26 protein-coding genes and 1 pseudogene are annotated in these 48,966 nt (G+C 58.2%); 15 read left to right on the top strand and 12 right to left on the bottom strand.

Annotated elements, in window-relative coordinates; all coding sequences use genetic code 11:
- Together HDE80_RS20085 and HDE80_RS20080 are read right to left on the bottom strand one after the other, a co-directional pair.
- Positions 1 to 720, bottom strand: a 720-nt coding sequence (locus tag HDE80_RS20085) for a DUF6531 domain-containing protein (RefSeq protein ID WP_221437739.1), incomplete at its 3' end; no start/stop codon positions are given.
- Positions 721 to 837: 117 nt separating this feature from the next.
- Positions 838 to 2,598 (bottom strand): tetratricopeptide repeat protein, encoded by a 1,761-nt coding sequence (locus tag HDE80_RS20080; protein ID WP_184673810.1) that lies wholly within the window; start codon positions 2,596 to 2,598, stop codon positions 838 to 840.
- A 348-nt stretch (positions 2,599 to 2,946) separates the two neighbouring features.
- On the opposite strand from HDE80_RS20080, the gene HDE80_RS20075 reads away from it, so the two are divergent.
- Positions 2,947 to 3,807, top strand: a complete 861-nt coding sequence (locus HDE80_RS20075; protein ID WP_184673808.1) for a hypothetical protein — start codon at positions 2,947 to 2,949, stop codon at positions 3,805 to 3,807.
- Here HDE80_RS20075 and HDE80_RS20070 read toward each other — a convergent pair.
- Positions 3,804 to 5,768: a UDP-N-acetylglucosamine-peptide N-acetylglucosaminyltransferase gene (locus HDE80_RS20070; RefSeq protein WP_184673806.1), complete on the bottom strand. Its 1,965-nt coding sequence runs from the start codon at positions 5,766 to 5,768 to the stop codon at positions 3,804 to 3,806. The genes HDE80_RS20075 and HDE80_RS20070 overlap by 4 nt on opposite strands.
- An 80-nt stretch (positions 5,769 to 5,848) precedes the next feature.
- On the opposite strand from HDE80_RS20070, the gene HDE80_RS20065 reads away from it, so the two are divergent.
- Entirely contained in the window at positions 5,849 to 6,643 is a 795-nt protein-coding gene (locus tag HDE80_RS20065) for a hypothetical protein (protein ID WP_221437738.1), read from the top strand.
- A gap of 280 nt (positions 6,644 to 6,923) precedes the next feature.
- Here HDE80_RS20065 and HDE80_RS20060 read toward each other — a convergent pair whose 3' ends face one another.
- From HDE80_RS20060 to HDE80_RS20040, 5 genes are all read right to left on the bottom strand, one after another.
- Entirely contained in the window at positions 6,924 to 7,178 is a 255-nt protein-coding gene (locus HDE80_RS20060) for a helix-turn-helix transcriptional regulator (protein WP_184673802.1), read from the bottom strand.
- 182 nt (positions 7,179 to 7,360) lie between these two features.
- A complete protein-coding gene (locus HDE80_RS20055) occupies positions 7,361 to 7,870 on the bottom strand; it encodes a hypothetical protein (RefSeq protein ID WP_184673800.1) in 510 nt (169 codons plus the stop codon).
- Positions 7,871 to 7,905: 35 nt separating this feature from the next.
- The gene (locus tag HDE80_RS20050) at positions 7,906 to 8,208 is read right to left on the bottom strand and encodes an immunity protein Tsi6 family protein (RefSeq protein ID WP_184673798.1); all 303 of its coding nucleotides are present in this window, start codon (positions 8,206 to 8,208) and stop codon (positions 7,906 to 7,908) included.
- A 273-nt stretch (positions 8,209 to 8,481) separates the two neighbouring features.
- Entirely contained in the window at positions 8,482 to 8,778 is a 297-nt protein-coding gene (locus HDE80_RS20045; RefSeq protein ID WP_184673797.1) for a hypothetical protein, read from the bottom strand.
- Between the two features lies 1 nt (position 8,779).
- Entirely contained in the window at positions 8,780 to 31,747 is a 22,968-nt protein-coding gene (locus HDE80_RS20040; RefSeq protein ID WP_184673795.1) for a polymorphic toxin type 46 domain-containing protein, read from the bottom strand.
- A gap of 491 nt (positions 31,748 to 32,238) precedes the next feature.
- Here HDE80_RS20040 and HDE80_RS20035 point away from each other — a divergent pair, with 491 nt between their 5' ends.
- The 4 genes and pseudogenes from HDE80_RS20035 to HDE80_RS20020 all read left to right on the top strand — a co-directional run bounded on the left by HDE80_RS20035 (position 32,239) and on the right by HDE80_RS20020 (position 36,915).
- Complete coding sequence (locus HDE80_RS20035; protein ID WP_184673793.1) at positions 32,239 to 33,447, top strand: site-specific integrase; 1,209 nt, start codon at positions 32,239 to 32,241, stop codon at positions 33,445 to 33,447.
- Between the two features lie 42 nt (positions 33,448 to 33,489).
- Positions 33,490 to 34,160 (top strand): annotated as a pseudogene (locus HDE80_RS20030) (zinc-binding dehydrogenase); the annotation flags it as partial.
- Between the two features lie 122 nt (positions 34,161 to 34,282).
- On the top strand, positions 34,283 to 35,563 hold the full coding sequence (locus tag HDE80_RS20025) for a divalent metal cation transporter (protein WP_184673791.1): 1,281 nt from the start codon (positions 34,283 to 34,285) through the stop codon (positions 35,561 to 35,563).
- A gap of 83 nt (positions 35,564 to 35,646) precedes the next feature.
- Positions 35,647 to 36,915 carry a carbohydrate porin gene (locus tag HDE80_RS20020; protein WP_184673789.1) on the top strand — a complete coding sequence of 423 codons (1,269 nt, stop codon included), beginning with the start codon at positions 35,647 to 35,649 and terminating at the stop codon, positions 36,913 to 36,915.
- 121 nt (positions 36,916 to 37,036) lie between these two features.
- Here HDE80_RS20020 and HDE80_RS20015 read toward each other — a convergent pair whose 3' ends face one another.
- Complete coding sequence (locus HDE80_RS20015; protein WP_184673787.1) at positions 37,037 to 37,405, bottom strand: hypothetical protein; 369 nt, start codon at positions 37,403 to 37,405, stop codon at positions 37,037 to 37,039.
- Positions 37,406 to 37,505: 100 nt separating this feature from the next.
- Complete coding sequence (locus HDE80_RS20010; protein WP_184673785.1) at positions 37,506 to 37,733, bottom strand: hypothetical protein; 228 nt, start codon at positions 37,731 to 37,733, stop codon at positions 37,506 to 37,508.
- Between the two features lie 346 nt (positions 37,734 to 38,079).
- On the opposite strand from HDE80_RS20010, the gene HDE80_RS20005 reads away from it, so the two are divergent.
- From HDE80_RS20005 to pdeM, 5 genes are all read left to right on the top strand, one after another.
- Positions 38,080 to 39,282, top strand: a complete 1,203-nt coding sequence (locus HDE80_RS20005; RefSeq protein WP_221437737.1) for an AI-2E family transporter — start codon at positions 38,080 to 38,082, stop codon at positions 39,280 to 39,282.
- A gap of 61 nt (positions 39,283 to 39,343) precedes the next feature.
- Entirely contained in the window at positions 39,344 to 40,351 is a 1,008-nt protein-coding gene (locus HDE80_RS20000; protein ID WP_184673783.1) for a ligase-associated DNA damage response exonuclease, read from the top strand.
- Positions 40,351 to 41,946 (top strand): ATP-dependent DNA ligase, encoded by a 1,596-nt coding sequence (locus HDE80_RS19995; RefSeq protein WP_184673782.1) that lies wholly within the window; start codon positions 40,351 to 40,353, stop codon positions 41,944 to 41,946. Before HDE80_RS20000 ends, HDE80_RS19995 begins: the two co-directional genes overlap by 1 nt.
- The gene (locus HDE80_RS19990; protein ID WP_184673781.1) at positions 41,903 to 44,347 is read left to right on the top strand and encodes a ligase-associated DNA damage response DEXH box helicase; all 2,445 of its coding nucleotides are present in this window, start codon (positions 41,903 to 41,905) and stop codon (positions 44,345 to 44,347) included. The genes HDE80_RS19995 and HDE80_RS19990 overlap by 44 nt, the downstream gene beginning before the upstream one ends.
- Positions 44,344 to 45,000 carry a ligase-associated DNA damage response endonuclease PdeM gene (gene pdeM, locus HDE80_RS19985; protein WP_255484000.1) on the top strand — a complete coding sequence of 219 codons (657 nt, stop codon included), beginning with the start codon at positions 44,344 to 44,346 and terminating at the stop codon, positions 44,998 to 45,000. The genes HDE80_RS19990 and pdeM overlap by 4 nt, the downstream gene beginning before the upstream one ends.
- 11 nt (positions 45,001 to 45,011) lie before the next feature.
- Here the strand turns inward: pdeM and HDE80_RS19980 are convergent, their stop codons facing one another.
- Positions 45,012 to 45,224: a hypothetical protein gene (locus HDE80_RS19980; protein WP_184673779.1), complete on the bottom strand. Its 213-nt coding sequence runs from the start codon at positions 45,222 to 45,224 to the stop codon at positions 45,012 to 45,014.
- Positions 45,225 to 45,510: 286 nt separating this feature from the next.
- On the opposite strand from HDE80_RS19980, the gene HDE80_RS19975 reads away from it, so the two are divergent.
- Entirely contained in the window at positions 45,511 to 45,858 is a 348-nt protein-coding gene (locus HDE80_RS19975) for a hypothetical protein (protein ID WP_184673778.1), read from the top strand.
- Positions 45,859 to 45,970: 112 nt separating this feature from the next.
- On the top strand, positions 45,971 to 46,441 hold the full coding sequence (locus HDE80_RS19970; RefSeq protein ID WP_184673777.1) for a hypothetical protein: 471 nt from the start codon (positions 45,971 to 45,973) through the stop codon (positions 46,439 to 46,441).
- 559 nt (positions 46,442 to 47,000) lie between these two features.
- Here HDE80_RS19970 and HDE80_RS19960 read toward each other — a convergent pair.
- A complete protein-coding gene (locus HDE80_RS19960; protein ID WP_184673776.1) occupies positions 47,001 to 47,618 on the bottom strand; it encodes a type 1 glutamine amidotransferase domain-containing protein in 618 nt (205 codons plus the stop codon).
- A gap of 295 nt (positions 47,619 to 47,913) precedes the next feature.
- Here HDE80_RS19960 and HDE80_RS22290 point away from each other — a divergent pair, with 295 nt between their 5' ends.
- Both HDE80_RS22290 and HDE80_RS19955 read left to right on the top strand, forming a co-directional pair.
- Entirely contained in the window at positions 47,914 to 48,045 is a 132-nt protein-coding gene (locus HDE80_RS22290) for a hypothetical protein (protein ID WP_255483997.1), read from the top strand.
- Between the two features lie 165 nt (positions 48,046 to 48,210).
- On the top strand, positions 48,211 to 48,915 hold the full coding sequence (locus tag HDE80_RS19955) for a hypothetical protein (protein WP_255483996.1): 705 nt from the start codon (positions 48,211 to 48,213) through the stop codon (positions 48,913 to 48,915).
- The last annotated feature ends 51 nt before the right edge of the window (positions 48,916 to 48,966 follow it).

The following is a 48,966-nucleotide window of genomic DNA, read 5'->3' as shown; positions in this document are numbered from 1 at the left end:
CACCTGCTGACGGGTCACCGCGGTGCTCTGGCCCGGCGGGATGGCCTGGATCGACAGGCCGGTCAGCTGGCCGCTGGTGTTATAGGTGAAGGTCAGCGCATCGCCATCGCCGGCCGTGATCTGGCTGAGCTGGCTACCGTTGTAGCTGAAGCGGTAGCTGGCCCCCGTCTGCGCATCGCTCAGTACGGTCAACTGGCCGCTGGCGTTATACGTCTCCTGCTGGCGGTTGGCACTGTCGGTCCAGGTCCAGGTGGAAGCCGCCGTACTCCAGCTCAGGGTGTCCTGGGCACCGCTCTGGCCGGTGCTGACGTACTGACCCGAGGTCGCGTTATAGCTGTAGGTAACCGCCGAGCCGTCATCGTCGGTGCGCGTGACCGTGCTGCCGGCGGTGTCCAGTGTTCCGGTCAGGCCACCGATCGATCGGCTGAAGCCGAACTGCCAGCCCGCACTCCCGCTCAACTGGCCCTGGCTGTTATAGGTGCGCAGGACATCCAGTGACAGGCCGTCGAAGATCAGACCTTCGTCCTGGCTCTCCAGCACCAGGTTGCCGGTGGCGGTATTGACGACCGGGGCCACATTGCCCTGGCCGATCGCTGCCTGCCCTCCCAACCCCTGGCCCAACTGACGCAGTGAACTGTTGTCCAGACCCAGACCATTACCCGATACGACAGCGACCATCGACTTACCCTTGCTTGCACATTGGCGGTGGCCGGTCGTCATGACAGGCCTCATCTAAGTCTTATCTGGTCTGGCGCGGAAAAGTTTAGGGGGGGGGCGAACTGGAGAGACTGGTTTTACAATGCCACGCCATCCACCACACAGGGCAGAGTGAAGATTTTAGGGACCTGAGGGGGAACCCTCACCTTCACTTGGAAAGTCAGCTGGCACGCCCCCCGCCCGATGGTGGACGGACACCCGCATCAACAACGCAACAAAGTCTCTTGCATAGCCTGCGACGTCGAAAAGCCCCGACCGTTGCTTCTGGCGAATCAACTTTTCGCGCACAGCCGTCCGATACGCTGCATCACGCCCATGCCTGATCGCTTGAACCACGAAATCGTCATCTGTACGCACGTTCATTTCGTCCATGCCCAAATGATGGTTCAGGCTGCCAGCCACACGCGTCGCAAATGTTTCGCCGGGTCGCGTAAGCACGGGGCAGTCAGCCCACAACGCATCCGAGGCCGTGGTGTGTGCGTTGTAGTGCTCGGTATCAAGGAACAGATCGGCATGACGGTAGCGCGACAAATAACTCGCGTGCGGCAGTTTTGCCATAAAGATCAATCGGGATGGATCAACCCCCATCCTCCTCGCTGCGATTCGCAAGCGTTCATCCGCCTGCCCCGGTCCCTTCAAAAGCCAAAGCACACTACGCGGTACCTCGCGCAACACGCACATCATCCTCAAGAAGCTGCGCGGATTGATTTTGTAACTCGCGTTGAAGCATACGTACACCGCATCCCCTTCGGGTGGTAGACCACATGCTTCGCGTGAAGGCGGCTCGACGACGGCCCGCGTGCTATCGCTGCACTGATAGCACCGCGGCAGATAAGCCACGGTCTCCGAGAAATACGGCTGCAAACTCTCGGGCAACACGAAGCGGTCAGCGATGATGTAGTCGAAGAAAGAAGCGCCCGTCGTGCCCGGGTATCCCAACCAGTTCACCTGAATCGGCGCGGGTCGATGTGCAAGGATTTCTGGTTGGCGCGCACGACTGTAGCCATCCAAGTCGATGAGAATCTCGATGCCTTCGGCATGTATCAGGCTCGCGGCATCTGCCGCTGAAACGCCTGAAATATCGTGGAATTGATGTGCCGCGGCGGCGAATCGTCGCTTTTCCACGCTGACCGGCTCATTGCTGGTGGAGAACAGATGTGCCTCGACAGCGGACGAACGCAAACGCTCAAATAACGCGGAGGTAAGTACCGCCGTGGGATGCGGACCGAAACCGTGCGATACAAAGCCGACGCGCAATCGCTCCGTGCGAACAGGACCCGGCGACAAATCGAAGCGCCGCGCTCCGACGGCTGCAAGCTTTGATACCCTGGTCTTCGCACAGGCAAGCTCCAGAGCCGCGGTAGCGCCCTCGGATAGAAAGTCGATGGGAGACATGCTTACACGTGAGGCCGCGACCTGCGCCTTCAATTGCTCGCTTAGTACACCCAGGCCATCCCAGTCACATAGCCGTCGCTTCAACGACACCAGTGCCACGAGCAAGCTCATATCACTTGGCATGCTCTGAAATGCGCGCTCGCAGGCATCACGCGCCGCTTCATACGCATTCGTGCTTTCATACAAATGTGCAAGTTGTAGCTGCAATGAGCCATCTCTTGGCGCTATGCGGGACGCTTGTACAAATGCGTCGATCGCCTCGCCATGTTTTCCCTGATGTCGCAGCGCCTCGCCCAGCAATCGCCAACCTGGCAGGGTCTGGGGCGCAGTAACAATGAGCGATCTGGCTCGCCGTTCGGCTTCCTCAAAGCGACCGAGCCGAACTTCACAACGCCCCGCTTCGGCATCAGCACCGATTGCCAGGGGATTTCTGGCTGCCAGCTGGAAGCAGCGAAAGGCCTGTTCATAACGCGCCGCCAGAAACAAGTGACGACCGAGATCGAATAGCGCATCCGTATCGGCAGATACAGAGGACATGGCAACGCCGAGGCGCTCGTCAAACAACGCCGGAAGCATCTGCTCGACCGAGATACCGGCCTGACCCACGACGGCGTCGCGTAGCGCACGAAAGCCTTCAGCCGTCATAGTCCCCGTGATCCCTGTTCGTCCAAGATCGCTTGCGCGCGACCATCGGCAGCTCGCCAAACGTCGTTATAGTGTGCGGTAAAGTGAATCGTTGCTACACCTTTGCTGTAATCGATCCTTGTTGCAATCGATGCGAACGATGGTCAGCGACGTCGCTCAAGGAAACCGTTTGAATATGCACGATCACTCATGCGCACGCTTTTAGTCACCACGGCCAACGAGGCATATGTCCCTTTGCTGAGGGGGCTTGTCGGGTCATTGCAGCAGTTGAACCCGCTCCCATACACCGCACTGGCCTGCTTTGACCTCGGACTCAGCGCAAGCAGTCGTGCATGGATTGAACACTACGCGGCACACGTTGTGACTCCCGACTGGGATCTGCCGGTTGCCGCACAACTTCGAGAAAAACAGCCCGAGCTGCGAGCGCTGACCGTACGCCCCTTTCTTCCCCGGTATTTCCCCGGCTACGACGTGTACCTGTGGATCGATACCGACACCTGGGTACAGGAGCGCTTTGCACTGGAGTGGTACATCGAAGGCGCCTCGCGGGGTGCGTTGGCAGCGACACCACAAGTGCACCACGCCTATCGCCAGACGGTAACAGGCCTTAACTGGCGGATGCAGCGCATGCACACCTATTTCGGCAAGGAAGCGGCGCAGCGATTGATGTGGGAGACCTATGTCAACGCCGGCGTCTTCGCGCTGCCCGCCGGAGCTCCGCATTGGACGATATGGGCCAAGCACTTCAACGCGGGACTGAAGGCAAGCAACGGCATGCTGTGCTGTGATCAGACTGCGCTCAACTACGCAATGTGGACACATCAGCTGCCCTTCCAGCCATTGACTGCACTGTGCAACTGGCTCTGTCATCTGGCCTTGCCTCGCTTCGACGCAAGCACGCAGCGCTTGTGCGAGCCGGCTATACCAGGCCAACCGATCGGTATCGTGCATCTCTCGGCAGATACCAAAGACGTTACGATCGAGGTCGGCACAGAGGGAGGCAGCAGGAAGATGAGTCTTCGCTTTCCCGGCGGAAAACCTACTGTCTAACCAACCGCGTCGTTCGGGAATGTCCCCGGCGTTCCACCGTTGCGTCGATGCGCAGCCATGCGTGTAAGCAAGGAGGCAAAGTCCCGTGCATAAGCTGCCGTGTCGAAATGACCGGACTCCTTGATCTGTCGCGCGAGCCGTTGGCGCATGTTTGCGCGATAAGACGTGTCGAGTCCGTAACGAACTCCCAGCGCAACGAAGGCCTCGTCGTTATCGACATTCAACTCATCCATCCCCGAGTGGTGATTAAGGCTGCCCGCCACCCGCGACGCAAACGTCTCCCCCGGCCGCGTCAATAGCGGGCAGCCTGCCCATAACGCATCGCTCGCCACGGTGTGCGCGTTGTAATACTCGGTATCCAGGAAGAGATCGGCATGCCGATAGCGCGACAGATAGGCGAGATGCGAGAGCCTGTCCATGAATACCAGACGCGATCGATCGATATCCCTGCTTGCCGCTGCTTGTATCAGTCGTTCATCCGCATGCCCTGGCCCTTTCAACAACCACAACACGCCACCTGGCACCTGGGCAAGTACACGCATCATGCGGTCGAAACTGCGATGGTTGATCTTGAAGCTCGCGTTGAAGCAAACGTAAACGATGCCCTCTGGCGGCAGCCCACACGCCTCTCGCGACGGCGGCTCCGGCAGAACCCGCGATGTATCGCTGCATTGATAGCAACGCGGCAAATAAGCAGCCTTTTCGCTGAAAAACGGCTGTAGCGACTCCGGTAATACGAACCGATCCGCAATGACATAATCCATATAGTCAGCACCCGTAGTCCCCGGATAAGCCAGCCAACTGACTTGAATAGGCGCGGATCGATGGGCAAAGACACCTGGCGAACGCGAACGTGAATAGCCGTCCAAATCCACCAGAATGTCGATACCCATCTCACGCACTTGGGTAGCGATGGCTTGCGTGGACATCGTCGAAACATCGTGAAATATATGAGCGGCGGCAGCGATGCGGCGACGTTGCGGGCTATCAGCCGGCGACCGGGTAGAAAATAGGTGTATCTCCAGCGCAGACGACCTCAATTGTTCAAACAAGGATGTCGTCAGCAATGTGGTGGGATGTGCGCCAAAACCGTATGACACGAAACCGACCCTCAGGCGGCCGCTGTCGACTACCGTCCGGGGATTGGCACTCACCACAGCAGACGGCGTCGCGGCAGAGATAGCGCGCGCGCGCGAACGCGCTACCAGCAACTGCTGTTCAGCCGAGGCATCTTCGGCAAGAAACTCGAATGGCGAGATATCCGTAGAACCGCTTGTGACACTGTCGGCCATTTCGCGGGAAAGCGCATCAAGCTCTTGCCAATCGCAAACACTGCGCTTCGAAAAAATCAGCAAATACAGACTGCGCATATCATTCGGATTCAGCAGATGCGCTTGCGCATACTCAATGGCCGCCAATTCAATGTCCTTACTCCTCTCATACATCTCACCCAACTGAAGATGCAGGGAAAATTGCGACGGACTGTGCAGGATCGCTCTGCGCATCGCGTCAATCGCTTCGTCGAGTCGAGTCTGAGCAGCAAGCACATCGCTGAGCAACAGTAGTGCGGGACCAAAGTCCGCACGTCCGAGAAGCACATCTCGAGCAAGCCCCTCCGCAATATCTGGCCGCCCCAGACGCAACTCACATCGACCAAGGTTCACCTTCGCCCCAAGCGCGCGCGAATCCTCCGACGCAAGTGCATAACACGCGCGAGCATGCTCAGTAGCTCCCATCAGGAATAGCTTCCGCCCCAATTCGTTCAACGCGAAAACGTCGATAGCCTCGCCTGACAATGATGTCTGCAAGCTCCGCGCAAAGACTTCCGCAGACATGCCAGTCGGCGACACAGGACTTATACCCGCGATCTGTCCGTAGCAAATTTCAATATCGCTCAGCAAAATTGTCCCCGAACGAACAGCCACACCCAACTGCCCCTTCGGTACACGGAAGCGCAGCACCACGTATCCTTGGAGTCATCAGGTAGGTAGCCCGATACCTCGATAGGCCTACCCAAATAATCTATCCCAGATGGCATGCCATGAGCACGGTCGTACTACAGTCCTATCGCACTACCAACGTTGCACCCTGGATGACGTGCTGTATGCAAACCGTCCGGGAATGGGCTGCGCTTCGTGGCTTCACTTACGAATTCGTTGACGATGCGCTGTTCGACTATGCGTCGCCCCAGCTGCGCGCACTACCTCGCAATTCCATATTACCGCTTACAGATGTCGCGCGACTCGGGTTACTTCGTGCGCGCCTCGCGTCCGATTACGAACGTGCCCTATGGATAGACGCGGACGTCGTGATCTTCCGGCCCGAGCAGTTGCTCGTTGCCGACGATGGCGGTGCAATGCTGTGCCATCAGATCTGGTCTTCACAAGACGCACAGCAGCGACTAGTTCATCGTAAAGGCATCAATAATGCTTTCATGATGTTCAGGCGCGGCCACCCATTACTCGCGTTCTTGCACTACTCAGCCGTCCAATTGTACGGTCACTATGATTCGGCAACCATGCCTCCGACGGCGATCGGCACAACCTTTCTAACAAAGCTCGGCACGCTATTGCCAATCCGGCTTATGCCGAATGTCGCGTGCCTTAGCCCCATGCTCGTTTCGGCACTGGTTCATGGCACTAACACTGAGTGGTTGACCGAACACGCGACCCAATTTGGGCAACCGTTCTACGCCGCGAACCTCTGCCACTCGATGCTGAGCGAAGGGGAAGAGATTGCGCCCCATCGCGAGAAGTTCAGCGACGCTCAGCTAACGACGATGGTTGAAACTCTGATGCATACGCGCGGGCGACAACTGCTCTCCCGTGATGCGTGATCGACATCTACTATATCCGATGACCCTAAACTCCCCGTTCTCTTTGAAACAATGATTAAAAGGGCATTGGCTACATGTACGTGTGTCGGGTCTCGATGTAGCAATCTGTGGTAGTCCACTCCGTCCCCTTTAGCCGTGATTTAACTACCTCCGCCCCCTTTAATTTCCTAATTTCCGGGACAATTTCCAGGCGCTTACTGGTTTGTGCAATTCAGCGATTCGTCGGAAAGTGAGTCAGATCCCGAGATCTTTTTACGCTTTCGCCCCGTGTTGCAAGGCTCTAGCTCGTCGCAAGGCGCTTTAGCATGTCGGTATCCAGCAGGTCACCCAAGGCGATTCCGAGAGCGTCGGCGAGCAGCCCCATGTTGTCGATGGAAACGTTCCGCATTCCACGTTCGACTTCGGAAACATAGGTGCGACTCAGGCCCGCCTGCAGCGCAAGCGCTTCCTGCGATAAATCTTTAAGACGTCTGGCCTGACGAAGGTTGCGCGCGAATACGAGGCGCGGCGTGGCATGGACGGATGCTTTGCTCATGGCGCAAGCATCCATGTAGAAGGAGTTGACGGCTACAAATTATATGGGTATAAATAACAACTATAAGAGACATTTTTATAATAATACAGAACTTCTTGATCTGTATAAGGGTCAGATCATTCACAGGGAGGACCGGCTGTTTCCTTGATGCTGCCGGAGAGATGTGATGAGGGATGCGCGATCTACTGTGTCAATTGCTTGCGAAACGTTGCTGGATAGGTGAGCGGGAGAAAGGAGGGATGGGGGATTACCACATCGGTGCCGGTGCTGCCGCCTTCCTCGCCACTGTCCGGATCATCCGGATCGACATCATGCGCCGGCAGTGCGCCGAGCATCGTGCCCAGGGCGTAATACGTATCGGTAATCAGGGCATGGCCATCGGCGTCGTAGCTGATCGTTTCTTCCACGCCCTTTGAGGCGCCGCCGGTGGTGAGATCCACCGCGTAGTCGGCGCGGATCAGCTCGTCGCGCCCGTCGTAGTAGCTGCGCTGTACCAGTGTGTCACCGGCCGTGCTCACCGTCAGCTGGCTGGTCACGTTGCCGTCGACATCGTAGGTCTGCGCGTACGAATCGGCGGTGTCGGTCACCACGATCTGACCGTTGACCAGCGACCCGGCCGACACCGCTACGCGATTGGCGCCATCGTAGGTGTACCACGCATTCACCGTCGTACCACCCGAGGTGGCGCTCACTTCGCGGCGGTTGCCGGCAGCGTAGGTGTCGGTGATTACTCGCCCTGCATCAACCGCGCTTCTGCCGCTACTTTATAAAACACCCCGGCAGCCTCCGGACTCAAGGGCTCGACTTCGCGTGCAGTCAAAGCACCGATGACAATTTCACCGAGCCGCGAACTATCCTGCTCACCTCGTGTGACGGCAAGCAAATAGTCAAGTTGGTGCTGGATGGAAAGGATCGGCTGACGATCCGGAAAACGTATTAGCAAGCTATCGCATTGCTTCACAGCCATCTCAAACAACTGAATTCTGGATGACATATTTTTACCTTCGCCCGAATTGCGTAGATCGTTCATAAGACGCCAACTATCCTCTGCGTTTCAAATTATAGAGATGCTACTGCGGCAATCTAACCATAAGTTTAGGGCAAAAACTCGCAAAGGCGGATGTTTTTCATTTAAACGATTTTCTCGTTATCAACGAGAAACTATTGCTATGAGTACGTCCAATTTATTTTCGATTCGATCCTTCTGCGCTAACCGAACCAGCGGTCTCTGTCCCAGATAAGCCTGTATTGTCTGGAACATAAAAAGAAGCCGCCTTTCGGCGGCATCTTTCTAGTGAGGGATCTACTTGACGGTCAATCCTCCTTCGAGTTTCGGTGGAACTAGCATCTGAACTTCGAGTGGTCCCTCCTCAGCATCAAGGATGTAGACGCTCTCACCTTCTCCGAGGTTTCCAATTGACTCTTTGATTTTTTCTTGGGCGGTCTTCTCTTTGCGTAGCGCGAACATCTGGGGACCAACAACTTTGGCCCCAAGATCGCGCAAAACGCTTTCCAGAGCACTTAGTCGTTCCGTGCTTTTTGCAACGACAAAGACAAAGACTTGTCCGCGCATTGTTAGATTGAAGTTCTCGATTGCCATATTACCAATCACCTATAGCCTGAATGTTCCCGTCCCCAGTATTCAAGGGTCTAAACCGGATAGCAAACGTCCCCTCACTGTTCACGATTACTGATGACCGTTGGTTTAGCAAAGTGAGTGCGGCTCGGTCTGCGGAGCTGGGTTGAACCGCCAAGAAGCCTTCGCCAGGTTGCGTATGCAGGATTAGTCGGGAATTCGTAGGGATTTCACCCATCTGAGGACCCAGCTCGCGTACATATAGCTGACCTGTTGCGCGATCTCTGAAGTAAGCAACTTCATTTCCACCGGCTTTCGATGCTGCAGCAATGTCCTGAACTGTGACCTGTCCTCTTACGACTGGCAACGTACCACCGGCTTCACGAATATTATTAAGAAGATCGCTAGCTCCTTGGCCTGCCACTGCGGGTTGCTCAGTGGCAATCCTAACTCCGCTGCTGACTGCTGGATTTGAAACCTCAATCATCAACTGCTTGTTGGGAACAAACAGTTGCTTTCCACCACCTATCGCTTCGAAAGACTCTCCCGGTACCGTCCAAGTATCGATAATTTTAGCAGCAGTGCTTTGCAGAGCCGCCACACTTTCCGAAGGTGTGTATAAAGTCGGCACACGCCCTTCAAGGTTGATACCTAACGTATCAGCAGGCGTATCCAAGTCCGCGAAGTAGTTCCCCTTGGTGTCGTTGAGAACTTGTTGAACGTAGTTAACCCCAGGCTCCAACTGCGTCAAGCCCACCGGCTGACTGTAATCGATGCCTTGTAGATGACCAACTAGCCTCTCGCCTTCGTAACCTGCATCCGAATAGAAGTCATAAGCAGTATTGAACTGGTCCAGCGTTGAGCTATCAGCTACGTCACCAAGCACTGCCTGCTGTACAACATCGCGTGCCGTTGAGCCAACGGTGCTCGCATCGCTACCCTCTGCTGTTGCAATGTCAGCGGTGGTACCAATATCACTGCTAATCACGGATGGTCGGAAGCCTGAGAGATCATCTCCGACGGCACCCAACTGGCTCTCTGATGCGAGTGCGGCATAGCCATCACTCGATCCCACAAACCGCACATCGCTGAGTGCGCCGGCTAGATTGGCTACCCCATCACTGAGCGCACCGACGCTTGCCACGCCAAGGCGACCCAGGCCTACCGCCCCATCCACTGCCAAACCAACATTGGTAGTGATCTCACCAATTTCAGCACCGGATTCGAAATTGCCGGCAATGGTGCCATCACCACTAAGCGCAGCCGCATGGTTGATCGTCGACTGGATAGAATTGATTGCATTGTCGATAGGATGATTCTCTAGTGCATTCACTCCTCTCGCGACAGTTTCACCCAACATGTCACCATCGGCTTCAAAATAATCTGTAACGCCAAGCCCCCCTTGTCCCAAAACATCATTGAATGCTGAACCCGTAAATTCTCCGGCTAACAACACACCTCCTCCTATAGCTTTTACGCTAGCACGCCCTATCCCGTAGACCGAACCCAATATTCTCGCCGCCGCCAGTGTTCCATCATCGATAGGAGGTGCAATACCGATAGGCTGGACGGGGTCCGGGGTGATGGGTTGAGATGCATATGCTGTTTCGTCCGTTGCCTGGAAGGTCTGCACGGTATTGGACCAGTCGGCTTGACCGTCATTCCGCGCAATCAGATATGGATCGACATAGGTTCCGCTGTAATTGGTCGTACTCGCCAATCTACCAGCGGTTCCGTCGCTTAATTCCGTCGTTCCTAACGTCACCTGCGATTTTGTCGCGTCGAAAACGTTGCCTTCACTCGTTGTCTGGGTACCTATGCCAGCCATGTCCTCCGCGGCTAATTCTTCTTGCAATTCCAGCGCCGCCTGTGGGTCAACATGACTCAAGTCAATCGGTTGATCCTCTTCAGGACCCGTAGTCGATCCGACAATACCTGCACCCGTAGTCTGCATTTGTTGCCAAGCCATACCCAACATCGACTGGCCATCATTCGATGAGCTCGCTCCATACAACCCTGCCCCCATCAGGCTGCCCGCACCCGCCTCGTTGTACTTTGCGAGCAAGTTGTTCGGATCGTAGGTGTTGCTAAGTGATTCCGTTTGTTGGTTCTGCTGACTCGTCTGGTTATTTGATTGCTGCTGATACGACCGGATACCAGCGATAGCGGTCGTGCCCAGCACATTGCCAGCGACGCTCTCACCCAGCTGTGCCCAGCTCAACACATGGTTGTCGCCCAGCGCCACATTGACCTCGCGGTTGACCGTGCCGGAAAGGACTGCACCAGCCAAATCAGCGGCCACGCTACCGGTGGTGATGCCCTTGGATTCGTCGGCTTCACTGGGCAACCCGGTTTGTGCCGTGATGCCTTGAGCCAACGCGGAAGCAACCAATCCGTCCCAGCTGAAATGCTCGGGCTGTTGCGTCACTTCCGCGCTCGTCACGCCCGCCGCGTAGGAGCCCGCGCCCATCACGTATTGGCCTAAGGCATTCAAGCCGCGCCCTGTGCTGGCTGCGTCACCAGGGATATTCCCCACAGCATCGCCGAAGGTATTGGTTTCCGACAGACCGTAACCGATGCCGGCTGTGAGTCCAGCCGTCAACCCACCCTCGAGTGCCCCCTCCAACGAGAAACCCTGCTGGATGCCCTCGGCCTCGCCAGTCAGCTGGCCCAAGGCATTTCCCACGAAACCGCCAATCGCCGCCGCGCCCACACCCACAGCACCCAAACTACCGCTGAGTGCCGCCGTGCCCGCCGCAAAGAGGGAGCCCGATGCGGCGCCGAAGGCTTCAGCTGCGACGCCTGCAGTGAAGACGCTAGCAACGATGACCACGGCAAGCACCACGATGTCCGCCAACGCATTGCAATGCGAACTCGGCGGCGGTGGCGGTGGTGCAATCGTCGGCAGACTGGGCGTGGTGCTACCCACGACGCTGCTGGGGTCGTACGGCTTGTAGGTCGTGGCGGTATTGCTGTTGGTGGTGACCTGCGGGATGGTCAGCCGCTGACCGATCGACAGATCGCTGTCGCTGCTCAGCGCGTTGGCCTGCGCCACCACGTACCACAGGCTCGCGTCGCCGTACTCCGCTTGCGCGATGCTCTGCAGCGTGTCGCCGGCCTGCACCACGTAACCGTTCGGTCCGTTGGTGCTGCTGCTGAAGGCGGTGACCTCGGACAGCACGTCGACCGTGCCGGCATCGTCGTAGTGCGCCACCTGCTGGCCGTTGACGTAGACGTAGTGCTGGTTCTCCAGTGCCGGGTTGGTGCCCTGGTCCAGCGTCGCGCCATCCGCGGTGCCGTCCTGCCGTTCGATGATCTCGCCGTTGCCGTCGTAGGCAAACACCCGCACGGTGTCGGCCACCGTGCCGCCGGCGTATTGCGTGTGCTGGGTCAGCGCGACCAGGTTGCCACGGTCGTCATACACGCTCTCGTCGGTGGACGGACGCACGTTCGGCGTGTCCGATACGTTCTCGCCGCTGGTGGTGGATTGCAGGTAACCGTCCTTGCGCAGGTAGGTCACCGCGTACTGATCCACCTCGCCGGTGACCGCGTTGCGGTACTGGTACGCCAACACGTCGCCATCAGCGTCGTAGCCGGCGCTGCCGTCGGCCCCCTGGTAGACCACCGAGGTCTGCAGGGCCAGCGAGCCGAAGGTGGTCGCGTCCTCACCCGGTGCCGTGGTCGGTGCCGCGCCGCCATCGGTGCCGTCCCAGCTGGTGGCGTTACCGAAGTCCTGCTCGTCGGCCAGCCGGCCGACGACGTCGTAGTAGTCGATCGTCGCCGTGTCCAGCTCGCCGCCCACATCGGTGCCGGTGCTGCCGCCCTCCTCGCCACTGTCCGGATCATCCGGATCGACATCATGCGCCGGCAGTGCGCCGAGCATGGTGCCCAGGGCGTAATACGTATCGGTGATCAGGGCGTGGCCATCGGCGTCGTAGCTGATCGTTTCTTCCACGCCCTTTGAGGCGCCACCGGTGGTGAGATCCACCGCGTAGTCCGCGCGAACCAGCTCGTCGCGCTCGTCGTAATAGCTGCGTTGCACGAGTGTGTCACCGGCGGTGTTCACCGTCAGCTGGCTGGTCACGTTGCCGTCGGCATCGTAGGTCTGCGCGTACGAATCGGCGGTGTCGGTCACCACGATCTGGCCGTTCACCAACGACCCGGCCGACACCGCTACGCGGTTGGCGCCATCGTAGGTGTACCACGCATTCACTGCGGTACCGCCCGAGGTGGCGCTCACCTCGCGACGGTTGCCGGCGGCGTCGTAGCTGGTGGTTTCGTTCAGCGTGACGGCACCGGTCAGTTCGTTGGTTTCCACCACGTTGCTGATGCGGTTATGGCTGTCGTAGGTGGTTGTGGTGACGGTGTGTACCGCCTGGTCGTTGCCATCGACCGTGGTTGACTCCTGCCGGATCTGGTTGCCGTTCGCATCGTAGCTGTAGCTGTAGCTCGATCCGTCCGAGTAGGTCTGCGTGGCCAGCTGGCAGTCAGCGTAGTAGGTGTCGGTGGAGCTGTTGGGCGTGGTGATCGGCGCGGTGACGTACGCCGGTGTGGTTTGTCCCTGTGCCGTCGGTGACCAGTTGTCGCTCTCACCGGTCAGCAGGCCCGTGTTGGCGTCATAGGTGTAACTGTAATTGGCGCCGCTCAGATCGATGTGGTTGGTTACCTGCCCGTAGGCGTTGTACTGCCAGGTTTCCGAATCGCGATCGGCGGTGGTCTGGCCGACCAGGTTGCCATCCCTATCGTAGACGTAGGTGTCCTGCACCACGCCGGTGGGCGTGGTGGGAATGTACTGGTAGTTCCATACCGCCGCATCGACGGCGACGCCGCCGATACCGTTGGCGCTGCCGTAGGCCGCCAGCGCGGCGTAAGCCGCCCCCGGTGGGGCGTTTGCCGTGATGCTGGACGTGTGGTATTGGCCCTCATGATCCGAATCGATGACGTTGCCTACACTGGTACCGATGAGGTTGCCGGAGGCGTCGAACCACTGGATGGCCACCGCACCGGCCGCCTCGGCCCCATCGGGCGCCAGATACAGCGACACCTGGATCGATGCGCTGATGGTCTGGCCTGGCGTCACCGGCACCTGGTCCTGGTTGACGATGTAACCCGACGCATCGCCGTTGAAACCGGCGACCCACGAACCGTTGGACGTATTCGTGCCCTGCACGATCGACCAGCCCGCGCCCTTGTCCCAACCCGTGTCGCCGTCCTCGAAATCCGGATTGGCCGGCTGCTGGGTATAGCTGCCGTTGGGTAGCCATACGATGAGGGAACCGTTCGCACCGGTACTGGTGGCGCCGGCGGGTGGCACGTAATCCCACGTCACCGTGCCCGCGAACGCAATGGTGGATTCGCCGTAGTTGGTGGCGTTCAAGCCTACTGATGCAAACGCCGCACCGGCCGGTGCAGTGCCGGTGACATAGGACTGATCGCCGGAATCGTCCTTGGCGACGATATTGCCTGAGCTGGTGCTCAGGAAATTGCCGTTGGCGTCGTACCAGTTGATCAAAATGACGCCGCCACCGTGCGGCCCCTCAATCAGGATGGGTGGCGATGTCGCGGAAATGATCTGGCCCGGCACCACCGGTACGCGATCCTGGTTGATCGTGTTGCCACCGTAGCTACCTTCGTAGGCGGCCTGCCCGTTACCGATGACCCAACCCGGATCCGAGTCCCAGCCGACATTGACTTGCGAGAAGTCGGCATTCGTCGGTGCCTGTGTCCAGCTGCCTGCCTGCGCGGTGTGCTGAGAGGACACGCTGGCCGCGCGCTGCGCCGCATCCTGGCTCCAGATAACGCGACCCTGGCTGTCATAGCCATCGTAGTTGGCGTGCAGTGCCGCATCCGTGGTGTCGCCGCTTTGCAGATAGGCGCTGCCGATACCGTCATAACTGATGACGCGGTCGCCGTTCTGGTCAAGCACATAGGCCTGCTGCCAGACCGCCTGACGCGAGCTGTCGTCGGCGGAAAGCACGAAGTCACCCGACTGCACCGTGCGACCGAGGGCATCGACATTGGTAAAGGAGATATTGCCGTTACCGTCCTGGCTGGCGACCTTGTTGCCCAGCGCGTCATAGCCCGTAAGTGTTACCGCGCCGGTGCCGTCGATGGTTTCGGTCACCTGGCCTAACGCGTTGTAGACGTTCTGCGTGACGTTGCCATCTTCGTCGGTACTGGAGACGACGCTGCCCTGATCATCGTACGACGTTGTCTTGACCGGCGTCGTGGTGGTCGCGACGCCGCTGGCGCTGACAACGGTTACCGCCGCCTCGGTCGTGGTAACGACATCATTGCGCTCGTTGTAGGCATACGTGATCGTGTTGCCGAGCGCGTCGGTGGAGCTGAGCACGTTACCCCAGGCGTCGTACGTTGCCTGCAGAATGCCAGCGCTCTCACCCGATGCCGCGGTACTGCTCGGTGCCTGCTCGGCGATATCCCTGCCGTCGAGGTCGACGGTGTAGATGGTTTGCGCCGTGCCGCTCGAACCGGTCAGCGGCACGGTATCGGTAATCAACTGGCCCGCGAGGTTGTAGCCATACGTGTGCAACTCGCCCGTCTTGGGATCGATCGCCGTACTGCGGTTGCCTGCGTTGTCATACGTCGTTGCCGAATTGACGACGATACCGTCACCGCTGGCGACTACCTCGCCAAACGCATCGTATTGCGTCACGACACTCTTATCGGGAACAAAAACGCCCGTACGCATGGTGACGCTGGCGATCTGTTGATTGTCCGCATCGTAGGTATTGCTGGTCGTGACCACGACGGTCGAGGCATCGTCACCGGTGAGCGTGGAGACCGTCGTGAGCAGGTTGCCGTTGCCGTCGTAGGTCATGTAGCTGACTTGATCGGACGTCCAGTTCGGCGCGCCACCATCCAGTGGTGTGACGCTGGCGACCACCTGGCCCGCATTATCGTACTGATAATACGAGGTGACCGACTGGCTCGACGCGGTCGAGCTCTGCGACTGCGTGAGCTTGTTGCCGAGGGCGTCATAGGTATAACTGACCACCTGCGAGCCCGTCGTATACAACGAGGCGCTGGTCAGATCGAGTGACGGATCGGCTTGCAGCAGCGCCTGCCAGTTGCTCACCAGCACTTGCTGCTGCGGTCCCGTGATACTGGTGACCTGACCAAGCGCGTCGTATTGGGTGGTGACGGTCTCGCCGTCTTCGGTGACGCTGGTGGCGCGATTTTCGCCATCGTAGCCAAAGGTGGTGGTGACATAGCCCTCGACGGTGGCACCACTGGCATCGACGTAGGTACGCAGGACCGACTCGCTGGTCTTGTTGCCGTCGTTGTCGTAGGTGTAGTTGGTGACGCGATCCAGGCCCGTGGTCGCCGCATTGCCCGACGGCGGATCGGCCGGCGGCGGACCACCGGCGGTGAGTCCCTGCGTGGAGATGGCGGTTGCCCACTGGGTTGTGCTGAGCACATCACCGAAGGCGTCGTACGTGTTGGTTGTCACGTAGCCCATCGGGTCGACCGTCATGGTCTTGTTGCCGAGGGCATCGTAGTAACTGTAAGTGGTCGCCCAGACCGCATTGGACTGACCTGGGTCGCCTTGCACCAGCACCGCTTCGCTGGTCATGTTGCCGAACGCGTCATAGGTGTATTGCGTAACCGGAGAGCCCACAGACGCGGTGCCATCGGCGTTGGTGTAGGTCACCGGCGGCTCGGTCACGGACAACTTGTTGCCCTGGCTATCGTACGTCGTGGTGATCATGCGATCCGATGCCGATGTCACCAGCACCGATGACATCTGCGCCATGCTGAGCGGCTGACCGGCAGCCCAGGTACCGTTGGCGACGAGACTCGATGTATCGATGGCATCGGCGTAGCGCGTAACGGCCGTCTGCTGACCGTAGGCGTTGTATTGGTAGCCGGTGACGTAACCATCGCCATCGACGGCATACGCAAGGCGGCCGTCCTGATCGTAGACGTTGTACGCGTAGTTGCCGTTCTGATCCTGACTGACGACGGCATCGCCAAAGGCGTCGTAGCTGATCGTTATGGTCGGTGTGGTTCCGGTCGGTACCAGCAGACCGGTCTGCGGATCGATGGCGCCGGGATCTGGCTTGATGGTCTGAATGAGGTTACCCGCAGCGTCATAGACGTACTGCGTAGTGCTCGCTTGCGCCGTATTGCTGGCGTCTGTCTTGGAAGTCCGCTGTCCTTCGGTGTTGTACTGGTACGACGTGACAATGCTTTCCTCGACCGTTCCCAGGTAGTTGCCATTGCTGTCATAGGAGGCAACGGCGACCGGCGGGCTGGTCTCTTCGACGAGATTGCCGTAGCTGTCGTAGCTATATGTCGTGGTGTTGCCGTCACGATCGGTGGAACTGACTTTCAGGCCACGATCATCGTAGATATAAGTCGCCGTCGGCGTTGAACTCAATGTATCAAGCGTCTCGGCCACGTTGCCGACGCTGTCATAGACATTGCCGGTGCCGCGCACCGACGAGCTGTCGGGATTGGCTGCCTGCACCGCCGCTGCCACGTCCGCCTCTGTCCAACTGTAAGGCGCACTGATGGGGTTCGCGTATTGCAAGGTCCATGTCACACGACCGTCGCCGTCGTATTCCGTCTGAGTGACATTGCCGAGTGCGTCGATGGTGTAGACAAGTCGACCGTCGGCATCGTAAATGTCGTGACTGACTTGCGTATCGGCAGCGCCGACCAGGTAGCTGTTGAGCGACGCGGTTGTGGCATTTCCAGTGAACTGTGCGGTTGGCACCAGCGAACCATACCGCGTGGTCGATTCAAGGTTGCCGTTTGGATCGTACTCGTAACTGGTCACGATGCCGCCGCTGACGTTACCGATTGTTGTCGGTGAGACGGTCAGACGAACACGACCGCGGTCATCGTAGAAGTTGAAGGTGACGCGCGCGTTCGCGTCATTGTCTCCTGCCGCCGACAGGGCCGTCTGCATATCGCTGGTCGAGGCCGTGCCGGCGAGGATCGCGACGCTCAAGTCCGAACTCACCGAAACCGGTGTTGCATACGCCAGCGTTTCCGATACCTGACCCAGCGCGTTGTAACGCGTCTCGGTTACCGCACCGGTAGGGTCGATGCTGTATTCCAGCTGGCCATCGGCGTTGTAAATTTGGTAGGTCGTACGGTCGTCCGCCGATGGCGTGATGAAATTGCTTACGGTGCTGGTCTGCAAGTCACCGTCAGCGGCGAACCCCATGACGAATTGCCGCAACGCATTGGCGTATTGCGTGGTCGCGACCACTTGGCCGTCGGCGTTATACGAGGTCTGCGTGATGGTGCCGGTAGGTTCTGGCAATCCGGTTCCATAGGCAAAAACACCAGCGTCGCCGCCCGATGGGGTGATGGCGTACACCTGCTGGTCGGCTTCGTTATAGAAATAGTAGGCCGTGCTATTGGCGATGGTTTGGGATTGAATATTTCCGTAAATGTCGTAGGTATATTCACCCACGGTCTTGGACGTAATGTTGCCATCCGCATCGTAGGTATAGCTGGTGGAAGATACCGAACTGTTGTCCAGGCTTTCGCTGGTCAGTCGACCTAGCGCGTCATATTGGTAAATATCGCTGTGCGCATAGTCACCATCGGCTCCGGAGCTGTAGGTTCGCTTTGCAGTAACCTCATTGAGGTCGTTATAGGCGTAGTCGGTCTCGATGCCTATGTCATTGAGCCCGCTACCGCTTCCCTGTTCCATTTCGATAACGTTGCCGTTGCCGTCATACACATAGGTGGTAACCGCACCCGTTGGATCGGTGACGGCAACCTGCAGACCGCGGCCATCGTAGGCATACGTGGTAACGAGGTCCAGTCCGGCTGGGTCAATAGTCTGGGTCAGCAAACGGCCGGCTGCATCATACGTATAGGCAGTGACGTTACCATCGGCATCCTCGCTCTGAATCAGGTCACCTACGGCATCATATTGATCGGTGACGGTGCTGCCGTCGGGATTGGTGGTCTGTATCAAACGACCATCGGCGTCATATTGGTAGCTGGTGGTATCGCCAGCGGCATCCGTAACGGCGACCGTTTGACCCTCGGCATTGTAGGACGTTGTAGTCACCACACCGCCTGGTGTTGTAATCACCATGCTGTGGCTCGCATCGTTATACGCGTATGTCGTCGTCAGACCCATCGCGTCCGTCGTCGTGAGAACGCGACCGTAAGCGTCATAACTGCTCGACGTTTCACGCAGCGCACCAGATACCATCAGACCTTGCGTGGTCTGCTGATCGAGATCGTCGTAGCTATAGCTAGTGGTGTTGCCGTTGCCGTCGGTATACGTCGCTACATTGCCGAAGGCATCGTAGGTCCATTGCAACTCACGCAGGACCTGGTAGCCGCCGCTATAGCCACCGCTCCCGCCGCTCCCAACGGCGATTTCGCTTACGGCGAATTCGCTGCTGCCGCCACTACCGCCGTACTCGGAAGACGAGACATATATTTCGTCGACCTCGCTGGTCATTTGACCCATCGCGTCGTAGGTGTAGAGGCTGGTCAATCCGTTGGTATCCGGATCGACCTTGGAGGTCAGTTCGTCGAAGCCATCGTATGTGTAATTCGTCTGATTACCGTTTCCGTCATTTTTCCCTACGACATTGCCTTCCAGGTCATAGGTATAGTCAACGTAGCTGTCCCAGTCGACACCATTATTGGCTATAGCGTTCACAGCGTTACCCACACTGGACAACGTTGGTGAGAAATCAGCTCCCAACGTGATGCGATCTGAATAGACGACGGTTTGAACGACGTCGCCCAACGCGTCGTAGTCCGTTTCGGATACCTCGCCCAACGCATTTTGTGCGCCGGTGTCGTCCGCAAGGCCGCGAATGGTGAAAACCAACTGGTTGTTGGCATCGTAGACGTACCACGTAGTGTTACCTAGCGCATTGGTGGTGGACGTTTTGTTGTTGTCGAGGTCGTAGGTATAGGTGGTGATATCACCGGTACCGTCTGTCGTGCTGATGACATTGCCGAACGCATCGTAAGTACTAGTGGTGGTACGTGCCTCACTCGTTCCAGCGTCCTCGGTCGTCTGGATAACATTGCCCAAATCATCGTAGACGTACTGGGTGGTGGCGCCCTCGTAGTTACGCGAGGTCAGCAGATCACCGTAAGCGTCGTACGTGTTCACGGTTTGATGCGAGGAGGAACCTGCCAGGAATGCCTCGATGGAATCCAGACTGCCTAATTCGTTCGAAGGCACGGCCGTCGCGTAGCGTGTCGTGCTTAGCTGGTTGCCATCGAGGTCATAGGTGTACTGCGTAAAATAGCCGTCGGCATCGACGCTACCGACGAGATTGCCCTGGACATCGAAGAAGTTTGTGGTCGTCTGATCTTGCGCACTTGGCAAGGGAATCAGACTCGACAACGGACTGTCGCCCTCCAGGTTGGTACCTACGAACGTTGCATAGGCCGTGGTCTGGACAAGCTGACCGGCTGCATCGTAGCTATTGGTGGTCAGGTAGCCGTCAGCATTGAGTATGCCGGTGGTATTTCCGTCAGCATCGTAGAAGTAGTAATTATTGCGTGTCTGGGAAGCGCCACTCAGATCGACATTAGCGGTCTGAATAACCCGAGAGTCATTATCATAGGTGTAGGTGAGTTTGTCGCCATCCGTGTACGTCGGCCCATACGTCCACTCATCTGTTGAAGAGTTATAGGTGTATTCGTATCCCACTTCAGAATACTTCGAGACGCTGGATACCCGACCAACCGAGTCGTAGGTGGTCTGTGTGACTCGATCACCATATGGATAGGCCGTAGGCAGTGCCTGACTTTCATTGACCTGGACAACGCCATCAACCAGCCACCCATACGTACTGATGGTGTTTGCGAACGACGTTTGCTGAATGACTCGTCCGAGTGCGTCGCGTGTGTACTGGGTCGCATCGCCCATCGCATCGACGGTCAGGATCACCCGCCCATCGGCATCGTAGAACGTATAGCTGACGTTGCCATTGGGGTCGATCTGCGCGACTTGCTCACCGGCGGAGTTGTAGATGTATTGCGTGATACTCGTTGTGGCAGACGTATTCGTGCTCGCAATGGCCGCGGCGATCGACGCGGTCGTCGCAGTATCACCTACGTCAGACATTGAAAGCGGCACGCCATAGACGATGTTGGCGATGACGCGCCCCGCAGCGTCGTATTGAACTGCACTAACCACAGCACCGAGCACGCCGTCCACGAGGTTAGGCGTAACGGTATATGCGATGCGGCCATCAGCGTCGTAGTACGCGAAGCTTACACGCGCGGTACTGTCATCATCCCCCACGGTAGCCAGCGCGCCCTGGATCGCCGACGGCTGCACCGTGCCGGCCTGCAGTTCCGCCGCCAGCGCCGTACCAACCAACACGGGTTCAGCGTACGCAAGTGTTTCCGACACCTGACCCAAGGCGTTGTAACGCGTCTCGGTGACGTTACCCATGGGGTCAATCTGAAAGATCAACTGACCATCGTTGTTGTATACGTTGTAGCTCACCACGTCATGGGTTGTGGCAGCACTCGTTGCCAACGACTGTCCGATGGCAAGATCGGCCTCGACGTTACCGCTGCTCGACGCCAACCCGCTTGCGTTGATTAGCGTCGAATAAGTCCGCGTGGACACGACCTGCCCATTGGCGTTGTACCAGTTCTGCGTGATGATGCCCTGCCCTGCCCCCGGTGTACCGGCAGGTGTTACGGTGTAGACGGCCTCGTTTGCCTGGTTGTAGAGGGTATACGTTGTGTTGCCATCCGGATCTGTCGTCGAAAGAACATTGTTGTTCGCGTCGTACGTATAGCTTGTTGTGAGGTCGAGTCCGGTCGGATCGACAATGACCTCGATCACGCGCTCAAGGCTGTCGTAGACATACTGTGTCGTCGTTGCCACGGATGAACCGGCACCCCGGGTTACGGTGAGTACGTTACCGTTACCGTCATAGGTATACGTCGTATCCTCGACGATCTGGCCATTGCTGCCCGCAACCTGGGTCTCCAACGTGTTGCCGTCAGCATCATAGGAAGAGGTTGTAATGGTCCCGACAGGATCGGTTGTCTGGATCAACCGGCCTTGTCCGTCGTAGACATAGGACGTCACTTCGTCGAGCCCATTGGGATCGACCGTCTTGGTCAATACGCTGCCGTTGGCATCGTACGTGTACGCAACAACATCGCCGGTCGCGTCGGTAGTCTGGATGACGTTGCCGTCGGCGTCGTAACTATTGGTACTGGTGTTGCCGAGCCCATCCGTTGTAGTCAGCAGATTGCCGTCAGCGTCATACGTATACGTTTTGCCATTACCTGCGCCATCCGTCACGCGCAACACATCGCCAAAGGCATCCGCCACCGTTACGGTGGTGACGCCATCCGGAGATGTCACCGTGGTCGTATGAGTCGCCAGATCATAGGCATACTGAGTGGTGTCACCGAGCGCATCTGTTCGCGTAAGAACGTTGCCGAACGCGTCGTAAGTCGCCTGGGTTGTGCGTGTAACGCCCTGCACGACTTCGCTGCTGCCAAACTGATTGCCGAGATTGTCGTACGCATAATGGGTCGTATTGCCGTTGCCGTCGGTATCGCTGGTAACACGCCCAAAGGCGTCATACGTCTTGGACGATGTACTCGCGACGGCAGTGCCCGCGGCATCCGTTTCTGAGGTGAGCTCGCCACGGCTATCGTAGGTGTAGTCCGTGGTCGTGCTATTGGCGGCGGTTAGTGGCTCACCCGGATCACCAACCTGCTGTACGACCTGGGCACGATCACCAAAGGCGTCGTAGGTGTAGATCGTTTCATACCCATCACCGTCGGTAACGCTCGCTACCTGACCGTTGGCCGTATAGGTGGTTGAAAGCGTGTTATTGACGTCTTCCGGAAGCGTCGGCAAAGCCGCCAAGGCAGCGGTTACACCCGCCAGTGTTGAAATATCGGCAACACTGCCCGCCACGGCTTTAAGTGCCAGTGGATCTGCGTAAGACGTTGATCTGGTGACACCGCCGAACGCGTCGTAGGCATAGACCGTCACATCGCCAAGTGCGTTTGCTATCCCCGCGTCCGGTTGCCCTTGCACAGAGCAAACCATGTTGCCCGCGAGATCGTAGTAGTACCAAGTCGTGTTTCCGGCGGCATCCGTCTGCTCGGTCTTCTCGCCAATGGCGTTATAGACATAGGTCGTGACGTTCCCATCGGCATCCGTGCTCGTGGCAGGATTACCGTAAACGTCGTACGTCTCGCTGGTTGTCCGCGCCCCGCCCTGTCCGGCCGCCGGCGTGACGGTCGTGCTCAGCAGCTGGCCCGCCGTGTTGTAGCTGTAGTTCGTCACCGTACCGTCAGTGGCGAGGCTGCCGGCGGCGAGGCTGCTGACAACCTGGCCGTCAAGGCCATAGTGGACTTGGGTCTGTTCAAAGTTGGAGTCGCCGCCGTGCAGTATCAACAGGCTATGCGCGTTCTCGTCGCTGGTCAGCGAGTTGATCTGAGCGGTGGTCAATGCTGTTGTATAGCGCCTCGTCACCGTCTCGGACTGAAGATAAGCGAAGATGGTCAAATAGCCATCCGCATCGACCTGACCCACCAAGTCACCGAGTGCGTCGTAATAGCTTCGTGTGGTCTGATCCTGAGTGCTCGTCACTAGATCGGATCGCAGCGCCGAAAGCGTGGGTTCGTTACCAAGAGCCGCCAACTGGCCAGACGATAACGCCGTGGCATACGAGGTCTGTTGGAGCACATCGCCGTCGGCATCGTAAATTTTGGTGGTCACGTACCCTGCAGGATCGATGCTGGCGACAGCGCGACCGTCCGCATCGTAGATCGTCGTGGTCGTTCTATCGTTTGGCGAGACAACCAGATCAGCCTGCAACATGGCCAGCGACGATGTGCTGCCCAGCGCCGCAATCTGTGCTTGCGTAAGAGAAGTGGCGTACTGCGTCGTCGAGACCGCATGACCCAGACCATCGAACGTCGCCGTGGTGACGTTGCCTGCCGGATCAATGGAAGCAACGGCCTCACCCATGGCGTTATAGATTGTGGTGGTGGTGCGGTCAGCAGCGCTTGCTGCTGGCACCGACAGCGACCCCGGATAACTCGCAGTAACCCCTCCGCTGCTGCTGAGCCAGCTGGACGTATCGATCAACGTCGCATATTGCGTCGCCTGGATGATGTGCCCATCGGCATCGTAGGCATATGTGGTGACAGCGCCATCCGGATCGACCACGCCGGAAAGCTCTCCTGCACTGTTGTAGAAGTTATATGTTGCATTGCCCTGCGCATCGATAGCGACAATGGCCTCGTTCGCCGAGTTGTAAATGGTCCGCGCGGTTGGTGCTATCAGCGCCTGCAGTGAGGCCATCGTGGGCACAGTGCCCAGGCTTGCAAGTTGAGCGATGGTAAGCGGTGTCGCGTAATGTACCAGGGACACGGCATCACCGGCTGCGTTATAGCCGGTTACCGTGACGTAGCCTGACGAATCGATGGTCACGATGGGACGGTTGTTCGAATCGTAAATGGTGCGTGTCGTTGTGTCGGATGCGCTGGGCGTCACGAGCGTCATGAGCTGTGCATAACTGGCGATGTAACCGACCGTGGAACTCAGCGGTGTCGCATAGTTTGTAACGTCGGTAATATTTCCGTTCGCGTCATAGGTGGTGGTGGTGACATCGCCTGTACTGCTAACGGACGCGATCACGCGGCCTGAAGCGTTATAAAACGTTTGCGCGAGCGTAGCGCCCTCATTAATGTCGATAAATGTCTGCAGCATGGCGAGAGACGGCGCCGCCGCGAGTGCCGCAAGCTGGGATGTGGTCAACGTCGTTGGATATTCTTGCGTGGTGACGAGATCGCCATTCCCGTTGTACGTCATCATGGTGACGTCGTCGTAGGAACGGACTTCAGCGATCAGATTCTCGTTCGCGTCATAGATGTTGACGCTTATGCTGTCGTTACTGCTCGGAACCACCAACGACAGGAGCATGGACATCGTCGGATCGCTGACGACCTCTTCGGCCTGCGCCAGGGTAAGCGTATTGTCGTACTCGATTGTCGTCGTCGGTTTTCCGGCTGCATCGTAGGCCGTGGTAAACACGGTGCCGTTGCCGTTGTCATAGGCAATTACTCGATTGTCGCTGTCGTACAGCGAAAAGCCGAGGCTGTCGTTCGCCGACGCGGTGACCACCGCCTCCAGCTGTGCCAAGGTCGGTGTGGCGCCAAGTGTCAATAATTGACTTTCTGTAAGCGGCGTTTGATACAACCGGGTCGATGCGACGTTGCCGGCGGCATCGTAGGTCGTGGTAGTGACGTATTCACCATATTCAAAAGTGGAATAGTCGTATTCGTACGCCACCTCAGCGATGGGCTGCTCGCTGGAATTGTAAATAGTGAGCGACGTCGTATCGTTCGCGCTGGGCGTAACCAAGGCTTGGATATCAGCCAGCGTCGGCGAGCTACCGAGGCTGGCGACCTGCGCCGCCGTCAAATACGTTGCATATCCTGTTTGCGCAATAACGTTGCCGGACTCATTGTACGTCGTGAGCGTTACGGAGCCGCCTGTTGCTTCGTCGCCGGTCGTGGGATCGGTGTAGTTCTCTGCCTCAATCGTCGCGACGGGTTGCTCGTTGGCGTTGTAGACCGTGAGATCCGTCCTGTCGTCATCGCTCGGCGTCAGCAGCGATTGAAGCGTCGCAAGCGTCGGATTCTGGGCTAGCGCCTCACACTGCGTATACGTAAGGGTGTTGCTGTAAAACGTACTTTGTATGACATTTCCGGCCGCATCGTAGGTAGACGTATTAACGACACCCACGTATCCAGCGAATGACCCATTTATATAGTCCTCGCCAAGGCCAAGGCTCGCAATAACATTGTTGTTGGCGTCGTAGATGTCAACAGTGGTGATATCACCACTGCTGGGGGTCAAGACCGATTGCAACGTGGCTAGCGTCGGGTCACTGGAGACCATATCAGCTTGCGCTGCTGTTAACGGCAGCCCATAGTTTGTCGTAGCAACAAGCCTTCCTTCGGCATCGTATGAATGTGTTGTAGCGTATCTAACGTATCCGTATTCGCCGGTGGAATAGTTGTACTGGTATTGATCGCTGATATATCCGACAACCTGACCGTTAGCGTTGTAGATGCTGACAGTCGTATAGTCGGTTGAGCTGGGCGTTACGGTAGCGAGTAACGTGTCCATGGTCGGATTTGCCGCGACCGCTTCTGCTTGCGCCACGGTAAGTGGCGTAACGTAGCTAGTCCTTCCTTCCACTGTGCCCGCGGCGCTGTACGACGTCGTGTTCACGTAAAAGACATAAACGTCCGTGCCTGTGGAAGGATCGTATGTGTAACCTAGGTTGGTCGATGCAACGACATGATTTTGTGCGTCATAGAGGGTGATATTGACAACGTCGCTAGCGCTCGGCGTAATCAGCGCTTGAAGCGCATCGACCGTCGGACTCGAGCCCAGACTCTGCACCTGCGCCATAGTGAGCGGATTGGCGTATTGGACTGTCGCCACCAGATTTCCATAGGAGTCGTACGCATCAGTTTGTACCTGCTCCTGATATCCATAGCCCCCCGTATTCGAGTTATAGCTGTAAACCGGAGTGACCGTCCCGACCACATGATTTTTGGCGTCGTATATCTTTACCGACACCAGATCGCTGGCACTTGGCGTTGTCTGCGCTTGAAGCGCCGACAGGCTCGGGTTAGCACCTAATGCGTTCATCTGGTCTTGCGTCAACACAGTCGCGTATGTATCAACGACGGTGGCATTGCCCGCGAGGTCATAGCTCGTCGTCACGACATTGCCGTTCACGCTAACGGTCGCTACCGGTCTTTCGTTGCCGTCGTAGATGGTTAATCCAGCGATGTTCGACCCACTGGAACCAAGGTCGTTAAGGACATCCGAGAGCGTCGGCGATGTACCGAGGGCGCTCAGCTGCGATGCTGTCAGTGCTAGTGTGTACTGAGCCGTCGCGATGAAATTTCCTGCCTCATCGTACGTCTGAGTTGTCACCGCTCCACCATAGCCGTCGACACCGGTAACCGGGTCGTAGGTGTAGCTAGGTGTAATCGTCGCGATGGGTTGCTCGTTCGCGTTATAGATGGTGAGTGATGTCTGGTCGTCTGGACTTGAGATGATCTGCGCTTCCAAATCCGCCAATGTCGGCGCGCTTCCGAGCGCCTCCAGCTGGGGCTGTGTCAGCGCTGTTGCATAACTTGTCGTTGCAACGACCTTTCCAGTCCCGTCATATACCGTGACCGCGACCTGACCGCCGTAGACATTGCTGCCGGCCGTGCTGTCGTAGGACTCGTAGACCGGCGTAACGATCGCTACTTCGCGTTCATTAGCATCGTAAATCGCGAGCGTCGTCTGATCCCCCTCTCCCGGGGTGATCATGCCTTGCAACGTTGCAAGAGACGTATCCGCGACCAATGTGGCAGCTTGTTGCGCGGTTATCGTGTCACCGTATTGCGTTGACGAGACAATATTACCTGCCGCATCGTACGCTTTGGTTGTGATATCGCCAGCGTAGATGTACGAACTGGTTGTTGCATCGTAGATGCTTGATGCCGCGACCGAAGCAATCACCCGATTATTGCTGTCGTACAGATTTATCGTTGTTGCATCGGCTGGACTGGGCGCAACCAGCGATGCGAGTGTGGCAAGCGTAGGGCTATCAGCCAGAGCGTCGGCTTGAACCGCCGTTAGGACATTCGCGTATCTAACCGTGGATACCACGTTGCCGGACTGGTCGTAACCCGTTTGCGTTACGGTGTCCTGCCAGACATATGCCTCTGTTGAAGAGTCGTAGGTCTCTTGCGGAGCAATTGAGGCGACCAGGCGGTCATTCGCGTCGTAGATGCTTATCGACGTCCGATCTGCGCTACCAAGCGTGACGAGCGACGCCAACGTGGCAAGTGTTGGGGAACTCGCCAAGGCTTCAGCCTGAGCTTGCGTAAGCTGCGTTGCATAATTGGTCGTAGCCGTGACATTGCCAAAGCTGTTGTAAGTAGTAGTTGTAACGACAGAACCGGTGCTTACATATTCACCGGTTGAATAGTTATACGATTCCTGCGGCGTTGCCGTTGCAACTACGCGATTTTCGGCGTCATAGATCGTTACCGTGATCACATCATTCGAACTGGGGACGATCAGGCTTTGTAAAGTTGCGAGCGTAGGACTTTCTGCAAGGGCATCCGCCTGTAAGGTGGTCAGCGGTTGCGCATAGCTCGTGCTTGCGACCTGGTTCCCCGATGCGTCATAGGCATAGGTCGTCGCCAGATATTCAAATTGATAACCGGTGCCCGAGATGTAAACCTCGGTTGACCGCAATGTAGCAACAACATGATTGCTGGAGTCGTAAATGGTGGTGCTGGAATTGTCGTATTGGCTCAGCGTAATTAGTGAATTCAGGTTCTGAATCGTCGGGTCAGCGGCCAGCTGATTGATTTGCTGCTCGGTAAGTTGTGTGTTGTATTGAATAGAAGATGTCTGATTGCCGTTGGCATCGTAAGTCATCGTTTGGACGGAACCGTAGTTGACGATCGCGATAATTCGATTCTCTGAGTCGTAGATGGTTACCGATTCGGTATATGCGCCAGCGTTCTCGGCGAGCAAGCCTTGGAGTACGGCGAGCGTTGGAGTTGCATCAACCAGCGCTAGCTCGGTCGCGTTGAGCGGCGTGGTCATTCCTACCGTCGCGGCATTACCTGAGGCGTCGTAGCTGGTAAATGTGACGTGGCCACTCGAATTGACGGTTGCCGCGACCTTGCCATTTTCGTAAATCGTCAGTGTCGTCTGATCGCCAGGACTGGACGTAACCAGTTCAAGCACGGTCTGCAAGCTCTGCGAACCGGCGAGTGTCGACAGCTGGCTTTGTGTCAGCGGCGTGGCATATTGAGTCTTCGACGTGGGATTGCCCGACGGATCGTATGTCGTTGTCGCGACATTTCCGCTGGCATCCACCGTCGCGACAGCCTGCTCGTTTTGATCGTAAATCGTGTAAGCGGTCTGATCACTCGCACTGGGGGTGATGACTGCCTGTAATGCATTCAACGTCGGCTGATCGCCAAGTCCGCTCAACTGGGCCGCTGTTAACGGGGTCGCGTATACAGTCTGCGAGGCAACGTTACCGGCTGCATCGTAGACCGTCTCAGTTACGACGCCTGTCGGATTGATAACCGCCACTACCTGATGGCTGCTGTTGTAGATGGACAGCGTTGCCTGATCGCCGGCACCAGGCGTCACGTCAGCCATGAGCTGGACGAATGATGGGGCCGTACCCAGAGCAATTAATTGCGTGTCCGTAAGTGGGGTCGCGTAATGCATAACAGCTACGGGATCACCTGAGGCGTCATACGTGGTGGCACTCACCTGCCCTGTCGCGCTGATGGTTGCCACGGGCTGGTTGCTGCTGTTGTAAATGGTCTGCGCCGTGGGCCTGAGCAGCACCTGCAAAGCGGTGAGGGTGGGCGTTCCGCGCAAACCCTGAATCTGCGCCTGCGTCAGTGCCGTCGTGTAGACGCTGGTGCTAATGACGTTGCTGGCACCATCATAGCTAGCGACACGTACCGTGCCGGCTGGATCAACTGTCGCTACAGCCTGCTCATTGGCGTCGTAGATAGTGAGCGTGATTCGATCGCTTGTACTAGGGGATAAATCGGCTTCAACAGCAGCTAGCGAGGGTGATGCGCCGAGCACCAGCATTTGATCACTCGTTAGCGGCGTTGCGTATTGCGTAACGGCGGTTGGGTTGCCGTCCCCGTCATAACCGGTAATCGTGACGTAGCCCGCGCCGTTGATGGTTGCCACCACATTACCAGCGGCGTCGTAGACGGAAGTCGTCGTAATATCTGCAATGCCTGGCACCGGCAACGCTGCAGGGAAATTACTTGTCAGCGCACCGGCGGCCAGCCAGCCAGCAGTACTTAGGGTCGCTGTGTAATTTGTTGTCTGGGTGAGGTTGCCATCGGCGTCGTACTGATAGGCAACGACCGCGCCCGTTCCATCGACGGTCCCAACCAATCGACCTTCCGCGTCGTAAAATGCATACGTGGGGTTGCCTGCAGGATCAATCGTTACAACGGCCTGACCATCGGCGTTGTAGAGCGTCTGGCTAGCCTGGGTGGTCCCCGTAGCGGACAGTTGCGTACTACTGACTAACTGGCCCGCGCTATTGCGGACTTGGGTCGTTGTTGTTCCATTGGCCTGACTGATGACAAGAGTGCTGCCGCTGTCATCGTAGAGATAGCTCGTCGAGTTGCCGTTCGGATCGGTGCTTCCGATCAATCGCCCGAGGCCGTCATAAGCGTAACTCGATACAGCCGGATCTGTACTGCTGCCTCCTTGATAAGTGGCTTTCTGTAATAACTGACCTTGGGCACTGTATGTCGTGGAAGTAACAATGGCCTCTGCGTCGGATATACCCACGCCGTCTGCACTTACCGCGGCCCACTGAGTCTGCTGCGACAACTGACCACGAATGTCATAGCTATAGTCTGTTCGCGTACTTTGACCGAGCGTGCTCTGAACTTCCGCGCTAGATATCCAAGCTTGAAGATCAGCCTCCGTTGGCGGCGCTGTCGTGGAAACAGAACCCAAGCCATAGGTCGCGCCTAGATAGAGCTGCGTACTGGTTAGAAGACTTAAGCCATTGGCCGTTGTGTACGAATTGGCCGTGACGTTACCAAGAGGATCAACAACATACGCAAGCTGCTCGCTTGCGGTATAGACGTAATAGGTGGTTTGTGCACCACTCGGCGGAACGTAGCCTTCTTCGCCTACTGCACCCTGTGCAGCGACGCTATACGTAGTCTTGCTCGTAAGTTGGTCTTGCGCGTCGTAGGTGTAACTGACGCTGTTACCGGCACCATCTTCCACGCTGGACAAGTTACCACTTGCATCGTATTGATAGCTGGTAACCGCGCCGTCAGCATCGGTTGCGGTTAGAACATTACCGTTAGCATCGTAGGTGTATGAAGTGCTGGGAGCAACGCCATTGACCATCGACCCAACGACCGATGTGAGCTCGCTGGCGGCGTTGTAATTGTACGTCGTGGTGTATCCAGTCGCATTGGTGACCGTAGTGCTATCGACGCCGTAGCTCAGACTTAGCGTTTGTGCAGCAGCCCCAACGCCTGTTGTGACACTCGCAACCTGATAGACGCCCTGTGCGTTTTCGGTATAGGTGTAACTAACCGCAGTGCCATCGCTTTGGGCAACCGAAGCGATACGGTCGCTATTGCCGTCGTACGTATAGGTGACGGCGTAGCTGGCGGTGCTACTTGCATCGGTGTCTGAAGCAAGAAGCGTGGTGACGCTGCTGAGGCGTCCCTGCGTGTCGTAGCCGTAGCTGACAGCCTGACGAGTTACCGCCGTGGTTTGCCCCGGCGGAATCTCTTGAATCGACAAGCCGGTCAGTTGTCCACTGGTGTTGTAATCGAGCAACAACTTATCGCCATCGCCGGCAGTGATCTGGCTGAGCTGCCCGTTGCTATAGCTGAAGCTGTAACTAGCCCCTGTATCGAGGCTTGCTAAGGTAGTGAGCTGGCCGCTGGCGTTATAGGTTTCCTGCTGCTGGTCGGCAGCGTCGGTCCATGTCCAGGTAGAGCTGGTGGCGTTGTAATTCAGCGTGTCGATGGCGCCACTTTGGTCGCTGCTGACGTAGATCCCGGTCGTCGCGTTATAGACATAGACCACGGACGAGCCGTCGTCGGCGTTGCGCGTCATGGTGCTGCCGGCGCTATCGAGTGCACCCGTTAACCCGCCAACCGAGCGGGTGAAGCCAAAGCTCCAGCCATCGCTGGCACTAAGCTGGCCGAGACTGTTGTAGGTACGCAATACGTTGAGTGAGAGACCATCAAAGATCAGCCCCTCGTCGGCGTTTTGCAGAACAAGGTTGCCGGTTGCGGCATTGAGGTATTGATTGACCTGGCCTTGGCCCAAGGCCGCCTGGCCGCCTTGTGTCTGGCCCAACTGGGTCAGCGAGGTATTGCCAAGACCGAGCCCGTTCCCCGAAATCACTGCAACCATTGTCCCGCTCCCGCCATGCCGGGGGGCAGCGCCGACATGGCATCCCCTCCTATTAGCACTTATCCGGGTTCGCGCTCAAAAGTTTAGGGGGGACTCTGAACGCTGTTTGTTGAATCGTTTCAAGAAGTCCAAATGACGCGCCTGCGGCCGCACATCTCAGGAAAATTGGCTATCGCCACGGCACGAAAACGGTGAAGGTAAAGAACTGCAAAGATAGCGGTCACTCACAATCGGGCGGCTGATTGTGGTTAGAAACAAGTAGCGAACAAAGTAGGTTCCACCAAACTTCGAGCACAAAAAAGCCCCTGGAAACAGGGGCTTTTTTGCGTATCTGGCGGAGAGAGAGTCCGTCCACCTAGTGTCCAGTTGTGTCCAAACATGTCCAACAAAATGGCTTAACCACGCCATCTAAGGCGCATACGTGTCCAAACCTGTCCATAGTCATTCAGACAAATCCAGCGTATCCTCATGGGTAGGATCATGGGTAGCTTATGGCACGCGCATTCGAAAAACTGTCTGATCTCAAGGTACGCAAGGTCAAAAGCCCCGGCTATTTGGGTGATGGTGGCGGGCTCTACCTTCAGGTCTCCCCTTCCCTCTCCAAATCATGGGTGTTTCGCTACCAGGTCAATGGTCGCACCCGAGAGATGGGCCTAGGCAGCTTAAATACCTTCGGGCTACGCGATGCGCGCGACCGTGCGACCAGCTGTAGAAAGCTTTTGGCAGACGGAATCGACCCGATCGAGCAACGAAACGCTGCTCAGCAAGAGAAGCGGCTCACCGATGCGCGGGCGATGACATTTGGCAAATGCTGCGAGAAGTACATAGAGGCGCATCGCAGCGGCTGGAAAAACGTCAAACATGCTGGACAGTGGGATGCCACCCTGCGTAATTACTGCACACTGCTGTGGCCTCTGGACGTCGCCACAATCGATACCGTCCTGGTAATGAAGTGCCTGGAACCGATCTGGAAAGCGAAGACTGAAACCGCGAGCCGCGTACGCGGTCGCATCGAGTCGGTACTGGCTTGGGCTTCGGTCCACAAGTTCCGTACTGGCGATAATCCCGCGGCGTGGCGCAATCATCTCGATCAACTCTTGCCCAAACGCAGCAAGGTTCAGAAAGTGGAACACCGTGCGGCACTCCCCTACGCCGATATACCGGAGTTCATGACGAAGCTACGCCTACGCCAAGGTCTATCTGCGCGCGCGCTTGAACTGCAGATACTCACCGCGACACGGCCAGGTGAAGCGGCTGGCGCGCAGAGGGATGAATTCGACGTATCCGCGGCGATGTGGATAATTCCGGCCGATCGCATGAAAGCCGGTAAAGAGCATCGCATACCGCTATCGCCGACCGTGCTAGCGCTGCTGCAGTCGCTCATTCCCATCACGCCGAAGGGTAAGCCGTTGCACATCGTCGGCCACGTGTTTCCGGGTGTGAAGGATCGTCCTCTGACCACTGCCGCAGCGATGAATTTGCTCAAGGAATTGCAGCCTGACATCACAGCGCATGGTTTTCGATCGACATTCCGCGACTGGGCCGCGGAAACCACCAAGCACCCGCGTGAAGTGATCGAGGCAGCGATGGCGCACCGGCTCAAGGACAAGTCAGAGGCTGCATATCAACGTGGCGACCTTCTAACTCGACGTGCCAAGTTGATGAACGACTGGGCGCGCTATTGTCGTTCGGCGTCATAGTCTTGCGCGCCTCGTCCGCTGGCTTGCAGCCTCCCAGCCGCGCAGGTGCTGTTCCTAAGCGACATTTTGCCCACCGGCTATCAGGCGGCGCTAAATGCTGAGATCACCAAGGGATCCACGTTCGCGATCTTCGGCGCAGGCCCAATCGGTCTGATAAGTGCGGAATGTGCCCGGATGTTGGGCGCTGATCAGATTTTCATGATCAATAACGCGAGCTACCGCTTGGAATTTGCCAAAGCGACTTACGGGATCAATCCTCTCAATTTTGATGATATCGATCCGTCCGAACAAATCCTGTCAATGACCCATAATCGCGGCGTGGACGCGAGTATTGATGCCGTTAGTTTCGAAGCGAAGGTCAGCACGGGCGATCAGATTCTTACTACGAAAGAAGCAGAGACCAGTTCCGGTGCATCGCTGCGTCAATGCATCGCCGCCACTCGTCGCGGCGGAATTGTCGGTGTGCCGGGTGTCTATGCGGGGTTGTGCATGCGTTTCTGATGGGCGACGCGTTCGACAAGGACCTCTCATTCCAGATAGGTCAAAAGCATGTGCAGAAATACCTGCCGGAACTGTTGAACCAAATTGAGAACGGCGACCTCAAACCCGACGCCATTATTTCGCATCGGATGAAGTTCGCAGATGCGGTTGAAGGCTACAAGATCTTCAACGAGCAAACCGAAGATTGCAGAAAGATCGTGTTCACGCCCTGAGTTAAGCCTTCGACCCGCCACAGGGTGGGGGCGAGTCACCCAGCACTGCTGCTATGACCTCACGGCTCGCAGACAAGGCGAGTCGGATGCTTAGTGCTATTTCCAACAGCCGGGGACTGAGCATGACGGACGCCGCACCACAGGGGAAGTTTGCCTTCATCCGCCGCCTGAGTGCGGGCGTGATCACAGGGGCGGCGGACGACGACCCCAGTGGTATCGCCACCTATTCCCAGGTCGGCGCCGCCTACGGCTACGCCACCATGTGGAGCCTTTTCTTGGTAATGCCGTTGATGATCGCCATCCAGGCGATCAGCGCGCGCATCGGCCGTGCGTCGGGCAAAGGAATTGCCGACAACATGCGCACGCATTACTGGCACGGTTGGGCTTACATCCTGGTCGCCGCCGTGGTCATTGCCAACGTCATCAACCTTGCAGCAGACGTCGGCGCGATGGGCGCGGCGCTTAAACTTCTCATTGGCGGGCCGGCGCTAGCCTATGCAACGCTGTTTGCGATTGGATCCCTATTGCTACAAATGTTCGTGCCATTTTCGAAGTATTCGCCCATTCTCAAAGTGCTGTGTCTGAGCCTGTTCGCCTACGTGGCAACCGTTTTCATCGTCCACGTCCCGTGGGGCGAGGTAGCCAAGGGGATTTTGTTACCTAAGGCGACGTTCGATGCGAAATACGCGGTCGCCATCGTTGCCGTTCTAGGCACCACCATCAGTCCCTTCCTTTTCATCTGGCAAGCGGCTCAGGAGGTCGAGGAAATACGTGAGACCGACAATCCTCGCAAACCGTTGAAGCAGAAACCAGGTCAAGGGCCCGACGCGATCAAACGTATCGGCATCGACACCGTCTCGGGTATGGTTTTTTCGAATATCGTGGCCGGTTTCATCATTCTGACGGCCGCTGTCGTGCTTCACGCCCATGGGAAGACGGATATTCAAACGTCCGCACAGGCCGCCGAAGCGCTGCGTCCTGTCGCTGGCAAATTTGCGTTCGCATTGTTCTCTGCAGGCATGATCGGGACCGGTCTGCTCTGCGTGCCTATTCTGGCAGGCTCCAGCGGATATGCCATCTGCGGTGCACTGGGGCTGCGATACGGATTGGCTCATAAACCCAAAGAAGCCAAGGCGTTCTACAGCGTGCTGATTGGAGTGACGCTTGTGGGGATCGCGCTCAATTTCAGTCCCATCGATCCGATAAAAGCGCTCTACTGGAGCGCGGTGGTCAACGGTGTTGCGGCCGTCCCTATGATGGTCATGATCATGATCATGGCCATGAATTCCAAAGTGATGGGGAAGTTCACGCTTAACACGTCGTTGAAAGTGTGGGGATGGGCCGCAACGGCCGTCATGGGCGTGGCCGCCGTCGTGATGTTTGCGACCTTTGGTAAATCCTGACCATGCCGGCCGCGCGACGGCATTACCCGCACCGGCGGTGGTTGATCTCCGTTCTCCTCGCATCATGCGCGGGTGTGCCGACCGTGCAGGCGGCCGACTCGGATTACTTCGTTCCGCAACTGCTCGGTGCGCAATATACGTTGATCGAGCAGTGGCAAGACAGCATCCATTCGCCCTACGCCGGGCCCAAAAGCCTGGAGGCCACGGGCAACCACGAACGCACTCACACGTTTGGTGCCTACTTCGGCATGCCCATGACCGCCCGCTTGGCGGCATTTTTCGATGTGGAAATGTTCCGAGGCGAGGGCGTTGGCGGCAGTAAAGGACTGGCCGGCCTGACCAACGGTGATGCGATTCGAGGCGGCGGCACGCTAAGTCGCTATGCCTATGTGGCCCGAGGGTTCCTGACCTATGACATTCCGCTCGGCGACACAACGACCAAATTGAAACGAAAGATGGATCAGCTCCCGGGTGACCAACCTAATGATCGCCTGGAGTTTAAATTCGGTCTCTTGGGAGTGAATGACGACTTCGACCAAAGCCGCTACGCCAATTCGGCACGCACGCAATTCATGAATTGGAGCCTTCTCAATAGTCCGGCTTGGGACTATGCGGCCGACACCCGCGGCTATACCGTCGGTGGTCTCGTCACTTATGCGAAGGGTTCATGGATCTGGCGATATGGCGTCTATCAGATGCCGTCAAAAGCCAATGGGTCGCGCTTGGAAGGGCCGATCAATCGTGCCAATGAGCAGGATGTGCAGCTGACTTGGCAACGTTCACCCGACAGCACAACAATCTGGCTCCTGGCATATCAAAATCGCGCAGACATGGGTATTTACGACGACGCATTGCGCATCGGCGAACTCACGCAGACGACACCCGACATTCAGGCAGATGATCGGGACGGACGGCATAAGTATGGCTTTGCGGTCGGAACCGACGTGCCTCTTGCCGACCATGGCGACACCGGGCTGTTCGCACGTGGTGCCTGGAACAATGGCCAAACCGAATCCTTCGCGTTCACCGAGGCCGACCGCACCGGAAGTATCGGAGGTCAACTCTCCGGCATTCATTGGTCGCGCTCAGACGATCGGCTGGGAATCGCTCTGGCGGTCAACGGCCTTTCGCAATCGCACCGTGCCTACCTGGCGGCTGGGGGCAGCGGCTTTATCTTGGGCGATGGTGCGTTGAACTATGGCAGCGAGCAAATCGCCGAAGCCTATTACGCGGCGAAAGTCACTTCATTCGCCACCATTTCGGCCGATTTCCAGTTGATCCACAACCCCGGTTACAACCGCGACAGAGGACCCGCGCGCTTCCTTGGAGCACGTATCCATCTTGAATATTGACGAAGTTCCGTGGATCAACGGCTTTGCGATGGCATTTTCAATTTAAGACTCGGTGTTCTCGACCCACCCGATCAGTTTGTCGGCTCGCAAGGCCGCCTTGGCTGTGCGCTTACGCATTGCTTTATTTCTGGCTGAACAATCCAGCTGACGCTGTCGATTGCGTCAAGGTAGAGCTGACGAACTTCGATCCCTTGTCAAAATTCAGAACAACCATATCCTTATTCCCACCAGTGTCGTCCGCAAACGCACTAATGAACGTTCTGTGGTTTGAACCGCCGGCTTGGTCGTTTGCGAAGCTGTAGGCAACGATAGTCGACGCATCGGCGGTTCTTGAGACGCTGTATGGCCGGCCTAGACGCGCTTCGACCTGATCGAGAGTTGTCACACCAGGCTGAAAACCAGCAACTGCGTTCGGGTCTGCCTTTGTGCCGGTGGTGACGCAGCCGGCTGTGCAAAGTGCGAGTAATACTAATGCTGTGATCTTTTGCATTTTGTTCACCTGGTCCTTAATAGTCCCAAATTGGGCAAGCTCAAAACTTGTCCGATCATTTGTACTTTGACTTTAGAGCTGGGGCAGCTGGGCATCCTGTTCAGGCCGCTAAGTCATCGACATAGCCAAACTTCGTCAAAATCCGGCTTATTTCGGTCAATACCCATACGTTCTCCTCGGCGCCCACAAGGTTATCCGTGATGAGGTCAGCTTGATCTGCAAAGGCGTCAACGAAATCGCACGGATCCGGATAGGCTTTCATCAGCCATGGCACATCGGCTTCCAGACCCGTCAATAGTTTTTGTAATTCTTCGTGTGTTGCAGCCATGGCATATGTGCTCCATCGACGGGAGCGAAGCATAGTCGCCTGATAGATCAACGCTCGATGAAGAGAACCCGTCGTCTCTATGTCTGGCTTTCGTGCAGTCGAACAAATGCGTTATCGAAATGTTCCAACAGCACTCCAATGCCAAAGGGTTTCTGAATGAAGGCGTGGTGTCCCGGCAAGCCTTGGATGCTTGAACACTTGTCAGCGGACACACGATAGCTCCCCGCCATACTAACTAGTGACGCGCGGTTCACTCACGGACGAGTCAAATCCTGCCGGTGCACAGAGGCGTTGACGCTCAACCGGCGATTCGCTCGCCGAGTTGATTTCAATCAGGGGATACCGCATGCAGACGATTGAAGGGGCGGATGGGCTGGGCGAAGAGGAGCCGCCTGCGACTGAAATCACATCAGAGGCTGACGGTAGGGAGATGCCTTTGCCGCAAGACCCCAAAGTGGTTTTTCAAGGTGGCCTGTTTTTGCTCGCGTTGCTGGCCGCGGCATACGTAGCGAAAGAAGTGGTTTTACCGATCGTCTTGGCATTCATCCTGAAACTTCTACTGCAACCCATCATGCGAGCCTTTGAACGGGTGCGCATTCCTCGCGTCATCGCATCGTTGACAGTGATTATTTTGCTTTTCGCATTGATTGCTGGTTTTGGCGAAATGCTCAGCGGGCCGGCGTCAGATTGGGCCAAACGCCTTCCTGATGGTCTCCCGCGGCTAGAGCAGCGCGTGCAAGTGATCAGTTCACCGTTAAGCGCGTTAAATAAGATGTTGAGCCACGCTACGAGCATGGTTGCGACGGGCCCCGCATCAGGGGCAGGGGCATCAGGGGCCGCCGTCGCTTCCGCTTCGACAATGCCTGGCGCAGCTCCAACTCCTGACGCGGCGAATGGGGTGGAAGCCGTGATTCTGGATGGTTTGCATACGTTTGCGTCCGAGTTCCTTACAACGTTTCTTGTGCTTTTCTTTTTCCTCAATTCTGGCGATACCTTCCTACGACGCCTCGTCGAAGTGATGCCAAGGTTCGGTGACAAGCGGCAAGTCATCGACATCTCTCAGCAAGTAGAGATGGACATCTCCTCGTATCTGGTCACTGTCACTGTAATGAATGCCTTGGTAGGCATCACCACAGGCTTGGTCATGTGGGCCTTGGGTCTCGAAAACCCACTCCTTTGGGGAGCGGTGGCTTTTCTTCTGAATTATGTGCCCATCCTCGGGCCGTTGACGGGCATGGTCATCTTTTTGGGCGCTGGCATGCTGAGCTTGGATCCTCTCTGGAAAGCCTTCATGCCGATGGCTCTGTATGTCGGGATCCACTTGATCGAAGGGGAAACGATTACACCAATGCTCCTGGCGCGGCGATTCACGCTTAACCCGGTATTAGTTATCGTCGCGCTGCTTTTCTGGGATTGGATGTGGGGCGTGCCCGGGGCAATTTTGGCGGTGCCGATGCTGGCCGTCACCAAAATTGTGTGTGATCGCATTCGACCGCTGGCGGCACTTGGACATTTTCTCGAAGGCGAAAAACGTTCTCTGAAGCCTTAGAGCCTCAGACAAGAATAATCCGCACGTCCTATTCACCTGCGCCAACCCAAAATTTGGGTAGATGTTCGATCCCTTGCTCCAGCCGCGACCCGAAGGGCTTTACTGTCCGGCGGGCGATTTCTTCATAGATCCGATGCTGCCGGTGGTGCAGGCCGTAGTGACACACGCGCATGGGGATCATGCGCGTTCGGGCAGCGGTCGGTATCAGGTTGCGTCGGCGGGTATTGGCCTGATGCGCGAGCGGCTGGTTCAGGACGCGCTGATCGATGCGCACGACTATGGCGAAACGTTTCGCATGGGCGAGGTCGAGGTCTCACTACATCCGGCCGGGCACGTGCTGGGTTCGGCGCAGGTGCGCATGGCCTACGGCGGGCGCGTGGTCGTGGTGTCGGGCGACTACAAGCGCGATCCTGATCCTACCTGCGTGCCGTTCGAATCGGTGCCATGCGATGTCTTTGTCACCGAGTCCACGTTTGGTTTGCCGGTGTACCGCTGGCCGCCGATGACGCAGGTGATTGACGACCTACTGGCGTGGTGGGACGACTGCGCGCAGAAACAAATTCCAGCTGTGCTGTTCTGCTACGCGCTGGGCAAAGCGCAGCGCATTCTGGCCGAGCTCGCCCTGCGCACCGAGCACACGGTGCATCTGCACGGCGCGATGCTTCGGCTGGTCGAAAGTTATCGTGAGGCCGGCGTGCGGATGGTGCCGACCGAACCGGCGAGCGAGTCGGCACGCGGCCGCGACTTTGCCGGTGAGTTGATTCTGGCGCCGCCCTCGGCCGCCGGCTCACCGTGGATGAAGCGCTTCAGCAAAGCCTCCACCGGCTTCGCCTCGGGGTGGATGCAGATACGCGGCAACCGCCGGCGCCGCGGCTACGATCGCGGCTTTGTGGTGTCCGATCACGCCGACTGGCCCGGCCTGATCCGCAGCGTTGAAGACAGCCGCGCCAGCCGCATCTACGTCACGCACGGCGATGGCGACACGCTGATTCGCCACCTGCGCGATCTCGGCCACGACGCGCAGTCGCTGCGCGTATTGCGCGGCACGGATAACGAGAGCGGCGGCTGATGCACCGCTTCGCCGCGCTGTACGCCGAACTTGATCGCACCGCCTCCACTCTGGCCAAGCGCGAGGCCATCGCCAGCTACCTCCGCGACGCCCCCGCGGGCGACGCCGCCTGGGCGGTGTACGTGCTCGGCGGCGGCAAGCTGCGCCGGCTGGCCACGTCAACCGAACTGCGTCAGGCGCTGGCCGCCAGCACCGGCTACGCCGACTGGCTGATCGACGAAAGCTATGAGCAGGTCGGCGATCTCGCCGAGACCATCGCGCTGATGCTGCCCGAAGGCGACGGCTCGCTGGCTGATGAGCCCTTGCAGACATGGATGGAACAACAGCTGCCAGCGCTGGCGAAACTGGAGAGCGCCGATCGCGTCGCGCAGCTGCAGGCCTGGTGGCGCGCGCTGCGTCCCGCGCAGGTATTTCTGCTCAACAAGCTGATCACCGGCTCGCTGCGCGTGGGCGTATCGCATCGTCTCGTGGTGCAGTCGATTGCGCAGTGGTCGGGCCAGCCGACCGACCTGATTGCCCATCGCATGAGCGGTCAGTGGAAACCCACCGCCGATGCGCTGACCGCGTTGACGCACGCCGCCGGCGATGACGAACATCTGGCCGATCGCCCCTACCCGTTCTTTCTCGCCTCGCCGCTGGAGCACGAAGTCGAAACGCTCGGCGACATGGCCGAATGGATGGCCGAATGGAAGTGGGACGGCATCCGCGCGCAGCTGATGCGCCGTGATGGCCACGTCGGCCTGTGGTCGCGCGGCGAGGAGCGTCTGGACGGCCGTTTCCCGGAAATCGAACTGGCGGTCGCAACGCTGAAGTCCGACGGAGTCATCGACGGCGAAATCCTTGCCTGGGATGCGGAAGAAAATTTGCCGCGCCCGTTCACCGCGCTGCAGAAACGCATCGGCAAATTGAAACCGGGCGCCAAGCTGCTCACCAGTGCACCCGTGTGTTTTATGGCCTATGACCTGCTTGAGTACAACGGCAGCGATCTGCGCGAACGGCCGCTGCGCGAACGCCGCGACATGCTCGCCGCACTGATCGAAGGCCTCGATCAGGCGCTGATGCTGTCGCCGCCCGTGGTCGCCGACTCATGGAGCGCGCTTACCGTCGAGCGCCAGCAGTCGCGCGAACGCCAGACCGAAGGCCTGATGCTGAAGCGGCTCGACTCACCGTATCGCGTGGGCCGCAAGCGCGGCGACTGGTGGAAGTGGAAAGTCGATCCGTACACGCTCGACGCCGTGCTGCTGTACGCGCAGCCGGGCCACGGCCGCCGCTCCGGCCTGTTTACCGATTACACCTTCGGCGTATGGGACGGCGACACGCTGGTGCCGGTGGCCAAGGCCTATTCGGGCCTCGACGACAAGGAGATCGGCCAGCTCGACCGCTGGATTCGCGCGCACACCACCGATCGTTTCGGTCCGGTGCGCGCGGTGGAAGCCACCCACGTGTTCGAGCTCGCGTTCGAAGCCGTGCAGCTTTCCAGCCGGCACAAATCCGGCGTGGCCACGCGCTTTCCACGCATCCTGCGCTGGCGCACCGACAAGGGCATAGCTGATGCCGACAAGCTCGACGACCTCCGCCGCCTGGCGTCGGGCTGAAGCCCGCCTGCGCGCGTGGTTCGCCACGCTCGATCGCAAGCCCGCGGCGTTTCAGCGCGCGGCGTGGAAGGCGTGGGCGGAAGGCCGCAACGGTTTGATCCACGCCCCCACCGGCACCGGCAAGACGCTGGCTGCGGTCGGCGGCCCACTGATCGACGCGGTGCTGAATCCGGCACGCGGCCTGCAGCTGCTGTGGATCACGCCGCTACGCTCGCTTGCGACGGATACGGCACAGCATCTGACCACCGCGGTCGAAGCGATGGAGCTGCCGTGGCGCGTGCTTCGCCGCACCGGCGACAGCAGCAGCGCCGAGCGCGCGCGACTGCGCCGCGGCGACTGCGAGCTGCTGGTGACCACCCCGGAAAGTCTAGCCCTGCTGCTGAGCTACCCCGATGTCGCCGAGCGCTTTCGCCATCTTCGCGGCGTGGTGGTGGACGAATGGCACGAGCTGATCGGCAACAAGCGCGGCACGCTGCTGCAGCTGGGCCTGTCGCGCCTGCGCGGGCTGAAACCCGAGCTGCGCGTGTGGGGCCTGTCGGCGACGCTAGGCAATCTCGACGAAGCGATGCAGACGCTGGCCGGCGACGGTGTGCTGATCGGCGGCAGTGACAACAAGAAAATCCAGATTCAGACCGCCCTGCCCGATGCCGGCGAACGCTTTCCATGGGCAGGCCATCTCGGACTGAAGCAGCTGGCATGTGTGCTGCGCGCCGTGCTCGACGTTCGCTCGGCGCTGGTGTTTGCCAACACCCGATCGCAGGCCGAGCTGTGGCACGAAGCGCTGGCCGCGGTGTGGCCCGAAGCGCCGGAAACGCTGGCCGTGCACCACGGCTCGATCGACCCCAAGCTGCGCTTTGCGGTGGAGGAAGGTTTGCGCCAGGGCACGCTGCGCTGCGTGGTGGCGACGTCGAGCCTCGACCTCGGCGTGGATTTTTCCAGCGTCGATCGGGTGATTCAGATCGGCAGCCCCAAAGGCGTAGCGCGGCTGCTGCAGCGCGCCGGCCGCAGCGGCCATTCGCCGGGACTGTCGTCGAAAATTCTCTGCGTACCCACACACTTGCTGGAGCTGGCCGAGATCGCGGCCGCGCGGCGTGCGCTGGCGGCCCACCATCTGGAGCCGCGGCATCCGCTGCGCGGCTGTCTCGACGTACTCGCTCAGCACATGCTGACGCGCGCGCTGGGCGGCGGGTTCCACGCCGACCAGGCGTATACCGAAGTGCGCTCCACGCGCGCCTATGCTCAACTGCCGCGCGCGCAGTTCGATGCCGTGCTGGCTTACCTGCAGCACGGCGGCACGGCGCTAGCCGGTTACCCCGAGTATCACAAGCTGCAGTGTGATTTGGACGGCCATTTTTACGTCGAGAGCAAGCGAGTGGCGCGGCTGCATCGGCTGTCCATCGGCACCATCACCGCCGACGGCAGCCTGCAGGTGCGCTATATGAAAGGGGCGCGGCTCGGTGCCGTCGAGGAAAGCTTTGTGTCGCGGCTGCGCCCCGGCGACCGCTTTCTGTTTGCCGGCAAGCATTTGGAGCTGGTGCGCGTGCGCGACATGACTGCCTACGTGCGCCAGGCCTCGAATCGCCAGGGCGGGGTGCCGCGCTGGATGGGTGGGCGCATGCCATTGTCCAACGAACTGTCGACCGAACTGCGCCGCACCTTGGCCGACGCCGACGCGCCCGAAGCCGAAATGCGCGCATTGCATCCGCTGCTGGCAATCCAGCGTGCGCAGTCGCGCCTGCCGGACGTCGACGAGGTGCTGATCGAACGCACGCATACGCGCGACGGCGAGCATCTCTTCGTCTACCCCTTCGCCGGCCGCTTGGCACACGAAGGCCTCGCCGCCGTACTCGGCTATCGGCTGGCGCAGATCGCCAAGGCGGACTACGGCTACGCGGTCAACGACTACGGCCTCGCCATCACCGCGCGCAAGCTGCCGGCGCTCGATGCCGAGACCATGCGTCAGCTGCTGCACCCTTGGGGCCTGCGCCGTGATATCCGCGCCAGCATCAACCTCACCGAACTGGCCCGGCGGCAGTTTCGCGAAGTGGCGCGCGTGGCTGGACTCGTGTTCAACGGCTACCCCGGCCAGGACAAGACGCTGCGCCAGCTGCAGGTGTCCAGCGGCCTGCTGTTCGACGTGCTGCGCCAGCACGATCCCGAGCATCCGCTGCTTTGGCAGGCCGAGCGCGAAGTGCTCGACCAGCAGCTTGACTATCCGCGCCTGCGCGACTGCCTGATCCGTATCGCGCGCGGCAAGATTCTCTACGTCGAGCCGCCGCGACTCACGCCGCTGTCGTTTCCGCTGTGGGTGGAACGCCTGCGCGGCGGCGTGCACGCGGACGACTGGAAAAGCCGCGTTGAACGCATGACTACTACACTCGAAGCGGCGGCTGGCCGATGAATGAACTACGCATCCGTATCGCCGGCGAAATGCTGACACTGCACAGCCAACGTGCATTATTTTGGTCGCGCAAGCGAATTCTATTCGTCGCCGACACACACTTCGGTAAAGGCGCCGTGCTGCGGCGCGCAGGTATGGCAGTGCCGACCGGTCAGACATTGGCAGATCTGATACGACTGGATGCCCTAATCGCGCATTACCAGCCAACGCGCCTCATCGTGCTCGGCGATTTGGTTCATGGCGTGACACCCGCGGATACCGCGTGGATCGGGCAGGTCAATGTATGGCGGCAACGCCATGCAATGGTTGAGATGAGTTTGATCGCCGGTAATCATGACCGCCATTTCAATGCGTGTGAACTGGGCTTCGACGTCATTGAGCATCAGTTAAAGCTCGAGTCGTTCACCCTGCGTCACGCACCGTGCAGTATTGCTGACAGCTACGTGCTGGCCGGACACGTGCACCCGGGTGTCGCGATAAAGGATGGTTGGCGACGTCATCGACTGCCGGCTTTCCGATTCGGACGCGGCTGTGGTCTTCTGCCCGCCTTCGGTGCGCTGACCGGTTTGCATCAGGTCCCCGTCGAACCCGGCGAGAAGGTCGTGGCCATCACGCCAGACGGGTTAATCGAATTGCCTATGCGTATGGATTAACCATTAACGCTTCATTCTTTGTCGCGCGTCAACCGCCCGCGTCCATCCTCCTTAACTCCGCCGTCCTTATTCTCATGGTCGGCGTTTTTCTTGTCGATGTCTCGTGCTGGGATGCCTCTCTGTGCGCCTGCAGGCCTGCTAGGCGCCTCCTCGCCATCGGGAATTCCATCGCCCGCTGGCGGCCGGTCTTTGCCGTTTTCATCGGGCTGGATTTGCTTATTCATGACGCGCTCCACATCGAGGTGGCGCCCAGTATTTCGTTATGCGCGTGCGGGCGACGTGCAGCCAATTCCGCGTGGCCACCACGCGCGCTTCACAGTGCGAGCGGTTAGCCGCGGTAGCGCCACACTGCCCATCGCTTCCCGTCGCCAAAAATCGGCGACGGCCCCATTGGCGTTCGCGGAGTATTTTCGAATGCGCTGGAGTAGACCAGGCGAGCGGCGGACAAATTGAGGGAAGCGATTGGCGCGGATGATTTGATAGGCTGCTCTTACTTTGAGGGCAGCGTAAATGAAGGTGTCGATCAAAACTTTTGGGACGGCCTTATTGATTTGCGTTTCGGGCGCTGCGTGCGCCCAAGATGCACCCACTCACATGCTCGCCTTCGAAGACAGTTCGTGCAGTGCATGGGCGGCTTCGGCGACGGACATAGACCTACGTGCGGCCTACCTCTTCTGGATCAGAGGCTACGTTTCTGGCTATAACGCCCGCAACCCGAAGCGGCAGCTCTACGGCGCTCAATTTCCAAACTTGGCTGCGCTAGCTCGATATGTTGACAAGTATTGCCATGATCATCCGTTCGATCCGTTCGTGGGTGCGGCACCGGCACTCATCGATGATCTCAACGCCGTTCAGTAGACTTCGTTAGTTCCCTCTCCGGCTTGGTGTTCTCGCCCGACAATGCAGGCCAGATCTCAGCGCGTGCGACCGCCAAATGGTCTAATTGCCAGCCGTTTTTCGAGATGCCCCGATGAATGCCCTGCCTGATTCCACCGTCGTCCGCGCTGACCCGGCATATACCCGGCCCACTGGCCGTGCGCTTGCCAAATGGAAGCGGCCAAGAACGTGGGTCTCCATCATGCTTTTGAGCATCAGTGCCAGCGTACTTTGCGCGCCGACTGCTCCGGCCCCTTTCTTTGATGGAGTCCTCCACGCCCGAAGTCCCCATGGGGTTTACACCGAAATCCGGTTCGAGCCACATCGCTTGGTTGCACAGGTGCATGGACCTCATATCTGTGTCTTGCATGCCCACCTTGTACACGGTGATCCGCACATCAGCCGTTATGCCATCGAGCCACCTCAGGGTGGACGCTTTTGCGATGAACTGGTCGACGGGGAAATCGTGATTCGTCCGCATTCGTCGAATGATGTGATGGCCGATTTTAGGTCGCCGCGGATGCGCTGGTCGGGGGAGTTTCGCCGCTTCACGCCGGACCGCTAAGCGAAATCGAGGTGCGTATCGCGACGTGTCAGTGATCCGCCTCAGAACGGGACCTCGCGGCATATCCACACGGCATCACCGACGCGCGATGGTGTAAAGCATCGTCAAATGCTGCGAAGAGCACTCGTCAACTGTCGGTCAATGGTGAACTTCTCTCGCTGTGTGTGACGAGCGACTGTTACATTTCTTGCATGCGTTTTCGGTGGGCGGCTTGCTTCGCACGATTTCCGCAAAAGGCGAACATCGCTCGCTACGGCAAACCGGAAGAAATACCCGAATTGATGGCTTTCCTTGTTTCGCCAGGTGCTAAGTGGCTCACTGGCAGCGCGCTACGAATGGATGGCGGTGAAGTAAAGGCGGTCTGACGGAGGCCGCATATGGCGACCGCATTATAAGTCTGATTGATATGCGCAACGGCACAGCCGCCCCCACCCCATCTAAGACCGTGCGGCGTCGCACGCTGAATCAAACGATGTCTACGTTGCCGTTTTATCGGCCTAGATGATTTCGTGATCGGTCGACGGAAGTTAGGATTTTTTGGGTCAGTTCCAGATCAAACTCATGCAGCCAACTGATCGATGAGCGCCCCTACGAAAGCGGGAATGTCATCGGGCTTGCGACTGGTAATCAACTGCCTATCTTGAACGACTTCACGGTCCTGCCAGGTGGCACCGGCGTTTTCTAAATCCGTGCGCAGCGAAGGCCATGAAGTCATCGTAGAACCCTTCACCAGCTCCGCGTCGATCAGCGTCCACGGGCCATGGCAGATCGCCGCGATCGGCTTGCCGGACTTATCGAAAGCCTTGATCAGTTCTATCGCTGACGGCTCAAGTCGAAGCTTGTCGGGATTCATTACACCACCGGGAAGCACTAGCGCATCGTAGTCCGACTCGTCTGCCTCAGATAACGCCACGTCAACTTCGACCGACTTGCCCCAATCTTTCTTGTCCCAGCCCTTGATCTGACTGGCACCACCCGGCGCGATCACACTGACCTCGGCTCCAGCCTCTTCAAGCAATCGCTTCGGTTCAGTCAGCTCCGATTGCTCGAAGCCGTCGGTCGCGAGAATGGCAATATGGCGGCCACTCAGTCGGAATGCATCGCTGCCCGATTTGTCAGAAGCTTTCTCTCTTGCGGCCGACTTCGCTACCGGCCGTTTCGTATCTGATGTGCTCATGGTGTTCTCCGTCGAGTAGAGCCAGCAGTTTGATCAACGAAACATGTACAGCACGTCGCTACACCGTGAGTGTGTGGTGATGCTGCGCTAGCAAGGCGAGCCGTGACTCAAGGGCGCTCTCTTCCCGATCGCTGCGCACGATTAAAAGCGGCTTGAAGGCCGCTTTTCTTTTGCCGAGCGATTACGCCGCACTATCACGATCTCTCGACCTCTCTCGGGCGAGAGTGCCACACCGCGGCGGCTCTGGGGACGACGAGCGCCAAGCGGTCAACCGTTCGCGCAAGAGGGAGACATCATGAACGAGACACATTCGACACCACCGCCTTCGTCCAAAGAAAAGGGAGGCATTGGCTACGTTCTCTTGTGGCTTATGGGCGTTCCCATTCCGTTGCTGATCTTATTTGCGCTGCTCAAGGGCTGCGCGTGAGCTGAAAGCACATCGCTTCAATCGCCCCACACAAGCCAAATCATCAGTTATCGGGAGAAGGATATGTCTTACTCACCCAGCGGCGACGCGGTCGCGTTGAAACACCCTGCTATGCGGTTCCGAGCAGTAATCGCCGGCTGGCTCGTTGCCACGGCAGCAGCGGGCTTGCTGTATGTCGCCGGTCTAGCCTTGGGCTTCGCGAGCTTCGACGCCTGGAACGCGGCCAACAGTGCAAAAGGCTTTGGCATTGGCACGGCAATCTGGATGATTGTTACGTGGGTCGCTGCACTCTTCCTGGGCGGTATGTTTGCCGCGTGGTTCGATGGACGCAATGACGACACCAGCGGCGCGTTGCATGGCGTGACGGTTTGGGGCCTATCCTTGACGGCGACTGCGCTGTGGCTTGCCATGGGCCTGGGTCATGCGATGTCCGGACACCATGGAGATGCACCTGGGCCCGGACCCGAGGGACATGGCGGACCTGCAATGACCCCCGCGGTCAGTGTGCTCGACGCAAATATTTCATATCAACTGACCGGACGCGAGCACGGTAATTCATCGCCGATCATCGCCGCCCTTCTCGCCGGCCAAGATGATGTCGCCTCCGCGTTGATGGCGGCAGATACCGGCACCAGCACCGGGGCGGCGGCTGCCTCCCTTCAAAAACTGACGCCCCAAATTGATGCCGCACGATCAGAATCAAAAATGGCGGCCGAAAAAGCAGCCCATTATCTCTCGCTGACCCTTTGGATTGCTTTCCTCAGCGGCTTCCTGTCCTTGTTGGCCGCTGCCGTCGGCGGTTGGCTTGGCGCTGGGCAAATCCATCGCGTTTACCACCTACGTAAGTATCCGGCGCGTCGCTTGCGCTAATGGGCTAGGGGTGGAGCGTAGAAAAGAAAAGGCCGGTCGTAATGATCGGCC

Origin of the sequence: Rhodanobacter sp. A1T4 (assembly GCF_014207185.1) — a bacterium.
In the GTDB taxonomy this organism is placed as follows: Bacteria; Pseudomonadota; Gammaproteobacteria; order Xanthomonadales; family Rhodanobacteraceae; genus Rhodanobacter.
The sequence above is the reverse complement of the archived record's forward strand: the minus strand, read 5'-3'. Positions and strand labels throughout refer to the sequence as shown.

What these genes read in the sequence shown, in the direction of transcription:
- HDE80_RS20015 (WP_184673787.1), bottom strand. Translation starts at nt 37,405, where the DNA reads ATGCAAAAGATCACAGCATTAGTATTACTCGCACTTTGCACAGCCGGC.
- HDE80_RS19990 (WP_184673781.1), top strand. Translation starts at nt 41,903, where the DNA reads ATGCCGACAAGCTCGACGACCTCCGCCGCCTGGCGTCGGGCTGAAGCC.
- HDE80_RS20075 (WP_184673808.1), top strand. Translation starts at nt 2,947, where the DNA reads ATGCGCACGCTTTTAGTCACCACGGCCAACGAGGCATATGTCCCTTTG.
- pdeM (WP_255484000.1), top strand. Translation starts at nt 44,344, where the DNA reads ATGAATGAACTACGCATCCGTATCGCCGGCGAAATGCTGACACTGCAC.
- HDE80_RS19980 (WP_184673779.1), bottom strand. Translation starts at nt 45,224, where the DNA reads ATGAATAAGCAAATCCAGCCCGATGAAAACGGCAAAGACCGGCCGCCA.
- HDE80_RS19995 (WP_184673782.1), top strand. Translation starts at nt 40,351, where the DNA reads ATGCACCGCTTCGCCGCGCTGTACGCCGAACTTGATCGCACCGCCTCC.
- HDE80_RS20045 (WP_184673797.1), bottom strand. Translation starts at nt 8,778, where the DNA reads ATGGCAATCGAGAACTTCAATCTAACAATGCGCGGACAAGTCTTTGTC.
- HDE80_RS20010 (WP_184673785.1), bottom strand. Translation starts at nt 37,733, where the DNA reads ATGGCTGCAACACACGAAGAATTACAAAAACTATTGACGGGTCTGGAA.
- HDE80_RS20040 (WP_184673795.1), bottom strand. Translation starts at nt 31,747, where the DNA reads ATGGTTGCAGTGATTTCGGGGAACGGGCTCGGTCTTGGCAATACCTCG.
- HDE80_RS20000 (WP_184673783.1), top strand. Translation starts at nt 39,344, where the DNA reads ATGTTCGATCCCTTGCTCCAGCCGCGACCCGAAGGGCTTTACTGTCCG.
- HDE80_RS20005 (WP_221437737.1), top strand. Translation starts at nt 38,080, where the DNA reads ATGCAGACGATTGAAGGGGCGGATGGGCTGGGCGAAGAGGAGCCGCCT.
- HDE80_RS19960 (WP_184673776.1), bottom strand. Translation starts at nt 47,618, where the DNA reads ATGAGCACATCAGATACGAAACGGCCGGTAGCGAAGTCGGCCGCAAGA.
- HDE80_RS20035 (WP_184673793.1), top strand. Translation starts at nt 32,239, where the DNA reads ATGGCACGCGCATTCGAAAAACTGTCTGATCTCAAGGTACGCAAGGTC.
- HDE80_RS20060 (WP_184673802.1), bottom strand. Translation starts at nt 7,178, where the DNA reads ATGAGCAAAGCATCCGTCCATGCCACGCCGCGCCTCGTATTCGCGCGC.
- HDE80_RS20050 (WP_184673798.1), bottom strand. Translation starts at nt 8,208, where the DNA reads ATGAACGATCTACGCAATTCGGGCGAAGGTAAAAATATGTCATCCAGA.
- HDE80_RS20025 (WP_184673791.1), top strand. Translation starts at nt 34,283, where the DNA reads ATGACGGACGCCGCACCACAGGGGAAGTTTGCCTTCATCCGCCGCCTG.
- HDE80_RS20065 (WP_221437738.1), top strand. Translation starts at nt 5,849, where the DNA reads ATGAGCACGGTCGTACTACAGTCCTATCGCACTACCAACGTTGCACCC.
- HDE80_RS19975 (WP_184673778.1), top strand. Translation starts at nt 45,511, where the DNA reads ATGAAGGTGTCGATCAAAACTTTTGGGACGGCCTTATTGATTTGCGTT.
- HDE80_RS22290 (WP_255483997.1), top strand. Translation starts at nt 47,914, where the DNA reads ATGAACGAGACACATTCGACACCACCGCCTTCGTCCAAAGAAAAGGGA.
- HDE80_RS19970 (WP_184673777.1), top strand. Translation starts at nt 45,971, where the DNA reads ATGAATGCCCTGCCTGATTCCACCGTCGTCCGCGCTGACCCGGCATAT.